This window comes from Arthrobacter oryzae, from assembly GCF_030812315.1.
In the GTDB taxonomy this organism is placed as follows: Bacteria; Actinomycetota; Actinomycetes; order Actinomycetales; family Micrococcaceae; genus Arthrobacter; species Arthrobacter oryzae_B.
This window is the reverse complement of sequence record NZ_JAUSSM010000014.1, coordinates 1-56,383: the sequence shown is the minus strand read 5'-3', so window position 1 is coordinate 56,383 and position 56,383 is coordinate 1. Positions and strand designations below refer to the sequence as shown.

Below are 56,383 nucleotides of genomic sequence, written 5' to 3'. Positions count from 1 at the left end.
TCCCGGACGGCCAGCAGCGCCAGTGGCTCAAGGGCCTGCTGGAGGCCAAAGGCTTCACAGTGAAGTTCGACCGCGCCGGCAACCAGTGGGGACTCTTCGAAGCCGTGCCGGGCGCAGCCTACGTGGTGGTGGGCTCGCACATGGACTCGCAGCCCACGGCCGGCCGGTACGACGGCGCCTACGGGGTGCTGGCGGCAGCCCACGCGGCCTTCCGCCTGGTGGAGCAGTGGAACGCCGCGGGGACGGACGGCCAGCCCCGGTTCAACATCGCCGTGGTCAACTGGTTCAACGAGGAAGGCTCGCGCTTCAAACCCTCCATGATGGGTTCCTCGGTTTATACCGGAAAGCTGGAGCTGGAGACGGCCCTGGCCACCACCGATGCCGCCGGCGTCTCCGTCCGTGACGCCCTCGACGCCATCGGCTGCCGGGGGGACTACGAGGGGCCGGACGCCGCCTTCTGCGCCGAAATCCACATCGAGCAGGGCCGGAGCATGGAGCGGGAAGGCGTCACCATCGGCCTGGTCCACTCCAACTGGGCGGCCAACAAGTACGAATTCGTGGTCAACGGCGAACAGGCCCACACCGGCTCCACCGTGATCGCCGACCGCAAGGACGCCCTGCTGGGCGCCTCCATGATGGTGGTGGCCGCCCGCGAGCTGGCCGACCGCTTCCCGGGCGTGCTGCACACGTCAGTGGGGCAGCTGACCGTCTACCCCAACTCGCCGGTGGTGGTGCCGTCCCGCGTGAACCTGCTGCTGGACCTGCGCAGTGCCGACGAGGCTGTCCTGGCTGAAGCCGATGCCCTGCTGCACCAGCGGATCACCGAGATCGAGCGGACGGCCAACGTCACCGTGGAACGCAACCACTCCCACTCCTGGCCCGTCACGCCCTACCAGCGCGAAGGCGTGGAACTGGCCGCGAAGGTGGCAGCCGACCTTGGCCTGGCAAACAAGCCGGTGATGACCCTGGCCGGACACGACTCCACCAACATGAAGGACATCGTACCCACTGTGATGCTGTTCGTTCCCAGCGTGGACGGCATCTCGCACAACGAACACGAATACACCACTGACGAGGACATCGTGGCCGGACTCACCATGCTCACCGAGGTGGTCGGCCGGCTCTGCGACGGCGCCCTGGCGGACTGAACCTGGAGGGGCGGGGCGCCGCGACGCCCCGTCCGTCAGTGCCTTGCTGAAACCCAGAGCGCCGGAGCGTCCGCGCCCACTAAGTCGGGGTTGGCCACGTGAAGGGTCCGCCCGAACGCCTCCTCTGTCATGCTGGCCTGGTGGCCGGCGGCGGCCAGCCGGTCCTGCAGGGCGGACAGGTCGCCCGTGTACTCAAAACCCAGGCCGGCGCGGGCGTTGCCGTTTCCGGGGCGCACCATCAGCACACCGCCGTTCTTTGCCGTGAAATCTGCGGTTTCATCGTCGTCGGGGACCGGCCGGAGCCGGGCGCCTATGCTGCGCAGTGTCTGGGCGGCGGCCGCGGCGTCCGGGGAAAACCAGACCTCGACGACGACAAGCGCCGGGTCGGCCGCCGTACTCTGGGCGCTGTGCGCAGCCTTGTCCGCGAAGAAACTGAAACCGTCCCCGCCCGTGATCCGGCAGGTGTCGCCGTGGTCCGCCTTGGTCAGCTCGGCCGGCGACGTCCCGTCGTCCGCCCCGGCCTCGTTGGTTCGCCGGGCGAATTCGGCGAGGTCGCCCACTTCGACGCCAAACGCCGTGGTGCCGTCCCCTGCGGAGCCGGCCTCGGCGGCGTGCAGCGCCAGCCGGCCGGCTCCGGCGTCGTACTCCTTCCAGGAACCGTCATCGACGGTCCGGACCATTCCCAGGTCGGTGAGCAGCCGGTCCCACTGGTCCAGGCGCGAGGTGAAATGGATGGGGCGGACACGCAGCATTGGATCTCCCGGGGTGAGGCTGGCCAAGAATTGTTGGTGACATGGCCATGATGCCACGCCTTGAATAAGGAGTCCCGTGGAGCAGAATGGTGCCATGGCCATCGAACTCGAGGAACTGCTGCTGAAGGACGCCGCCGAATGGCGCACGTGGCTGGAACAGCACCACGCCATCAGTCCGGGCGTGTGGCTGGTGCTGCACAAAAAGGGCGGCAACACCACGGAACTGGACTACGAGGCGGCCGTGCAGGAGGCCTTGTGCTTTGGTTGGATCGACGGGCAGGCCAAGAAGCGCGACGACGAGAGCTCTTTCCAGCGGATGACCCGCCGGGGGCCGAAGAGCGCCTGGTCGGTCAAGAATGTGGGGCGCGTCGAGGCGCTCGAAGCGGCCGGCAGGATGACGGCGGCGGGCCGCGCCGCCATCGAATCTGCCAAGGCGGACGGCCGCTGGGAAGCCGCCTACCACGGTCCCGCAACCGCCGAAGTGCCTGCCGATCTGGCGGCCGCCATTGCTGCCGAGCCGCGTGCGCAGGCCATGTTCGACGTGCTGACCTCCACCAACCGCTTCGCGCTGATCTACCGGACCAATTCGGTCAAGCAGGCCGCCACCCGCGAACGCAAGATCCTGGGGTTCGTGGAAATGCTGGCACGCGGCGAAACCCCGTACCCGCAGAAGAAGCGCCCCGCGGACTAACAGGCCTCAGGCCTGTCCGTTGCCGTCCATCGGGAAGGCCACGGCCTCGCCCACCACGCGCAGGCAGAGCTCCATGCCGGGCCGCGCGATGGAGGCGTTCCAGTGACGGATGGTGATCACCTCGCCGCCGCCCGGGAAACGGTGGTCCGGAGCGGCCCCGGCTGCCAGTTCCGGCGGCACTGCCAGTTTGAGGCGCACGGTGGTTTCAGGGCCGAAGTAGTCGGTGTCCACCACCACGCCGCGGATGGGGCCGTCCTCGGCGATGCGGATCTGCTCGGGGCGCAGCATGACCTGCACGCGGCCCTGGGCCGGCGGCCTGCGCACCGGAATGCCGCCCAGCGAACACGTCGCCAGCGAGCCCTCCATCCAGGCGTCGAGGATGACGGCGTCGCCCAGGAATTCCGCAGTGGCCCGGTCCGCCGGGCGGGTGTAGACCACAAAGGGGTTGCCGATCTGGGCCAGCCTGCCGCCGCGCATCACGGCCACCTGGTCCGCGAAGGAGAGTGCCTCGGCCTGGTCGTGCGTGACCAGGATGGTGGTCACGCCGGCCTCGTTGAGGACCTTGGCCACCGCGCGGCGGGTTGCAACGCGCAGGCCTGCATCAAGGGCAGAGAACGGCTCGTCGAGCAGCATCAACTCCGGTTCGCGGGCCAGGGCACGGGCCAGGGCCACCCGCTGCTGCTGTCCGCCGGAGAGCTGGTGCGGCCGGCGCTTGGCCATGGACGGATCGAGCGACACCATTTCCAGGAGTTCGCTGACGCGGGCCGCGACCTCGCGGCGTCCGCCGGAGAGGCGGCTGGCACTGAGGCCGAAGGATACGTTCTGACCCACGGTGAGGTGAGGGAACAGGGCGCCGTCCTGGGCAACGTAGCCAACATGGCGTTTATGGGCCGGTACCCAGAAACCGTCGCCGGCCACTGTGGCTCCGCTGAGCGAGATGCTGCCGGCGCCGGGATGCTCGAAGCCGGCGATCAGGCGCAGCAGGGTGGTTTTGCCCGAGCCGGAGGGTCCTACGATCGCAGTTGTCCCGCCCTTCGCCACAGACAACGTGACACCCCTGAGGACCTCCTGCGGTCCGAAGTTCTTGGTGACGGCGTCGATCTCCAGGTGGCTGTTGGTGCTGGGCGCAACGGACGGGGCGATCCGCGGTACCGGAAGCCGTGAAGGGGCATCGCTGGAGGTCTGGGAATCGGTCACTGTCCGGCCACTTTCTTGGACTGCTGGAAGAGAAGGTAGGTCATCGGGGCGGAGATCAGGATCATCAGCAGCGCATACGGAGCCGCCCCGGCGTAGTCGATCTCGCTGCTCTTGCTCCAGAACTCGGTTGCCAAGGTGCGCGTGCCGTTGGGGGAGAGCAGCAGCGTGGCCGTGAGTTCATTGACGATGGCCAGGAACACGAGCGCGGCTCCGCCTGCGGCCGCCGGTGCCGTGAGCCGCAGCGTCACCCGGATGAAGGACACCAGCGGCGGTTTTCCCAGTGCCTGAGCCGCTTCGTCCAGTTCCTTGGGCGCCTGGGCCAGCCCGGCCCGGATGTTCACCAACGCACGCGGCAGGAAAAGGAGCACATAGGCCGCGATGAGCAGCACGGTTGTCTGGTAGAACTCCGGGGCAACCCGGATACTCACTGTCACAAAGGCGAGGCCCACAACGATGCCCGGCATGGAGCTGGTGACGTAGTTGGACAGTTCCAGCGCCTTGCTGAACCAGCTGGGGTGCCGCACGGCCAGGTAGGCCATGGGGAAAGCCACCACGGTGGTGGCCAGGGCTCCGGCCAGGCCGTAGCCCAGGGTCTGCAGCAGCGCGGGGAGGAATTCGTCGGTGGCCCAGATGCCAGGTCCGCCCGCGAATATCCAGCGGAGTACAAATGTCAGCGGCAGTCCGAAAGCCAGGGCGGTGAGGCCCGCGATGAAGAGCTGGGCCGGGACCTGGTAGGCATGGAGGGGAAGGCGCAGGGCCCTGGCCTGGGCGCCCGACCCAATCCGGGCATAGCGGGCGGTGCCGCGGCTTCGGACCTCCGCCACGAGCAGGATCAGGCAGAAGAACACCAGCACGCTGGCCAGCATGTTGCCGGCCGCGCCGTTGAACGTGGACTGGTACTGCACCATGATCGCGGTGGTGAACGTGTCGAAGCGGATCATCGCGAAGGCGCCGTATTCGGCCAGCAGGTGCAGCGCCACCAGGAGGGCGCCGCCGGTCATGGCGATGCGGAGCTGCGGGAGCACCACACGGAAGAAGGTGCGCCACGCCCCCAGGCCCAGGGAGGCGGCGGACTGCTCGATTGCGGGATCAAGTCGTCCAAGTGTGGCCGCGGCCGGAATGTAAACCAGCGGGAAATAGGACAGCGTGGCGATCAGGACGCCGGACCAGAGCCCACCCAGGGACGGTATGGCGGAGACCCAGGCGTAGCTGTTCACGAACGCCGGTATGGCCAGCGGTGCGGCCAGCAGGACGGCCCACCACTTGTGCCCGCGGAGCGTGGTCCGTTCCACCAGCCACGCTCCGCCCACGCCCAGGACGACGCAGAGCGGCACGCTGAGCACCATCAGGAGCAGCGTGTTGAGGAGGAGCTCCCCGACACGCTCGCGGAAGATCAGCCTGACGGCGGTTTCCCACCCCGTGGCGGCCGTCATTACGACGACGTACCCCAGCGGAACCAGGGAAAGCAGGGCAATCAGGACGGCGATGATGGACACTGCCGAAACGCCGAAAGGCGGGCGGGGGCGCTTGCCCCTACCCGCCGTCGTCGTGCTTCCGGAAGTTTCCGGTGCCGCTAGGTCAGTTGCCACTGTGTTTCCATTTGGCACCGAGTTACAGGAGTCCTGCCTTGGTCATCAGTTCGGTGACCTTCTCGGAGTTGAGCTTGGCCGGGTCAACCGTCGGTGCCTGCAGTTCCGTCAGCGGAACGAGCTTCTCGTTGGCCGGAACGTCGGACGCAATGGCGTACTCGAAGGAAGTGCCCTTCTGCAGGACTTCCTGGCCCTTCTTGCCGGTGATGAACTTCAGGAAGGCCTGGGCAGCCCCGGCGTTCTTGGAGGAGTTCAGCACGCCGCCGCCGGAGACGGACACGAACGCGCCCGGGTCCTGGTTTTTGAAGTAGTACGGCGTGACGTTCTTGGAGTTCTCGCCGGTCTTGGCCTGGTCGCCGTAGTAGTAATAGTGGTAGATCAGGGCGGCGTCCACTTCGCCGGCGTTGACGGCCTTCATGGCCGTGCTGTTGCCCTTGTAGGCCGTGAAGTTCTCCTTCATGCCCTTGAGCCATTCCTCGGCAGCGGCTTCGCCCTTGAGCTCAAGCAGCGCGGAGACGATGGCCTGGAAGTCGGCGCCGGACGGTGAGGCCGCCCACTTGCCCTTCCACTCCGGCTTGGCCAGGTCCAGCATGGACTTGGGCAGCTGGTCTTCGCTCAGCTTGGCCTTGTCGTAGACCAGGACCGTGGAGCGGGCGGCAATCCCGGTCCACTTGCCGGTGGAGGGACGGAACTCGGCGGGCACCTGGTCAATGGTGGCCTTGTCCACGTCCGCGAACAGTCCGGCGTTCTCGACCTGCGCCATTGCGGGTGAGTTTTCCGTGAGGAACACGTCGGCGGGGGAGGCCGCGCCTTCCTGGATGATCTGGTTGGACATCTCGGTGTCCGAGCCCTGGCGCAGGGTGACCTTGACGCCGGTCTCTGCGGTGAAAGCGTCAATCCATTCCTTGGTGAGGCTTTCGTGCTGGGCGTTGTAGACCGTGATCTCGCCGGACGGCTTGGCGTCGGCGGTGGCTGAAGCGGAGCCGGTCGCAGCGGGTGCGGAGCTTCCGGAGCCGCAGGCGGCCAGGCCGAGGGCTGCGGTGGCGGCGAGTGCGATACCTGCCAGCGCGTTGGTGCGGATCTTCATTGGGGGCTTCTTTCTGAGGGAAAACCTGATGGACCGTGGTCCGCAGCGAGGGGGATTTGGGGGATGCCCGCTGCCAAAACTGTAGGTTAGCCAAACCTAAGTAACCAAGACTCGGGGCCATTAAGTGACGAGGATCACATCGATTACGGAACTTTTACGTTACTTAATTCGAGTGAGGTTCCCCGTGTGCTGGATCCCCAACCGTGGCGGCGGCCTCCAGCACCATCCAGGCCTGCAGTTGCGTGGAAAGTTCGACGGCGGCACCCGCCGGATACGCCTGGCCCGCCGGCGACTCGGGGAACACCGAAAACACCCACTGCGCGCCATGGCGCGCCAGCGGTTCGGCCCGATCCACGGCGCGGCGGCCCTCCCAGAGCGCCTGCGCCGTTTCGATGACCAGGGCTGCCGCAGTGGCACGCGTGTGCCGGGAAAGCCGTCCGTCCACTGCAGCCAGCGCAAGGTACCGGGCCAGGATCCCGGTGAAGAGCCCGCCGTCGCCCGTTCCGTCGCCGCGGAGCACCGCGGCCGTCCGGCCGGATGCCAGGGTGGCAGAGCGCGTCAGATGGCGGGCCACGGCGTCCACTAGTCCGGCTGCCCGCTCAAGGTTCGGCTGGCCGCCGAGTTCCAGCAGTGCACCAAGGACCGGGCCCTGGTTGTACGTGTAAATGGCGGCTTCCAGCACCACCTCTCCGTTGCTGCCGATCCGCAGCCCGTCCTGGTACATGCCGTGGGCGGGGTCGAACAGCTTGGCACCCAGCCAGTCCACCAGCGCCTGGGCTTTGGCCGTGTTTCCGGTCCGGGCATAGTAGAGCGCCACCGGTGCCGTGGCCGGCGTGTTCTTGAAGTCCCGCTTCGTGCTCCAGAACGTGCCGCCGCCCAGGTCATCCGTGGAGGCCGAATCGAACTGCAGCGTCAGGCTCTTCCGGATCCTTGCGTGCCGGCGACTGCCCGGCTTGCGCGTCGCTTCGGCGAGCTTCTCCAGGCGGAGCGTGGACAGTGCGAGCCAGGCCATGTCGTCGTAGTAGTTGTTGACGACGGTCAGGAAATTGCGCAGCCGGATGCCGGTGACCAGCCGCGAGGCCAGTTGCCCGGCGCTGGGGTGGCTCCCGCCGTCGAACCTGGCTCCCCGTGCGAGTTCGCGGCGGCCGGCGTCCACCAGGCAATCCACGTAGTGGGCCTGCCACCAGTAGTGCCACGGGCGGACCAGGTTCTTCAGCCGGCCGGACGGCCGTTCGATGGCCGCGATATGCGTTCCCGGAAGGAAGAACAGCCGCTGCCCGAACATCCGGGTCACGGACCGGGCGGCCTCGTCGGCGCGGGCGGACCAGTCTGCGGGTGCGGCGACGTCTGGGGAGGTCATGGTGCCAGCCTAGCCGGGTGCCCTGCCGGGAGGGCCGGCTGCTGTCCGAGCGTGCGGTTTGTTCCCATTCCAGTTAACATGCATTAACTAGCGTTACGCCGGAGTTCGGTTCCACATCAAGGAGGATGGATGGACATCAAGGGTACTGTCGCGTTGATTACGGGCGGGGCCTCCGGGCTGGGCGCCGCAACGGCCGGGCGCCTGTTCGACGCCGGGGCCTCGGTGGTGCTGGTGGACCTGCCGTCGTCCCGGGGCGACGCGTATGCTGCCGAGCTGAACGCGCAGCCCGCCGGGGGCGGCGGATCCGCCGCGTCCAACACCGCGTCCACCGAAGCCACCGGATCCGGGAACAAGGCCGTGTTCGTCCCCGCGGACGTGACCAGCGAGGAGCAGGTGCAGGCCGCCGTCAACGCCGCGGTTGCCCTGGGGCCGCTGCGCATTGTGGTGAACTGCGCGGGCATCGCCACGCCGGGCAAGGTCCTGGGCCGCGAGGGCGTACTGCCGCTGGGCACCTTCAACCGCGTCATCCAGATCAACCTCGTGGGCACCTTCAACGTGATCCGGCTCGCCGCTGAGGCCATGGCCGCCACCGAACCTGCAGTGACCGAACTCGGGGGACCGGAGCGCGGCGTCATCATCAACACCGCCTCCGTCGCCGCGTTCGACGGCCAGATCGGCCAGCCCGCCTACGCCGCATCCAAGGGTGCCGTGGCGGCCATGACCCTGCCGATCGCCCGCGAACTGGCCCGTTCCCTGATCCGCGTGGTCACCATCGCGCCGGGCATCTTCGAAACGCCCATGATGGCCGGGTTGCCGCAGGAGGCCCAGGACTCTTTGGGGAATCAGGTCCCGCACCCCTCCCGGCTGGGCCGGCCTGCCGAATACGCCAGCCTGGCCGCGCACATAGTGGACAACGCCATGCTCAACGGCGAGACCATCCGGCTTGACGGCGCCATCCGGATGGGGCCGAAATGATGCCGTACCCGGCCCCCGCCCCGGCCCCTGGGCCGCACGCCCCGGCCCCCGGGCAGCACGCGGCTGCCAGCGAGGTGGATTCACTGCCCACGGCGGATTTTTTCGGATTCGAGTCGCTGCTCAGCGAACGGGAACAGCGGAAGCTTGAGGAGCTTCGGGAATTCCTGTCCGCCGAAATCGCGCCGTTCGCCACCGAGTGGTGGAACAACGCCGAGTTTCCCGCCCACATCCTGCCCAAGCTGGCCGCCCTCGAACTCAGCGCCCCCGCCCAGCGGGGTTACAGCCACCTGTTCGCCGGCCTGGTCATTGCCGAGATGACACGGGTGGACACCTCCATCGCCACCTTCTTCCTGGTGCACCACGACCTCTTCGTGGAGTCGCTGTACGGGTTCGGCTCCGAGGAGCAGAAGGCGCGCCTGCTCGACGACGCCGCAAGCCTCCGCACCACCGGCGCCTTCGCCCTGACCGAACCGGAACACGGTTCCGACGTGGCCGGCGGGATGGAAACGCGGGCACGCCGGGTTTCGCGTTCATCCGGAGCTGCCGACGACGGCGGTGACTACTGGGTCCTCAACGGAGCCAAACGCTGGATCGGCAACGGGACGTTCTGCGACTACATGCTCGTTTGGGCGCGGGACGAAGCTGACGGCGCCATCCGGGGGTTCATCGTGGACGCGGCCCTCCCCGGCGTCAGCCGGAGCCGCATCGAACACAAGATTGCCCTGCGCACGGTGCAGAATGCGGACATCGTTTTCCGGGATGTGCGGGTGGCCGAGGCTGACCGTTTCGCCGGCATCGGGAGCTTCGAGGACACCAACGAACTGCTTCGCGGATCCCGGATCATGGTGGCGTGGCAGGCGGTGGGGCAGCAGCTGGCGGCGTTCGACGTCGCCCGGCAGCACGCCGTCGAACGTCAGCAGTTCGGGCGTCCGCTGGCCAAATTCCAGCTCATCCAGCAGCAGCTGGTCACCATGCTCGGCAACGCTGTGGCGAGCATGGGGATGATGGTCCGGATCGCCCAGCTGCAGCAGGACGGAACGGCGGATATGGCGCAGGTGGCGCTGGCGAAGTCGTACACGAGTGCCCGGATGCGCGAAACCGTGGCGATGGGACGGTCCATCCTGGGCGGCAACGGGATCGTGACGGATTACCGGATGGCCAAGATCTTCGCCGATGCCGAGGCCATCTACACCTATGAAGGCTCGTTCGAGATCAACACCCTTATCGTCGGCCGCGCCGTCACCGGGGTATCCGCGATCGTCTAAGGCGCCGGCGCGAACCTTCCGCTGCGCTGGCTTCCAGCGCGAACCACCAGCGCGAACGGACACTTGAGGCCCCTCAGGGGTGGGCCTCAAGTGTCCGTTCGCGCTTAGTGTGGGCTCAGTCGGCGATCATCGGGTCCTTCTCGCCGGCCTCGATCCGGTAGTCCAGGCTGTTGTTCCTCACGGGCATGGGGCAGGTCCCGTAGGGCGTGAAGGCGCTCGGGTAGTTGATGGCGCGGTTGAAGTCCAGGACCACGGTCGCGTTTCCTGATGGGTCGACGCGGGGACGGGCCGTCGACACCTTCCGCCACTCGTCCGTGGAATCACCGTTGGTTTCGTCGTGGAACGTGACCGTGAGGGCCCCGAGCTTCTCCTCCTCCGCCTGCAGATGGAACTCGTGGTCCTTGCCGGGCAGCCGGAACACCAGTTCGCCCACGGAGCGGTGCACGCCGTCCACCAGCGGGTTCGCGGTTCCGATGGGAACGTCCACCGGCTCCGGATAGGGGCGGAAGCTCGCCTCAACCACCAGGTCGGGGCGGTATTCGAAGGTGGGCACGCCGTCGAACTCCGTGAATACCGGCGACTGCGAATCCCGGGTGCGGATGGCGTACTTGTCCGCCCGCATGGCCAGTTCCACCACCACCTGCTTCCCGTCGTCGCCGCCGAACCGGACCCACATCAGCGACTCCTCGTTCGCCAGCGCAGCCGAGATGGTGCCGTCCACCGCTTCGCCGGTGTCCACCAGCGTCAGCCCGTCCGCCGCCCCGGCGGTGAGGAACGCCGTCGTGCCGTCTGTTGACCAGAGCCCCGGGACGAGGTCGACGCCGGCAGGCTGGCTTTCCAGCCACTGGAACGACGTGAGTGTCAGCCAGCCGTAATCGCCGGCCAGCGCCTTGTTGCGGTTGGTGCGGAAGCGGTACCAGCGGTCCAGCTGGGCGTCAGGGGCAGTGTTCATGGGTCCTCCAGGGCGATGGCTTACGGCCCACCGTACAACCGCATGCCGTCCCGCAACATTCCGCTCAGTTCCGCACCGTGCCTGCTGACTCCGGGGTCCATTGCCGCCCGTCAGCCCAGCTGGTAGCGTCAAACACGTTCCAGGCGAACGCGCGAGACAGAGTTGTCTACCCAGCGGACTACGGAAGTGATCGCCATGAAAATAGCTGTCTTCGGCACCGGAGTTGCTGGCCGAACGGTTGCGGCGGCCCTGGTGAAGCTGGGGCACGAAGTGGTGATCGGGACCCGGGACCCCAAGGCTACGCTTGCCCGGCAGGAACCTGACGCCATGGGAACCCCGCCGTTTGCACAGTGGCGTGCCCAGCACGTCGACGTGGCGCTCGCTGCCTATGCCGAGGCCGCCGCGGCAGCCGAGCTGGTGGTCAACCTGACCAACGGCCTGGGCTCCCTCGACGCGCTGGCGGCGGCGGGCACTCGGAACCTGTCAGGCAAGATCCTGATGGACGTCGCCAATCCGCTCGATCCGTCGCAGGGCTTCCCGCCGTCGCTGAATCCGGTCAACACGGACAGCCTCGGCGAGCAGATCCAGCGTGCCTTCCCGGAAGCCAAGGTGGTGAAGACGCTCAACACGATGAATGCGGGGCTGATGGTCAATCCCGGCCGTGTGGCCGGGGGAGAGCACTCAGTGTTCGTCTCGGGCAATGACGCCGACGCCAAAAACGCCGTGACATCCCTGCTGCGGAGCCTCGGCCACCAGGACATCATTGACCTCGGCGACATCGCCACAGCCCGGACCGGAAATGATGCTGCCGGTCTGGATTCGGCTGTGGGGTGTCCTGGGAACGCCCGACTTCAATTTCAAGATCGTCCGCTGAGACGGCGGCAGGGGCATGGATGCATTGCTCACCGTGTTGGCCTGTCTCGCGCTCATAGCCGGGTTCACGCTGGCAGGCATGTCCGTCCTGAAGCGCGGCGGGAACCCCAAGGGTGCCACGGGGACGCTGGGGAGCGCGCTGGGCATGATCGACCCCGCAACCGGCGCCCCCACCCGTGAGGAGGCGGCGGCCCGGGAAGAACTGAAGCAGCGGCGGCACGAGTCCACCCAGTCCGGCAAGGGCCCCGACCACAACGAGGCGCACACCGGAAAGATCACCATCCGTGCGGCCGGCCGCACGCCCGTTGTGCCCGGAATTCCGGCTGCCGGGCGCACTAAAACAGGGGCCGCAGCGGACGTCAAGCGCACGGACACTATCTGAGACGGATTCCCACGCCGGAACTGGGCCGGGTAATATCCCATAGGAACAAGTAACCCGGCTCACAGTATCCAGCGCAGTGTACGAGCCAAGTCCGAACCCTCGAAAGATAGTTTCCATGGCTGACACTGCAGTAAATCCAGGCACACATCTAGCGGGCGCAGACCTCGCCAGCACCGACCTTGCGTCCGAACTCCGGGCGGATGTCCGGCGCGTCTCCACCCTGCTGGGCGAATCGCTGGTCCGCCAGCACGGCCCCGAACTCCTTGACCTCGTGGAGCAGGTCCGCCTGCTGACCAAGGAATCCAAGGAAGCTGCCCGCGGCGGCGCGGATGCCACCGGCCCCTGGAGCTCACACGACGTGGTGGCCCAGGTCCGCGAACTCCTCGGCTCCCTGCCGATTGACCAGGCCACCGATCTGGTCCGCGCGTTTGCGTTCTACTTCCACCTGGCCAACGCCGCTGAGCAGGTCCACCGGGTCCGCGGGCTGCGGACCCGGCAGGAAAAGGACGGCTGGCTGGCCAAGGCCGTGGAGGAGATTTCCGGCCAGGCCGGGCCGGCCGTGCTTCAGCAAGTGGTCAACGAACTGGATGTCCGCCCCATTTTTACGGCGCACCCCACGGAGGCCTCGCGCCGCTCGGTGCTGGACAAGATCCGCCGGCTTTCTGATGTGCTGGCGGTCTCCACCGAGGAAGGAACCTCGGCCCGCCGCCGCCAGGACCGTCAGCTCGCGGAGGTGATCGACCAGATGTGGCAGACCGATGAGCTTCGCCAGGTCCGCCCCACCCCGGTCGATGAGGCCCGCAACGCCATTTACTACCTCAACAGCATCCTTACCGATGCCATGCCCGAAATGCTGTCGGACCTGTCCGAGCTGCTGGGCGAACACGGCGTCTCGCTGCCGTCGCAGAAGGCCCCCATCCGGTTCGGTTCCTGGATCGGCGGTGACCGCGACGGCAACCCGAACGTCACCGCAGGCGTCACCCGCGAGATCCTGCAGATCCAGAACCAGCATGCCGTCCGCATCAGCATCGTGATGATCGACGAGCTCATCTCCATCCTTTCCAACTCCACGGCGCTGGCCGGGGCGGACCAGGAACTGCTGGACTCGATCGACGCGGACCTTAAGAACCTGCCGGGCCTGGACCGCCGGGTGCTGGAACTCAACGCCCAGGAGCCCTACCGGCTCAAGCTCACGTGCATCAAGGCCAAACTCCTCAACACGGCCAAGCGCGTGGGAGCGGGTTCGTCCCACGAGCCGGGCCGCGACTACACGTCCACGGCCGGGCTCCTCGCCGAGCTTGGCCTGCTGGAGACGTCCCTGCGCAACCACCATGCCGGGCTTGCAGCCGACGGGGCGCTGGCCCGCGTGCGCCGTGCCATCGCCTCCTTCGGCCTGCACCTCGCCACCCTGGACATCCGCGAACACGCCGACCACCACCACGACGCCGTCGGCCAGCTGATGGACCGCCTCGGCGGCCCGGGCGTGCAGTATTCCGAACTCAGCCGCGCCGAGCGCCTTGAGGTGCTGGGTGCTGAGCTGGGCTCCCGCCGTCCGCTGTCCGGCCACCCGATCAAGCTCGACGGCGTCGCTGACGGCACGTACGACGTCTTCCGTGAGATCCGCCGCGCCCTGAAGACCTACGGCCCGGATGTCATCGAGACGTACATCATCTCGATGACCCGCGGTGCCGACGACGTCCTGGCCGCCGCAGTACTGGCCCGCGAGGCTGGCCTCATCAGCCTCTTCGGCGAAGCGCCGTATGCCAAGATCGGCTTCGCACCGCTACTGGAAACGGTGGAGGAGCTGCGGGCGTCCGCCGAGATCGTCGACCAGCTGCTGTCCGATCCGTCCTACCGGGAGCTGGTCCGGCTGCGCGGCGACGTCCAGGAAATCATGCTCGGTTACTCGGACTCCAACAAGGAATCCGGCGTGATGACCAGCCAGTGGGAAATCCACAAGACTCAGCGGAAGCTGCGGGACATCGCGGCCAAGCACGGCGTCCGGGTGCGGCTCTTCCACGGCCGCGGCGGTTCCGTGGGCCGCGGCGGCGGACCCACCTACGATGCCATCATGGCCCAGCCCAACGGTGTCCTCGAAGGCGAAATCAAGTTCACCGAGCAGGGTGAAGTCATCTCGGACAAGTATTCGCTGCCGGAGCTGGCACGCGAAAACCTCGAGCTTTCGCTGGCGGCCGTGATGCAGGGTTCGGCCCTCCACCGCGCCCCGCGCACATCCGAGGACGAGCGCGAGCGCTACGGCCATGTCATGGAGACCATCTCCGACGCCGCCTTCGCCCGGTACCGCTCGCTGATCGATGATCCGGACCTGCCGGCGTACTTCCTGGCATCCACCCCGGTGGAACAGCTTGGATCCCTCAACATTGGCTCGCGTCCGTCCAAGCGCCCGGACTCCGGGGCAGGGCTCGGCGGCCTGCGCGCCATCCCGTGGGTCTTCGGCTGGACCCAGTCGCGGCAGATCGTGCCAGGCTGGTTCGGCGTTGGCTCGGGCCTGAAAGCCGCGCGGGAAGCCGGCAACACGGCACAGCTCGTGGAAATGATGGACCGCTGGCACTTCTTCCGATCCGTGGTGTCCAACGTGGAAATGACGCTGGCCAAGACGGACATGGACATCGCCGGTTACTACGTCTCCACGCTTGTTCCCGAGGAACTGCACCACCTGTTCCGGGCCATTCGGGAGGAATACGATCTCACCGTCGCAGAGATCCAGAACCTGACCGGCGAGCACGTGCTCCTCGATGCGCAGCCGACGCTGAAGCGGTCCCTGGAGATCCGCGACCAGTACCTCGACCCCATCAGCTACCTGCAGGTGGAACTCATGCGCCGCATCCGCGCCGAGGGCGAAGGCGTTTCCAACTCGGAGATCAGCGAGCGCCTCCAGCGGGCCATGCTTATCACCGTCAACGGCGTAGCCGCAGGCCTCCGCAACACGGGATAGCCCGCAAGCCGGGGTGGCCCCCTGGCCGGATAACGCCGCCGGGCCACCTCCAACCACCGACGCTCTCTCACTTCCTGTCGGTATTTCCCAAACGCTCTCTCACCTGTGAGAGAGCGTTTGCGGGCAAAGTCATATGGTCGTTGCAACGCTCTGATTGATGGAGCGTTTCATGGCGGTCTTTCCCTCCGAATACCCGCACAGAGTTCGTTGACACGGTGTGTGGCGGGATGTCGATTGTCGCTGCGTCCCGGCGTGTCGGCGCCACGCACCGGGCCGGGAGGAACTGGTGGGCCCAGTCTGGCGACATGATGAGGGGCAGGATGACGGGAAGGGTATCCGCTGCCTGCGCCCGCATCACTCTGGCGCCTTCCTGTCCGGCCTGAAGCTTTGCGGCCAGCCACACGCCGAGACACCCCGCAACCACCAGGACCCCACCGGCCACGACGGATACCGTTTTCGCGTTCCGGACCACCCGCATAGACGCCGTCCCTTCCGCCTCGGGCAGCACCCCTCAAACTGCTTAGCTGCATCCTAGACCTCTGATGCTCGTGGGAGTTACCACCAACAAGGCTTCCGGCGCCAAGTGAGAGAGCGTTTGGGGTGGGCCGCCCTGTCTGTCGCCGTCGCCCTGGGGATCTGTTCCATTGAACTGACATCGAGGAGCGCTGGGCCGCCCCGGTTCGCGACACGGACACTTCCCCGGGAGGCTAACGCGAACTGGCAGCTCATGCCCCGTGGAAGCGGATTTGAGGTTGTTACCTGCCGGTTCGCGCTGACGCTAGGGTTGTTTTTATGCCTTCGTTCCAGACCAGACTCAAGATCACCGGGCTGAAGCCTGGAAACGCTCCCGAGGCCGTGATGGCTGCCGCCGTCGAGGCGCTTGGAACACGGCACCACGTGGAATCGAACCAGCTCCAGATCGCAGGCGGCGTGCCGGAACTGAACCTCCGTTTCCTCGTGGAGGCAACGGAGTTCACCGGTGAGAACAACCAGGCGCGGGAATCGGCAGCAATGATGCGCGACGCCGTCGAACGCGTTGCGGTGACAGGTACACTTCTGGTGCTCCGCCGCAGCCGCGGCCGCTGGGCTCCCGTCTAGCGCGAACGTGCCGCGTCAGGTCGGTGCGGTATCGGGCCGGATGTCATCGGTTGGCTCGTCCACGAGCGAACGGCTGCCGCGGCGGCGGGTGACAATCATGCCCACCACGCCGCCGATCACCAGCCCGACAGCAACGCCGATCAGCGAACTGGCCCAGAACGGCAGCTTGGTCGCGGAACCCGTGAAGTAGCCGAGTCCGACGAGCCAGGTGGCCCAAAGAACGGCGCCCAGCGCTGCGCAGAAACTGAATGACCGGGTGGTGACATCGGCGATGCCCGCCGCGGCAGACGTCGCGAGCCGGCCTCCCGGAATGAACCGGACACCGATGATGGCGCCGTAGGTGGTGGAACGGCCCGCCTTGGCAATGGCCGTGTGGATTCCGCTGTGGAATTTGCGGCCCCACCGCCACCGGTCCAGGACATGGCTGAGGCGGCGCTTGAACAACTGGAACACCACAACGTCGCCGATCCAGGAGGCGAGGGCGGAAAGCAGGCCCACCAGCAGGAAGTTGGCGCGGCCTTCCGCGGAGAGTGCGCCGCCCGTGATCACCACCATTTCGGAGGGGATGGGCGGGAAAATGGCATCGCCCAGGACGATGGGGATGATCCAGAAATAGATCGCGGCCCCCCAGGTGTCAGCGTTGCCCAGGTCCATGGGCACAAGGTACCTCATTTTCACGCCGAGGGACGGCTTGCCCCTACTAGGCCGGGGCTTCGCTGAGCTGAAGCCTGCTGCGGTATTCCACCGGCTGCTTGGTGATGGGGTCCACAAAACGGATCCCGCGTGCCAGGAGTTGGAGAGGCCGGGTGTAATCGTCCGGCGCCTTGTCCAGCAGATCGGGATAGAAGGCATCGTTCACGATCCCCAGACCAAGCGAGGCCATGTGAACCCTGAGCTGGTGGGTCTTCCCCGAGTGCGGCTCAAGCCGGTACAGACCCCGGCGCGTCGGTTCACTTGCGTGAGTGCCGGCGTCGAACGTCTTCAGCAGTTCAATGCGGGTTTCCGCATTGGGTTCGCCGTCGATGACCTCGGCGAGGAGGTAGCTGCGGGACTTGGTCATGCGGTTCCGCACCACCACGGGGAAGTCGACGGCGGGATATCCCGCTGCTGGTTCCGCGGCGGACACGCACTCGTACTCCTTCTGGACCTGGCGCTTCTCGAAGAGCACCTGATAGTTGCCGCGTGTCTCCGGGTTGGTGGAGAGCAGGAGCAAGCCGGCCGTCATGCGGTCCAGACGGTGCATGGGGATCAGGTCCGGGAGGTTCAGCTGGTTCCGGAGCCGCACCAGGGCCGATTCCTGGATGTAGGTGCCGCCCGGGGTGGTGGGCAGGAAGTGGGGTTTGTCCACCACGAGGATGTGATCGTCCTGGTGCAGGATGCTGAGCTCGACGGGCAGCCGCGTCTCCGGAGGGAGCGTGCGGTAGTACCAGATGAAGGTGTGGTCCTCGAGCCTGGTGCGCCGGTCGAGGGGAACGCCGCCCTCGCCCACGATCTCGCCGGCGTCGAAACGGTCCTCGATGCCCTGCGGGTCGATGTGGCCCCAGCGATGCATCATGTAGTCCATGGCGGTGTCCCAGGGCCCCTCATTGGGGAGGCGCAGGCGGGTCGCGTTCACGCCGTCGCGTACGGGGAGGGGGGATTGCATCACCGGTCCATTCTACTTTGCGGCCTGCTCCTGCCGTTTCGGTGGTGCGAACGGCCCGACGCCCAGTTCGCCGGAACCGTGCCAGTTCGCCGGAACCTTCCGGCGATCCGGTACCATTCCCGCGAACTCACCACCGACGGTAAAAAAGTTCTTGACAAATAAAATTGTCGGTGGCGATACTTGAGCCATGTTGGACATCGAAGTGATTGAGGACCCGGCGGCGGCCGAAGCCTCGCTGGACCCGATCCGGACCCGCATCCTCCAGGAGCTTGCGGAGCCCGGCTCGGCCACGCAGCTCGCCGCGAAGGTGGGGCTGCCGCGGCAGAAGGTGAACTACCACCTCAAAGCTCTGGAGCGGCACGGCCTGGTGGAGCTTGTTGAGGAGCGCCGGAAGGGCAACGTCACGGAGCGCGTCCTGCAGGCCACCGCGGCGTCCTACCTCATTTCGCCCGTGGCGCTGGCCTCCGTGGCGCCCGATCCGCACCGTTTTGCAGACCGGTTCTCCGCCTTCTGGCTGCTGGCGCTCGCCGGGCGCATGGTCCAGGAAGTGGGGAAGCTCATCGCCGGCGCGGCCGCCGCGCGGCAGAAACTCGCAACGTTCGCGATCGACGGCGAAATCACCTTCCGCACGGCCGCTGACCGTGCCGCCTTTGCCGAGGAGCTCGGCGTTGCGGTCACCCGGCTGGTGGACAAGTATCACGACGACGACGGCGGGGCGGGCGGGCGGAAGCACCGCCTGGTCGTCGCGCTTCATCCGGCACTCAAGCAACCCAAAACCACCCCGACCGGGGAAAAGGAACAGGAGCAGGACAATGACTGACAACCGTGAATTTGAGATTGTTTACGACACCGAGCTGCCCGGCACTCCGGAGCGTGTCTGGGAGGCCGTTACCAAGGGCACGCCCGGCTGGATGTTCCCGACCGACCAATGGCCGGACGTGAAGACCGTTGAGGAGTACCCTCAGCACCTGGTGTCGCGCATGGACGGGCCGGATGGCTGGTTCAACCAGCTGGAGCACGTGTTGGAACCGCTCGACGGCGGCCGCGCCAAGCTCGATTACGTGCACAGCGGCATCTTCGCGGACAACTGGGACCAGCAGTACGACGGCGCGAGCAAGCACACGGAGTTCTACCTCCACACGCTGGGCCAGTACCTGAAGTACTTCGACGGCCAGCCCGTGGTGTTCACGGACGTCCAGGGCCCCGAAGCCTCGCAGACACCGGAAGGCTTTGTGCGGCTGAAGAAGGCCCTCGGCGTGGAGGCTGCGTCGCAGGGGGACACGTTCGACGTGGAGGTCGACGGCGTCGGGCGGCTCAAGGGGCAGGTGGACTTCTCCAACGAGAACTTCCTGGGCCTGCGGACCGCGGACACCATGTACCGGTTCTTTGGCCGCAACGTTTTCGGTGCACCGGTGGGCATGACCGTCCACGATTTCAGCGGCAGCGGAGATTCGGAGTCCACGGCCAAGGCCTGGGGCGACTACCTCGGGAAGGTCTACGCGTAGCGCCCTTCGGGCTTCCAGGGGCCGGCCTCGGACCTGCCCTGCTCAGCGACGCGCAGATTGCCTGTCGACGCGCAAAATGCCTGGCGCTACAGGAATACCGTGCGCGCCAGGCACTTTGCGCGTCATAAGACGGGTGCCGCGTCGCCGGAGCCCGGCTGCCGCCCCGCGTCGGGGGACCGTCGGGGGACCCTCCGGGTCAGGCGATGGCGACGGCGGGCGTGTGCCGGAGGCTGCGCCGCAGCTGGGGTGCGGCGTCGAGCTTTTCCCTGGCAGAGCGAAGGGCCAGCACCGCGGTCTCCAGCTGCGAAGGCGGAAGCGTGAAGGGAACGCGGAGGTAGTGTTCGAAGGCTCCGCCCACGCCGAACCTAGGGCCTGCCGCCAGCCTGACCCCGACGTCGGGGCCGATGACCGTCAGCGCGGTGCTGATCGGCGCAGGGAGCCGGCACCACACGCTCAGCCCGCCGTCGGGCCGCTCAGGTTGCCAGTCGGGGAGGATTCCGGTGAGCAGCTCAAGCAGCGCGGCCCGGTTCTCGCGGAGGGCCGCCAGCCGGGCCGGAAGCGGTTCGGCGAACGACCGGACCAGATGTGCGGCAGCCAGCTGTTCCACCACGGGTCCGCCCAGGTCCATGGTGGTCCGGGCGGCGGCGAAGCGCTGGATCAGGGACCTGCCCGCACGGATCCAGCCGGTGCGCAGCCCGGCCCAGTGTGACTTGCTCAGGGATCCAATGGTGACCACGGCCGGGCTGAAGGCCGCCACCGGGGCCGTCTCGACGCCGTCGAGGTTCAGTTCGCGCAGTGTCTCGTCCACCACCAGCACCGTTCCAGCTGCGGCAGCTGCCTGGACAAGCCCGCGGCGCTGGGGATCGGACATCATCCGGCCGGTGGGGTTGTGGAAATCCGGCACCACGTAGGCCATCTTGGGGCGCTGCTGCATCATGGCGGCTTCCATGCCGTCCACGTCCCAGCCGTGCCCGTGGGGGAGGGCAACCGGCACCGGCCGGCAGCCGCTGGCGCGGATGGCATCCAGGGCGTGCGGGTAGGTGGGGTGGTCCACGAGCACTTTGTCCTGCCGGCCGGCCAGGGTGCGGAGCACGATGTTCAGGGCATGCTGCGCGCCCGACGTCACCAGGATCTGGTCGGCCGTGGTGGGAACCCCGGCGTCGGAATACCGCGCAGCGATTGCCTCACGGAGCGGGGCAATGCCAATGGCGTCGTAGCCAAATCCGGGAAGCAACGCCGGGAGCTCCGTCAGTGCGGCGGCGAAGGCGCGGTGCACCACTTCGCCGCTGGCCGGCAGGGACGCGTAGGCGAGGTCGAGGAGGCCGGGTGGTGGCGCCAGTCCCGGCGCGCCGGCCAGGGCGGTCGGGCTGATCAGGTCGGTGGCGCCGCCGGGGCCGTTGACCCCCGGCGGCATGCGCCGCGGAATGCAGGTCCGGCCACGGCTGCCCTGGCGACTGCTGAGGAACCCCTGCTCGCGCAGGCTTGAGTAGGCGGCGGTCACCGTGGTCCGGCTGACCCCCAGGGTTTCGGCCAGTGCCCGCTCGCTGGGCAGCGCCATGTCCAGCGGGACACGGCCGTCCAGGACCAGGAGGCGTACGACGTCGGCCAGCTCGCGGTAGGCGGGGGCCGCGCCGCGGTTCCACCCGCCGAGGAGCCGTGCCAGTGCAGTGGGGTTAAGGGAGCCGGACATGTAGCCAGTATCTCAAACTGGATATGGATTACAAGGCCAGTTTTGACGGAGGATGGATTTCATGATGACCCGCAGACTCCTTCAACTGTTCACCGGCCTGGCCATGTACGGCATTTCGCTGGCCATGTTCATCCGTGCCGGACTCGGCCTTGACCCGTGGGACGTTTTCCACCAGGGCGTTGCCGGGAAGACCGGACTGTCCATCGGAGCGGTGGTTGTCATTGTCAGCTTCCTCGTCCTGCTCCTGTGGATTCCGCTGCGGCAGTGGCCAGGATTCGGCACCTTGTGCAACGCCATTCTGGTGGGTGTATTCGCGGATGTCGGGCTGGCCCTGATCCCGGAGTTCTCGCACCTGGGCGGCCAGATCGGCATGCTGGCGGGGGCCGTGCTGCTGAACGGGATCGCGTCGGCCTGCTACATCGGAGCCCGGTTCGGCCCCGGTGCCCGCGACGGACTGATGACCGGGCTGGCCCGGCGAACCGGCTGGTCGGTCCGGACGTCGCGGACCGGAATCGAGATCGTGGTCCTGGGCACGGGCTGGCTGCTGGGCGGATCCGTGGGCGTTGGCACGGTGGTTTATGCCCTGGCGATCGGCCCGCTGGTGCAGTTGCTGCTGCCGCGGTTCACCGTGCCGGAAACCCGAAAGGTCGCTGCCGGTAAGGGTGGCGACCAGGCCGGCGGACCCGGAGTAGGGGAGCCGTCCGAGGCCGCGGTGTCGGCTGCCTGAGTGAGGCCCCGGCGCCCGCCTGAAGGCAGGGCGCCGGTTCCCGTCCGAATTAGGCGTTCGTTCCCGGCGGGGGCTGGCATTTCGGGCAGAAGTAGATGTCCCGCTCCTCCGTGCCCGTCTCCCTGGCGAGGACCCCGCGGCGGATGGGCGTGCCGCACTTCAGGCACGGCTGGTGCTCACGGCGGTATACCCAGTATCCAGGCCTACCGGCTTGCCGGCCCACGGGCGTTCCCCGGGCGTTGAGCACGGTGGTCCGCCTGCCCGGCCCCAGGTTGGCCTCCAACAACTGCTTGGCATCGGCCATGATGGCGGGAAGGTCCGTCACCTCGGAGACAGGTGCAGCGGGATGGATGCCGGAAAGGAAGCACGCCTCGCAGCGGTAGATATTGCCGATGCCGGCCAGGTTGCGCTGGTCCAACAGGGCCACGCCAATGGGAACCTCGGGCGCGGCAAGCAGCCGGCGTTCCGCCTCCGCCATGTCCCAGTCCGGCCCCAGGAGGTCCGGCCCGAGGTGGCCCACGACGGAGTCTTCGTCAGCAGTGCGGACCACTTCCAGGGTGCCCAGGGAAAACCCGACGGCGTCCGCGGTGGCGGTGCGCAGCACGCACCGTGCCGTGAACCCCGGTTTCCTCCAGCGGCCGCCCGGCGGGTACACCTGCCAGGTGCCCTCCATCTTCAGGTGGGAGTGGATGGTCAGCTGTTCCTCCGCCGGGCCCTGAAGCCGCATCAGGAGATGTTTGCCGCGCGGAACCACTTCGTTTACGGTCCAGCCGTCCAGCTTGAGCGTGGCAAATCTGGGCACCCGGAAGTCGGATGCTGTGAGCTGCTGTCCGGCCAGGGCCGCGTGAAGTTGCGCCGCCGCCCGCCAGACGGAATCCCCTTCAGGCACGGATCCTCAATCCCTTCGGAGTGGAATATGCGCCGGCGTGGGTCAGGGCGGCGGCTGCAGGCGTATCCAGGATGCCGTGGCCGTTGACTTTCTCCATAATGAGCTTGTCCACTGCGCCGCGCTTTACGACTCCCACCAAAGCCGCGGCGGCGGCGGCGAGGATTTCCGGCTCCTCGTCAAAGGCGAGCAGCGTCTTGCCGCCGCGCTCCACGTAGAGGACCAGGGAGCCGTCGACCATCACCACAAGGGCTCCCGCCTTCCGTCCCGGGCGGTGGCCGCTGCCCGCCTCGACGTTGAGCGCAGGCCAGGCGAGCGCCGCGCCGTACGGGTTGGCGGGGTCCGTCGCCGCGAGAGCCAGGGCCCGCGGTTCCGGTTTCGCCAGCTGGGTGTCCTCCGTGTAGGACCGCAGCCGGTCCACCGTGGCTGGCACGGCAAACTGGGCGGCGCCAAGGTGCTCGATGAAATAGCCCCGGCGGCAGCGTCCTGCTTCCTCCAGCCGGGCGAGGACCTTGTACATCAGCCCGAACCCGCCCAGGATGTTCTCCGCCATGACCGATCCGCGGGTGACGACGCCGTACCTGTCCAGCAGCAGCTCCGCCGTGGCGCGGGCGTGGATGGTCGGGTCCAGTTCCGGCGGCGGCAGGGCGGACCACCGGCCGGCGGCCAGCGGCGGGGTGGGAGCGGCGCCCGTGACCGAGCCGTAGCGCCCTCCGGTCAGCCCGGGAGATCCCAGCAGGCCTGTGCCGTGGGCGCGTCCCAGCCGGCTCATCCTGGGTGCGCGCGCCCGCGGCGCCCGGGCAACCTGCCGGTGGGCTGTGTGGCCGCCGGCGATCATGGCCCTGACGGGGGCAAACGTATCGCCGGTGATACGGCCCGCCCACGCCAGGTCCCAGAGGGCTGTAACAACGTCCTGGTCACTCAGCACGGCGTCCATGCCGCCGGCGATGTCCGTCAGTTGGCGGAAGAAGTAGCCGCCGCCATTGTTCTGCAGGTGGTCCAGAAGGCGCTGCTGGGCGTCCCCGGGCTCGTAGTCAGCCGCGGGGTTCAGCGTGAGTTCGGCCGAGTCCGCTAGGTGCAGGCTCACCCAGCCGTCGTTGCCGGGAAGCGCGCCGGCGCCGGACCAGAGAACCTCGCCTGCAGCCATCAGCTCGTCCAGCATGGCAGGCTGATAGTCGGCCACCCGGCTGGCGAGGACGAGTGGTTCCCATGCAGAGGCGGGAACCGGCACCCCGGAGAGCTGGTCGACGGCCGTGATGATGCCGTCCAGCCCGCGCAGGACTGACTGGCCCCGGCCGCGGCCCGGGATCCGGACGTTTTGCCACGCCGGAAGGAACCGGCCGTACGCGGCCGTATCCACCGGCTCCACTTCGGCACGCAGAGCCGCCAGGGATCGGCGGCGCAATTTGCGCAGCACCTCGGCGTCGCACCATTCGCTGGTGCTGGCCAGGGTCACGACAGCGGCTGCAGGCTGTGGATGGGCTTCGGCGGCCCCTGATTCAGGGGTTTCTCCGGCGGCCGCCTGTTCGGCCGCCTGTTCGGCCGGCGCGGAATGCGGCCGGAACTCGCCTTCCACCACACGGCCATCCGCGGCGAGCCGCTTGAGCGCGGTGCCGACGACGGCGACGCCAAGTCCCAGCCGTGCAGCGGCTTCCGCTGCCGTGAAGGGGCCGTGGGTGCGGGCGTAGCGGGAGACGAGGTCGCCGAGCGGATCGGCCACAGGTTCGATGAACGCCAGCGGCACCCCCATGGGCAGCGGCGCTCCGATGGCGTCCCGCAGTCGGGCGGCATCCTCCACGGCGGCGAAGCGCTCGGCACCGCCGATGTTCACCCGGAGGGCGCGGTTGGCCCGCTGCAGGGCGGTGAGGTGGGTGACGGCGTCGGCGAGCGGGGAAGGCTCAATCACGGCGTCGGGAGCGACCCCAGGAGCGTGCTCCTCGGGAGCCTGTTCCAGGGCCAGGCTTTCGGCAGGCTCAACCGCCTGGGCGGCGGGTTCCAGCCGTGCGGCCACTTCTTCAGGGGCCAGCGGACCGAGCAGGCGCAGCAGGTCCGCGACGCCCTCCATACCGCGTACCCGGCGGTCCGGGGCCAGCCGCTGCAGCTCCCGTTCGGTGGCCTCGATGACCTTGGCGTCGAGCAGTTCGCGCAGCTCCACCCGGCCCAGGAGCTCATTCAGCAGGGTTGAATCGAGGGCCAGCGCTGCGGCACGGCGCTCCGCGAGGGGGGAGTCGCCCTCGTAGAGGAACTGCGCAACGTAGCCGAACAGCAGGGACTTCGCGAACGGGGAGGGTTGCTGCGTGGTGGTCTCCAGGATCCGCAGTTCGCGCCGCTCAATGGATGCTGCGATGTCCTTCAATGCCGGGAGGTCGTAGACGTCCTGCAGGCATTCGCGGACGGTTTCCAGCACGATGGGGAACGTCGGATACTTCCGGGCAACATCCAGCAGCTGCGCGGACCGTTGGCGCTGCTGCCACAGGGGCTGCCGCTTGCCAGGGTTCTGCCGGGGCAGCAGGAGCGCACGGGCGGCGCACTCACGGAAGCGCGAGGCGAAGAGGGCGCTGCCGCCCACTTCGGCTGTGACGATCTGTTCCAGTTCCTCGGGTTCGAAGAGGAACAGCTCGGCTCCCGGCGGTTCGTCCTCCATCATGGGCACGCGCAGCACAATGCCGTCGTCCGCTGCCATCGCGGAACCGTCCATTCCGTAGCGCTGCTGCAGGCGCTGGCCCACGGCGAGGGCCCAGGGCGCGTGCACGGGCATGCCGAAGGGGCTGTGCAGGACCACCCGCCAATCGCCCAGTTCGTCATGGAACCGCTCCACCACCAAAGTCGTGTCGCTGGGGACCACTTCGGTGGCCAGCTTCTGTTCGGCCAGGTACTGGATGAGGTTGTTCGCGGCAAAATCATCAAGCCCGCTGGCCTTGCACCGCTCCGTGGCAGGGCCGACGTCCGACGCGGACAGCTCACGCACAAAGGCGCCCAGCGCGCGGCCCAGGTCCACCGGCCGGCCGAGCGAATCACCCTTCCAGAAGGGGAGCTTGCCCGGCTGGCCGAAGGCGGGGGACACCAGGACGCGGTCGTGCGTGATGTCCTCGATCTTCCAGCTGGTGGCGCCGAGGGCGAAGATGTCGCCCACCCGGGACTCGTAGACCATTTCCTCGTCGAGTTCGCCCACGCGCCGCCCGCCTTTGGCGGCGGAGGACCCGGGACTGGCCGCCTTGCCCTCAGCGGAAGGCGAAGCCGAGCCTTCCACCTCGGTGCCGATGATGTAGACGCCGAAGAGCCCGCGGTCCGGAATGGTGCCGCCGGAGGTCACTGCCAGCCGCTGCGCTCCGGGGCGGCCCTCGATGGTGCCGGCATTCCGGTCCCAGATGATCCGGGGCCGGAGCTCGGCGAATTCGTCGGACGGGTAGCGGCCGGCCAACAGGTCCAGGGTGGCCTCGAAGGCGGACCGGGGGAGGGACGCGAACGGGGCGGAGCGCCGGACCGTGGAGAACCATTCCTCCACGTCGATGGATCCCAGGGCCGTGGCGGCCACCGTCTGCTGCGCCAGGATGTCCAGCGGGTTGGCGGGAACACTGAGCCGCTCGATCTTGCCGCCGAGCATCCGTTCCACGGTGATGGCGGTATGCACGAGGTCGGCACGGTGCTTGGGGAACAAGACGCCCTGGGACACTTCGCCCACCTGGTGGCCGGCGCGGCCCACCCGCTGCAGGCCGCTGGCCACGGACGGCGGCGACTCCACCTGGACCACCAGGTCCACCGCGCCCATGTCAATACCAAGCTCCAGGGAGGACGTGGCGACAACGCAGCGCAGCCGGCCCGACTTCAGGTCGTCCTCGATCAGTGCCCGCTGGTCCTTCGAAACGGAACCGTGGTGCGCCCTCGCCAGCACGGGATCGGCACCTGAGGTACTGCCAGCCTGCGCCATCATGTGGGCCGGGGTCGCCGTCGACGCCGGCGTCACGGCGCCCGCAGATGGCACCGCTGACGGCACGTCAGCCTGCATTGCAGAAGGCGCGGATTCGAAGTCCGGCGCCCCAGCGCCGAACTCGCCCCAGCCGCCGCCGGCCCCCACCAGCTCGCGTTCGGCATGGATCTCATTGAGCCGGGCCGTCAGGCGTTCGGCAAGGCGGCGCGAATTCGCGAACACAATGGTGGACTGGTTGGCCAGCACCAGGTCTACGATCTTTTCCTCCACATGCGGCCAGATGGACGCCTGCGGCTGCAGTCCTGAGGCCGGGCCGGAGTCGAAGGCACCGGCGGCCCCCTGCAGATCGGACATGTCCTCCACAGGAACCGACACCGTCAGGTCCCAGTTCTTCTTCGACGGCGGCGCCACGATTTCCACCGGGGCGGAACCGGCCAGGAACTGGGCCACGAGTTCGCGGGGCTCCACCGTGGCCGAGAGGCCGATCCGTTGCGCCGGTTTGGGCAGCAGCGCATCAAGCCGTTCCAGCGACACCGCCAGGTGCGCGCCGCGCTTGGTGCCTGCGACGGCATGGACCTCGTCCACGATGATGGTGTCCACCTCGGCCAGGGTTTCCCGGGCCCGGGAGGTGAGCATCAGGAAGAGGGACTCCGGAGTGGTGATGAGGATGTCCGGCGGGTGGCTTAGCAGCGCGCGGCGGTCCGCCGTCGTCGTATCCCCCGATCGGACGCCGACGGTGATCAGCGGCGCGGGAAGGCCCAGCCGTTTTGCTGTCTGCGTGATGCCGATCAGCGGCGCGCGGAGGTTGCGTTCGACGTCGACGCCGAGCGCCTTAAGCGGCGAGATGTAGAGGACGCGGGTCATCCGCTTGGGTGCCTTCGGTTTCCTGCCTTTGGCAGACGGGTCCAGGCCGGGCAGCGCTTCAGGCTCGGCGGGAGCGGCCGCCTGGAGGCGGTCGAGCGCCCAGAGGAAGGCAGCGAGGGTTTTGCCGGAGCCCGTGGGGGCGACCACCAGCGCGTGGGAACCGGACGAGATGGCGTTCCAGGCACCGTTCTGCGCGGGAGTGGGCGCGGAAAAAGCGCCAAGGAACCACTCCCTGGTGGACTGGCTGAACCTGTCCATGGCCCGCCCGGAAGAACTCCCGCCGGCCGGCGTTCCTGATGGTGTGACGCCCGGTTGTTTTTCGCCTGACGGCCCGCCGGCGACATCCTTCCCCTGCATTCCTCCATCATGCCCTACGGCACTGACACTAAAGACGGCGCTCCCGGCGGATGCCGGCTCGGGCCCTGCCGGGTCAGTCAACCTGCCGCAGATCGCGGGTGGCCGGGCCTTCCAGCACCGTCCCGTCGCTGCTGAAGCGGGAGCCGTGGAGCGGGCAGTCCCAGGATTTCTCGCTGTCGTTCCAGCGCACAATCCCGCCCAGGTGGGTGCAGACGGCGGACAGTTCGCACCGCGTGCCGTTGACGGTCGACACGGCCACGGGCTTCCGGCCGCGGCGGGTCACCAGGCCTGCCCCTTCCGGCGGCTGCTCCCGGGACTCGTCCAGGCGCTTGAGTCCCACCTGCCCCCAATCCCTGGCCAGAGTAGCGGCAACCGCGGCATTGAGGGTTGCAGCCGATGCGGCTCCGGCAGGGGACGTGACCCGGTGGTGGATGACGCTGGCCCAGGGGAGCCGGGTGCCGAGGATGTCGGCGGTGATGTCCAGGGCGGCGGCCACGGAGTTGGTCATGCCCCACTTGTTGTAACCCGTGGCGAAATAGACCCGGCCCAGCCCGCGCGGCAGCTTGCCGAAAAAGGGCATCAGGTTGGTGGCCTGGTAGTCCTGGGCGGACCAGGAATGGGTGAGGCTTGCGCCCGGGAATTTCGCTGTTGTCCAGTCAATCAGCGTGTCGAGGTAGGCCTGCGTTGACCTGGCGCGGCCCACCGGATGCCCGTTGCCTCCCACCAGGAGGACCCGCCGGCCGTCGGCGGGATAATCGCGCAGGGACCGGACCGGCTGCTCGGCGGACAGGAACATGCCGTCCGGGACGGCAGTTGTTCCCGGTAGTTCGAACGCCGCGGCGTAGGACCGCAGCGGCTTGAGCTTGGCGAAATACAGCCCCCGGTTGAGGACCGGGGTCCCCGTGGCCAGCACCACGTCCCGGGCACGCAGGGGCCCGTGATCGGTTTGGACCTCCAGTTCGCCGCCCCTGAGTGCACCAAGTCCCCGGAACCCAATGAGCCGCACGCCGGAAACGATTTGACCGCCGTGCGAGCGGACGTCATCCACCAACGCGTCAATGACTTCCATGGGATGAATCTGGGCCTGCTGGCCAAGGCGGAGCGCGCCGTTGACGGGAAAGGGGAGCCCGGGTTCACGGAGGTACTCCACGGCAAGTCCGGCGGCCCGGGCCGCCGCCAACTCCTTGCGGAGGATGGCGGCGCCGCCTTCGGAAGTGGCATAGGTGTAGGCATCCCGGCGCTGGAAGGCCACGCCCCGGTTCTCGAGGTACCGCAGCAGCCAGGCCTGCCCCTCACGGTTCATCTCGACGTAGGCATCCACCACTTTTTGCGAGTACTGGTTCCTGAGCGCTGATAGTACGGTGCCCTGCAGCAGGGAGACCTTCGCGGTGGTGTTGCCGGTGGTCACGGCGCCCGGGCTCCTGGCTTCGACCACCAGCACTTTCTTGCCTGACCGGGCGAGGAGCAGGGCCGCCACCAGCCCGGTCAGCCCGGCCCCCGCCACGACGGTATCGAACGTGCTTCGTGGATGGAATTGGTCGCTGCGGAACGTGTTGGTGCGGTCCAACCACAACGAGGTCATCGGCCGGCCTGCCTTTCCTCAGTCCCGTGACATCATCGTCGGGACTCCGAAAGAGTTCATAAGTCGACTTATCATGTCATGGGCTGTGTGGCCGGGGAACAGGACCTGGCGGGCTGCCTCAAATTCTTACATGGCGTGGAACGCCCCGATGGTCAGCAGTTCGATCTCGTCGTTGGCGCAGGCGTTCCGGGGGACGGCCAGGAACAGCGAGGCGGTGTCCTCGGGCGGATAGATCCGGTAGCCCGCAGCCTGCGTTGCGGTGCAGTCCGGGTAATTACCCGCCTGCGTGTAGCGCATCTCCGCGGCTCCGGCCTGGCCGGGGGCCAATAGAACGTCCGCAACAGGCGAAGACCCGTCCTGCCGGGCCGGCGCCCCGATGGGAGCCCCCGTGGCGTCCGCGGTGAGGGAGACGCCCGGGAAGCCCCTCAGGAGGCAGGATTCTGCGCCGGCGTTGGTAAGGATGAGCTTGGAGTAGACGCTGCCGGCAGCGCCCCCGCCGCTGGAATCCTCTGTCGCAGTCAGGTTCGCGGCCTTGCACAGCGCGGGCCCCGCGGGTGCGGGGGCGGACGACGGCGGCGTGCTGCCGGGCGCCTGGCTTGTGGCAGGTGGAGAGGACGGGGACGGGATGCTGGAAGTGGTGGCCGGTCCCGAAGTCCCTTGGGACTGAGGCTGGCTGGGCCCGCATGCGGTGAGCAGGAGGGCGGCGGCCGCGACCGCCGTCGTGATGACAAGACCGTTTTTAATTGGCTGAGACCTCATGGCTCAACCATTATGCCCGCGGTTGCCCGAGTCAACGATGCCACGACCGCTGCCGCGGATTGATGCCCGGATTGTGATTTCCGGGCACCAATCCCGCGTGCTAATTCCGGCTACTACTTCCTGGGTTCGGAAGCGCCGGGTTCGGAAGCCGCCGCCGAAATGTGGGCTTCTGCGGCCTTTGCGTTCCTGCTGCGCATCAGGGCCACCCCGCCGAGGGCGAGCCCACCGAAGCCCGCCACGAGGCCTGCCCAGCTGCGCGCCTGCGTGCCGTCGTCCGCGCCGGCGTCCGAAACCGATGAGGTGTGGGCCGCGGCCGCCGGCCCTTCTACGGCCGGTCCGTGGCTGTCCGCGGCCGCCGCCGTGACGGTCAGTGAGGGCGCCGGTGCTTTGAGGGAGTGCGGGTCCTGGCCGTCCTTGGCGATCTCGGCCCAGTCAGTCTGCCCCTGCTCACAGTTCTGCAGGGTGGGGAAATGGAGGGTCTTGCCCGCGGCATCGGGGAGCTTGACGGAGAGCACCAGGGCGTCCCGGAGGTCGGGATCCAGCGGAGCCTTAGCGGTGTAGACGATCTGGCTGGTCCGCTTGGTGATGGTTGCGCCATCCGCCAGCTTCTTCGGCTCCGGCAGCTGCTCGACAACCTTTTCCACTGTCCAGTTCGGGTTGACCGTGGGCTGGGCGTCGTTGAGTTCCTCGGGCAGCGTGATGGTCACCCTGGTGGTGCCTGAGTCGTCGCAGCCGTGCGGAATGCCGAAGGTGAGCAGGGCGTAGGAGTTGGCGTCGGTCTTGTCCGGGGTGACGCCGACGTGCGCGGATGCAGCCGTGACTCCGGCCAGCATGAGTGCTGCGGTGCCGCAGGCCACGGCCGTTGCGGAGAGGGTACGGCGGAAGGACTTGGGTGATGACATTTTCAAAGGAGGGCCTTTCAAGGGTGCACGAGGCGCCAGTGGCGGTGCACAAAACTATGAGCGGCGTCCGGTGCCGGATGCGGGGCACAGAGTCCCCGGGGACCGCCCGGGAACGGCGGTTCGGCAGCAGGCCGGAGCCAGGAAAAAGGTGTCAGGAAAGTACGACGGCGGCAGGCGGGCCCCGCCTGCAGTCAGGCCTGAGATTGCGCCAGGGGAGCGGAGCGGAAGCTGCCAGCCAGCCGGCGGCGGCCGGCGCCGCGACGGCGTCGGGCATTGCAGCTTCGGGAAGTTGAACGAGCGGGCGCAGCCACGCCGCGAGGGACCACAGTGCGGCCTCGCCTTTGGCGAGCAGGAGGGCGCAGGCGAGGGTGGCCAGGGCATGCCCGCCGAGCATGAGCGGGGCAGCCCAGGAGGAGTCGACCTGGTGTAGGTGGACGGCGCCGGCGGTATCCAGCGGGAAACCGGCCAGTGACGCCGATGTGCCGTGGTGCCCCGGTACGTCGGCCCGTGTCGTCCCGGCCGGGGCGCTAAAGGCGCTGAAAGCCTCGTGCAGAACCAGCTGGCCGGCTCCCAGGAGCGCAGCCATCGCGGGGAAATTCAGTCTGAGCCGGGTGGCCGCGGTGGCCGCCATGCCGGTGAGCGCCAGGACGGCCAGCATGATGCCCGGAACCGGCAGTTCGCCGCCGCCAACCACGTGGGCGGCCGCGCCGAGAGTCACTATCATTGCGGCGAGCATGGCCGCGCGGAGGGAATGGAAAGGAGTCCGGGCGTGGTGAGTGCGCACGGAGTCCTCCCTCAGGCTTGTTCGTTGCCGGCTGCGATCCGCGCACCCCGTGGCACCGGCATTGGTGCAGGAGGAAGCTGGCGGATCCCAGTAATTCTAACCGGGAACACAGTGCCGTTACGGCTAGTCCGTTTCCGGCCCCGAGCAGTAGTGGCAGTCGTCGTCGCAGGGAGCGTCGTCCGTTGCCGCGTTCACATGCTGCTCCCGGCGAGCTGGAAGCCGTCTTCGACGTGGAAGAGCCGCCTGCGGCCAAGGCTCGTTTTGATCCACACGACGTCACCGGCTGCGGTGCGGTCGTCCACTTGCCCGGTGAATTCGATGCGCCCGTTCCGGCTCAGCTGCACGCTGTCGCCAACCTGTACGTCGTCCCAGCCCGGTGCGCTGCCAACCCAATTCGTCTGTGAAGTCACAATGTTCCTCGATGCCCGTTCCTAGAAGCCTGCTTGGTGCCCCGGCGGCGACTGGCGTCAGCGCCGACGAGATCCATCTAAGCCGCTGGCCGGGACGGCTTTCAATGGATGAAGTGATGATGGTGCCGGAGAGTATTGTGCAGCCGTCCAGCGAGGTCTATGCGGCATCCGTGCCCCGCCCTAGACTTCTGGCATAAGCTGCCATCCACCTTTAGGAGAGACCATGGACTACTCAGGGACCGGCAACGAGAAAGCGGTAGCTGCGGGCGAGCTCAACCGGACACACATCGGACACACCGTCAGCTTCCAGCCGGATGAGTTCACGCTGGTGTTCGGCCGGATCGGTGCCATTGCGCGCAAGGAAGGCGGGGTGACCATCGCACTGGACGGTGTTGACGGCGCCGGAGGACTTCCGTCGCACTACAGCCTGCCGCCGACGCAGGACGTCTACGTCCAGCCGGACATGCTCACCAACACCGAATCCACCATCAAGGATCTCTTCGGCAAGGTCCAGGACAACCTGCGCGGCCACAAGCCGGACCAGCGCCCGGACCAGCGCCCGGACGCTCCTTAACCCCGCGGTTCCGTAACACGGACGCTCCTTAACCCCGCGGGTTGCCCCGCACAGATCAACAGCCGGACCCCGGATTCCCTTCGGCAGGGAATCCGGGGTCCGGCCTTTGGTTTGCTCCGGCGGGAGCGGTCAGGCGATGGCCTGATCGGCGATTTCCAGGACTTCGTCGAGGATTGCCAGGCCGGCCTCGGTGTCCTCCACGCTGGTGTTGCAGGGCGGGACCACATGGATCCGGTTGAAGTTGGCGAACGGCAGCAGGCCCTTGGATTTGCAGGCCGCGACGAGCTGGTTCATCACGGGGCTGGAACCGCCGTACGGCGCCAGCGGCTCCCGCGTGGCCCGGTCCCTGACGAGCTCGATGGCCCAGAACACCCCGGTGCCGCGGACCTCGCCCACGGAGGGGTGCCGTTCGGCGAACCCGGCCAGCGCGGGGCCGATGACTGTTTCGCCCAGGAAAGCGGCGTGTTCCACGATGCCTTCGCGCTCCATGGTGTTAATCGTGGCGACGGCGGCTGCTGTGGCCAGCGGGTGTCCGGAGTAGGTGAGGCCGCCGGGGTAGACGCGCTTCCCGAAGGTCTCGGCGATTTCGGGGCTGATGGCCACACCGCCGAGCGGGACATAGCCGGAGTTGACGCCCTTCGCGAAGGTCAGCAGGTCCGGAACCACGTCGAAATGCTCGACGGCGAACCACTTGCCGGTGCGTCCGAAGCCGGCCATGACCTCGTCCGCAATCAAGACGATGCCGTGCCTGGTGCACAGTTCCCGGACTCCCTGCAGGTAGCCGGGCGGCGGCATGTAGATGCCGGCGGTCCCGGGAACGGATTCCAGGATCAGTGCCGCGATGGTGGCGGGGCCCTCGAGGCTGATCAGCTGTTCGAGGTGTTCCAGGGCGCGCTGGCTTTCCTCCTCTTCCGTGGTGGAGTGGAATGCCGTGCGGTAGAGGTAGGGCGGGAAGAAGTGGATGGTGCCGGTGCTGCCGGTGTCGCTAGGCCAGCGGCGTGGGTCGCCCGTGAGGTTGACCGCGAGCTGGGTGCCGCCGTGGTACGAGCGGTAGGCGGAGAGGACCTTATGGCGGCCGGTGTGGAGCCGGGCCATGCGGACGGCGTGTTCGTTGGCGTCGGCGCCGCCGTTGGTGAAGAAGATCCGGTCCAGTTCCCCGGGTGTGCGTTCGGCGATCAGCCGCGCGGCCTCCGACCGGGCGTCGTTGACGTAGCTCGGGGCGATGGTGCAAAGCTTCGCTGCCTGCGCGGCGATGGCGGCAACGACGGCGGGGTGCTGGTGGCCGATGTTGGTGTTGACCAGCTGGGAGGAGAAGTCGAGGTACTTCTTGCCGTCACCGTCCCACACGTGGGAGCCCTCGGCTGCGGTGATGACCATCGGATCCAGCAGGTCCTGGGCGGACCAGGAGTGGAAGACGTGCTTGCGGTCCAGCTCGTAGGCGCGGCGGGCCGCCTCCGCGTCCCCGGACAGGGGCAGGATGCCGCTTTCAATCGTGGAAGTCATGACTGTTCCTTTCGAAGGAGCGCCGGTCAGGCGTTCTGCGGGAAGCCGAGGTTGATGCCGCCGTGGCTGGGATCGAGCCAGCGGGAGGTGACGGCCTTGCCGCGGGTGAAGAAGCCGACGCCCTCGGTGCCGTGGGCGTGGGTGTCGCCGAACAGTGAGTTCTTCCAGCCGCCGAAGGAGTAGTAGGCCATCGGAACCGGGACGGGGACGTTGATGCCCACCATGCCTACCTCCACTTCGTTCTCGAAGCGGCGTGCCGCACCGCCGTCGTTCGTGAAGATCGCGGTGCCGTTGCCGTACGGGTTGTTGTTGATCAGCTCGAGGGCCTGGTCGTAGGTGTCCACGCGGACCACGGACAGGACCGGGCCGAAGATCTCGTCCTGGTAGATGGACATCTCGGTGGTGACGTTGTCGAAGAGGGTGGGGCCGACGAAGAATCCCTCGCCTTCGGCGTCGGGGGAGATGGCGCGGCCGTCGACGACGATCGTGGCGCCTGCCGCTTCGCCGGCGTCCACGTAGCCGGCCACCTTGTCCCGGTGCGCCGCTGTGACGAGAGGGCCCATGTCGCAGCCGCGCAGGCCGTCGCCGGTGCGCAGGGAATTGGCGCGCTGGGCAATCTTGGCCACGAGTTCGTCGGCGATGTCGCCCACCGCCAGCAGGGCCGAGATGGCCATGCAGCGCTCGCCGGCGGAACCGAAACCGGCGTTGACCGCAGCGTCCGCCGCGAGGTCCAGATCGGCGTCGGGCAGCACGATCATGTGGTTCTTGGCGCCGCCGAGGGCCTGGACCCGCTTACCGTGGGCCGTGGCGGTCTGGTAGACGTACTTGGCGATCGGGGTGGAGCCAACGAAGGAAACGGCCTTGACGTCAGGGTGGGTGAGGAGGGCGTCCACGGCCACCTTGTCGCCGTGCAGGACGTTGAAGACGCCGTCCGGCAGCCCGGCTTCCTTCCACAGCTCGGCCATCCAGTTAACGGCCGTCGGGTCCTTTTCGCTCGGCTTGATGATGACGGTGTTGCCGGCGGCGATGGCGAGCGGGAAGAACCACATGGGAACCATGGCCGGGAAGTTGAACGGGCTGATGATGGCAACCGGGCCGAGGGCCTGGCGGATGGAGTGGACGTCCACCTTCGTGGAGGCGTTTTCGGTGTAGCTGCCCTTGAGCAGGTGCGGAATGCCGCAGGCGAACTCGACCACTTCCTGGCCGCGGGTCACCTCGCCCAGGGCATCGTCGAGGACCTTGCCGTGCTCGGAGGTGATGATGGCGGCGAGCTCGTCCTTGCGGGAGTTCAGCAGCTCGCGGAAAGCGAAGAGGACCTGCGTGCGGCGGGCGAGGGAGGTGTCGCGCCAGGCCGGGAAGGCAGCCTTGGCGGTGGCGATGGCGGCGTTGCTGTCCTCGGTGCTGGCCAGTGCCACCTGGGCGGTGACTTTTCCGGTGGCGGGGTTGGTGACGGGCGCAGTGCGCTCGCCGACCGGAACGTAGCTGCCGTTGATCCAATGCTCGACGATGTTCAAGGAATCTCCTCAGGTGGTTTGTGGTCGCTTCATGCGTTGCCTCCAGTCTGTCGCCGGGGGACTGCCGCCATAAGGGGCGATGTGTAAAGGAAAATGCGACTGCCGTTACACTATGTAAATGCTGCCAACCCTCCGCACTATCCTGGGACTCCCTGTGCTTCGCGCTGCCTCGCCGCAGATTCTCGGCGGCGAGGCGGGCGGCGCGGCCGGACTCGATGCGCCGGTGCGCTGGGTCCACGTCAGCGAGTTGCTGGACATTTCCAGCCTTCTCTCCGGCGGCGAGCTGGTGCTTACCACCGGACTGGAGCTGGAGAAGGAGCCGCAAGCCACGGCGTCGTTCATCCGGTCCCTGGAGGAGTCCTCGGCCGCCGGGCTGATCGTGGAACTGGTGGGTGAACGGGGCCGCAGCCTGGCGGCGCTGCAGGCGGCGGCGAAGTCATGCACGCTGCCGGTGATCGTGGTGCAGCGGCGGGTGCGGTTCGTCGAGGTCACCGAGGTGGTGCACCGGATGATCGTGGCGGAGCAGCTCGAACGGGTGGAGCGCGCCCGCGACGTCCACGAGGCCTTCACGGTCCTCAGCCTGGAAAGCGCCGGCACGGAGCGCGTGGTGGAGCAGGCCGCCGGGATGATCGGCGCGCCGGTGGTGCTCGAGGACCTGTCCCACCTGGTCCTCGCCTACTCGACGCATGGCCTTGCCACCACTGAGCTCCTGCATGACTGGGAGCGCCGCTCAAGGACCACGCCGTCGTCGCAGAGAACGCTGCGCACCGGACCGGAGAACTGGCTGCAGGTTCCGGTAGGTGTCCGCGAGCAGCTATGGGGGCGGCTGGTCCTTCCGATAACCCCGGACGACGAGGAAACAGCGGCAATGGTGCTTGAGCGCGCGGCGCAGACCCTCGCCATCAACCGCCTCGCCGAGCGGGACCGGCGTGAACTCAGCCAGCAGGCCCAGGCCGGGCTGCTCAACGCACTGCGCCACCCGCGGGGCCTCAGCGAAGCGGAAGCACTGGCGCGCGCCGGCGCCCTGGGGCTGAAGCGCTCGCCGCTCTATGTGCCGATCGTGTACCGCACCGGTGCCTCCGCGCAGGCAGCGGCAACGTCCGATGGCGCGCAGTCCCGCGATCCGCTCGCCGGCCAGCAGGAGGAACGTGCCCTCCTGGAACTGTTGGCCAAGGTGGTCAAGTCCACTGCCGGCAGTGCGCTGACCGCCAGTATCCAGTCCGGGTCGGTGGGCATGATCCTCGCCCTCCCGGCGAAGCAGCTCGAGGAGGCCACGCTGCAGCGGCTGGCGGACGCGCTCGCGGTTCAAGCCGGCGACGGCGGTACGCAGGCGGACGACGGCGCAACCCGCCTGAGGGGGGCAGCGGCACCAAACTGGACCATCGGCGTCGGACGCCCCAGGGGATCCCTGCTGGAGGCGGCGGCCGGTATTGATGAGGCTGCGCACGTGGCCGAGACAGCGGCGACGCTGAGGGGGACCGGAAAGCCGTTCTACCGGGCCACCGACGTCCGGCTGCGGGGGCTGCTGGCCCTCCTGCGCAACGATCCCCGCGTCCAGCAGTTTGTGGAATCGGAACTGGAAAGCCTGCTGCAGGCCGAGGCCCGGGGGAGCGGCGGGCACCTGGAGCTGCTCGGCCAATACCTCGAATCCGGCGGAAACAAGGCTGCGCTGGCACGCAGCGGCTACTTGAGCAGGCCCACGCTCTACGCCCGGCTGGCCCGGCTGGAGGAGCTCCTGGCCGTGGACCTTGACGACGCCGAATCCCGCACCTCGCTGCACGTCGCCCTCCTGCTGCACCGGCTCCGGGCGTTGTGAACCCGACCCCACTCCCTGATGGAGTTTTTGTCCACATAACGCGACTTAGGACCCCTTTTGGACGCGTTATGTGGACAAAAACTCCACTGACCGCGGCGCTTGCCGCAGATTGCGAACATTGACCGATGGCTAAGCCCTTTACCCTGACCCAGCTGCGGTATTTTGCGGTGGTGGCGGAGCTCGAGAACATGACGGCGGCCGCGGACCGGCTGCTCGTCACCCAGTCCACCCTGTCCACTGCCATGGCCCAGCTTGAAGCCAGCCTGTCCACGCAGCTGTTCGTGCGGCTCAGGACCCGCGGCCTGCGCCTCACGCCGTCGGGCAGGCAGCTTGCCCAGGACATCAAGGTACTGCTGGAGCACGCTGATTCGCTCTACGAATCCGCCCGCGGCCTGGCCGCCAGCCTGGTGGGTGAGCTCAAAGTGGGCGTGTTTGCCCCGCTGGCGCCCTTCAGGCTTCCGGCGATCCTGCAGACGTTCGAGGTGCAGCACCCGGGCGTTGAGGTTTCCTTCCTGGAGGCCGATCTGGCCAGCCTCCAAACCGCCCTGCTCGAAGGGCAGTGCGACGTTGCCCTGACATACGGACTCGGCCTGGGGCGCGGCTTCACGTACCAGGTGCTGGAACGGGTCCCGCCGCACGTGCTGGTCCATGCCGAGCATCCGGCCGCTGCACGCCCCGAGAAGACCATTTCACTCAAGGAGCTCGACGGCGAACCCGCCGTGGTGCTGGACCTGCCGCACAGCCGGGAGTACTTCGAGCAGCTCTACGTCATTGCAGGGGTGGTGCCCAACGTCCGGCACCGATTCGCCGGCTACGAGACGGTCCGGTCATTTGTGGCGAAGGGCCACGGATACGCCTTGCTGAACCAGCGGCTCCACAGCGACATGACCTACTCCGGCGGCAAGGTCGTGGCGCTGACCCTGACGGATAATCTCCCGCCGATCGAGGTGATGCTGGTCCGCCCCGAGGGCGTGCAGCCGACGCGGCGGGCCCTGGCTTTTGAGGAGACATGCCTCCGCCTCTACGGGGCGTCGCGCTGACCGGCAGGGCCGGACCTGACCTCAGTGCTTGGATATTGGCATTGACAAAATCGATCACTTCCTCAAAAACAATCAATTGGACAGATGTGAACGGGATCACACACAGTTGATGCAACCGGGTGGATACGGGGATCCTCCAGCGGTGAAAACCCCGCAAACACGGCTTCGGCCGAAACCCCACAGCGAGCTGACCATGTTGATCAAAGGAGATTCAATGGTTCCGAACCACACACAATGTGTCCGAAGCATGTCCGGACCGGTGTATCGCGGCAACAGCGCGGTAGCGTCCGTAAAAAACTCTTCAAATGCCCGTAACGCGGCGTCGGGTACCGGAAACACGGCGAACCTAGCGTGGCTCTCATGACCATCAACGACATCAAGAACCAGCCGCAGCCCGCCGCAGGGCGTGCCGGCACCGCATCCTCCAAGAACCCCGCCGACCCCGGCACGGGGACCCTCGAAAAGCCCGGAACCGGACAGCCAGGCACCACCAAGATGCAGAAGCGCGTCCTGCTGGGTGGAAGCATCGGCCAGTTCATCGAGTTCTACGACTTCACCCTCTACGGCCTCACTGCGGTGATCTTCTCACAGCTGTTCTTCCCCGGCAGCAACCCCGTCGCTGCCTTGCTGGCCACCTTCGCCACGTTCGGCGTCGCCTTCGTGGTCCGGCCCATCGGCGGCCTGTTCTTCGGCGCGCTCGGCGACAGGATCGGCCGGCGCCGCGTCCTGACCATCACCCTGGTTGCCATCGGCGGCGCGACCGCACTGATGGGGATCCTGCCCACTTACGGCCAGATCGGTGCATGGGCCCCAGCGCTCCTGGTGCTCTGCCGCCTCATTCAGGGCTTCTCGGCCGGCGGTGAATCCGTGGGTGCGCCGTCGTTTGTCTTCGAGCACGCACCGGTCAACAAGCGCGGATTCTGGCTCAACATCACCATCGCCGCCACCGCCCTGCCCTCCGTGGTTGCCGGGACCATGATCCTCATCCTCAGCCAGTCGATGCCCAACGAAGCCTTCATGGCCTGGGGCTGGCGCCTGCCGTTCCTGCTCGCACTGCCGCTGGCACTCTTCGGGGTCTGGATCCGCAGCCGTACGGTGGAAAGCGACGCGTTCAACGAAGCCAAGGCGGCACGGACCAAGGAGTTCAGCCCCGTCCGCGAGGCCTTCCGCGAGAACAGCCTCCGCATGGTGCAGGTCATCTTCGTGATGGGCCTGACGGCCATGGGCTTCTATTTCCTCTCGGCCTACTTCGTCTCCTACGTGCAGACCACCGGGCACCTCAGCCGTGAACAGTCGCTCATGGTGAACGCCGCGGCACTGGCCCTCTACGCCATCCTCCTTCCGATCGGCGGCCGCCTCGGGGACCGCTTCGGCCGCAAGCCGATGCTCATCGCCGGCTCCCTCGCCCTTGCCGTGCTGTCCGTGCCGAGCTTCATGCTGGTCACCAGCGGCAGCCTGCCCCTGGCGCTGCTGGGACAGTCCCTGTTCGTGGTGGCGCTCTGCATCTACGGCGGCGGCTGCTACACCTTCTTTGTCGAGATCTTCACCACCCGCACCCGCTTCACTTCAGCGGCCATCAGCTACAACGGCGCCTACGCCCTCTTCGGCGGCACCGCACCGTTCATCGGCACCGCCCTGGTAGGCGGAACCGGTGTGCCGCACGCGCCTGGCTTCTACATGGCGGCCGCTGCCGTCGTCGTCCTCCTCCTGGTGCTGTTCACCAAGGTGCCCGAGACCCGCGGCCGCATGGGCTAAGCCCGCCGCCTGCCCTCTTCACAGCAATACACAAAAGGACTTCCCATGAATTCAGTAGCTTTCCTTTCCGACTTCCACCACGTGGCCACGATTGGGGCCACCCAACACAACGGCGTTGACCGCCAGGCGGCCACGGCCGAGGACGCGCAGACGCGCGACTGGTTCGCTGCGTGGGTGCACGACGCCGGGTGGGAACTTCGGGTGGACGGCATCGGCAACATGTTCGGGCTGCTGGAGTGGACTCCGGGTGCACCGTATGTGCTGATCGGATCGCACCTGGACAGCCAGCCGCTGGGCGGCCGCTTCGACGGCGCCTACGGCGTGATCGCCGCACTGCACGCGGCACGCCGGCTGGGTGCAGAGGTTGCGGAGGGCGGAGCAGCGCCCCGTTTCAACCTTGCGGTGGTGAACTGGTTCAACGAGGAGGGCGGGCGGTTCGCGCCGAGCATCATGGGAAGTTCGGTCTTCGCCGGCCTGCTGGAGCGGGAGCGGATGCTCGACGTCCGGGACCTGCAGGGGGTCACCGTCCGCGAAGCCCTGGACGGCATCGGATACCTGGGCGCCGCCGAGGGCCCGGACGTGGCGGGCTACGCGGAGATCCACATCGAGCAGGGCCGGATCCTGGAGCGGGAAGGCATCACCATTGGCCTGGTGGACAGCAGCTGGTACACGCAGAAGCTGGACATCGAGGTGCTGGGTGAGCAGTCCCACACGGGCGCCACCGCCATGGCGGACAGGCATGATGCCCTGGTGGCGGCGTCGAAGATCATCCTGATGGTGCATGACGTAACCGGTGACTTCGAGGACGAGGCTCTGGTGTCCTCCGTGGGCCAGCTGACCCTGGAACCGAACTCCCCGATCGTGGTGGCACGCAGGGTGCACCTTGTGGCGGACCTGCGCTCCGGTGATCCGGAGATCGTCAAGGCCGCCCGGGCCACCCTGCTGGAGCAGATCGACGTGCTGGCCCGCGAGCACGACATCAAGGTCAACGTGAAGGACTTCGACATCCGGCCCATCCGCCGCTTCCCCGAGGCCGGACTGGAACTGGCCGACAAGGTCGCGGCCAACCTGGGACTCTCCGCCCGGCGGATCCAGACGATGGCCGGGCACGATTCCGTTGCGATGAACACCGTGGCCCCGTCCGTCATGCTGTTCATCCCCAGCGTGGACGGCGTCTCGCACTGCGAACGCGAATTCACCACCGACGCCGACATGGTGGCGGGTGTGGACATGCTCACCGGAGTGGCGCGCGAGCTCGTCTGCGGGGCCCTGGCGTGACGGAGCTGCACTACCTCGACGCCGCCACGGCGCTGCGGCTCTTCCGCACCCGGGAGCTCTCCCCGGTGGAGCTGATGGAAGCCGTGATTGCGCGGACGGAGGCCGTCAACGGGGGAGTCAACGCCCTGACGGAAACACTCTTCGACGAAGCATTGCCTGCGGCCCGGCAGGCCGCCGCCAGATACGCCCGCGGCCGTGATGTCACTCCGCTGCTTGGGCTGCCGGTGGCCGCCAAGGAAAAGCACGGGCTCAAGGGCCGGACCCTCTCGCAGGGACTCGTGGCCAGGAAGGATGAGCTGGCAGCGGAGGACCATCCGGTCATCGGCCGGATCCGGCGTGCGGGCGGCATCATCCACGCCCGCACCACCACACCCGAATACAGCTGCGCGACGGTCACCCACAGTCCGCTGTGGGGAGTCACCCGGAACCCGTGGAACCTGCAGTTCTCGCCCGGGGGATCCTCGGGCGGTTCCGGGGCTGCGCTCGCCGCCGGGCTGGCTCCGCTTGCGACGGCCTCGGACATCGCCGGCTCCACGCGGCTGCCGGCGTCGTTCACGGGAACGGTGGGGTACAAGGCGCCGTACGGGAGGATCCCCGGCCTGGCGCCGCTCTCCGCCGACCACTACCGCGGCGACGGGCCGATGGCCCGGACCGTCGCGGACACCGCCCTGCTGGCCAACGTCATGGCGGGCCGGCACGCGGGGGACCACACCTCGCTCGCGGACTCGCCCGGGCTTGCGGTGTCCGGACCGGACACGCACGACGGCGGGGCTTCCGCCGCAGCGGCCTCCGTCGCGGGGATGAGGATCGCCTTGTGCATCAGGCTGGGGAACTACCCGGTAGCGCCCGACGTCGAGGCCAACACCCGCGCGGTCGCTGCGGCTTTGCGGGACGCCGGGGCCATTGTTGAGGAGATCGAACTCGCGTGGACCACGGAGTCCATCAGCCGCACGATGTTCACGCACTTCGGCTACCTGTTGGGCCCGGCCATGGAGGACGAGACCGAGGGCTCAGCCGAACTCCTGGCCCCCTACACGCGCCGCTTCATGGCGGACGCCCGCCGGGCCGCCGATGAAAACCGCTTCGTGGACGGTATCCGCGCGGAGGCCCGCCTGCAGGCTGAGCTGGCTGCCGCCATGGCCGGTTTCGACGCCCTGCTCTGCCCCGCGTCCGCCGTAGCGGCACTGGATGCGGAGGGCATGTACCTTGACGGGATCGATGCCGGCGGCCAACAGCTGGAGCATTACTGGCAGGGTCACATGACGGCGCCTTTCAACATCGCCAACCGGTGCCCGGTGCTGGCGGTTCCCAGCGGCATGGCGGACTGCGGCATCCCCACCGGGGTGCAGATCGTGGGGCATCCGTACGACGACGCCACAGTGTTCACAGTGGGTGCGGCCGTGGAGGTTTTGCGGCCCTGGGCGGCGAGGCGGCCGGAGATCCTGGCGACGGCCTAAGGGGCTGAATCGGGCACAGCCGAGGGGAACGCCGCCCGGAGTGCTGCGAGCAGCTGGTCGAAGACCTCGTCCTCGTTGCCCATGCCGTCGACGCTCAGGAGGATTCCGCGTTGCGAGTACTCCGAAGCCACCGGCTCAGTCTCACGGTAGTAGAGCTCCAGGCGGTGCCGGATGACGTCTTCGGTATCGTCGCTGCGTCCGGTCAGGGTGGCGCGGTGGAGCACCCGGCGGACCAGTTCGGTATCGTCGGCCGTCAGCTGGAGTGCAACGTCCAGCGACTGCCCGTTGGCGGCAAGGATGGTGTCGAGTTCGGCCAGCTGCGCTGTATTGCGGGGGTACCCGTCCAGGAGGAACCCGTCCCGGACGTCGTCCTCGTTCAGGCGGTCACGCACCATGCGGTTCGTGAGGCTGTCGGGGACGAAGTCGCCCGCGTCCAGGTGCGCCATGACGTCACGGCCCAGCGGCGTCAGGTTCTTCACGTGCTCGCGGAAGACGTCCCCGGTGGATACGCCGTTGATGCCGAGGCGCCGGGAAAGGCGTTCGGCCTGGGTGCCCTTGCCGCACCCCGGAGGGCCCATGATCAGCATTCGCATCGTCGAGACCACTCCCTGGCGCCGTTGAAAGGTGTCCCTACATGGTGTCCGCCGGGAGGCGGCAGCACAAGGGACCGGGGCGCAGCGCCTCTCCCGTGTCCCAATTGTGAGCAAAATTCTTCGGCGATCCTCCGCGAGGGCCGGGTTTGCATGGGTAGCTTCGGTACACCACTAGATGGAAGGTGTACCGAAATGACGATCAATGACTACTTTTCAGGCGTAGCCATCATGCTTGGATCCCTGATAGCCGCTGCGGGTCTTTCTGCCGGGATCATCCGCGCCAGGTCCCATCTCCACTAGAAGTCCACCCTGTCAGCCTCTACGCTGGTTATTCGAACATGGGTGAGAGGAACCTTCGCTCGTACCGTCGGATGCAGTTTGTTTCCGTCGCGAATCGGTAGGCCTCCATGCACTCGGGATCCACAGCCACCGCCGACCGGTACTTTTCGTAGTCGGCGAGTGACGGGAAGGTGAACAGGGCGAAGGCCTCGTCGCTGTCACCTTCGCTCGGAAGGAAATAGCCGTGATGCTCTCCGCCCAGCCTGTTGACCAGACGGATCCACCGCCGTCCATATTCTTCAAAGTCAGCTAGCTTGCTTGCATCGATCTCATATCGAAGGTGCACTGTGATCACGGATGGTCCTCTTTCGTTAGGGGGCGTGCAGACGGCTCGACGGGCAGACCTAGACGGCCAGGGCCGTCGTGAAGATAAAGGACTGGGATGCCAGCAGGATCTCCGGGGACTTCCCAGTAGATTCTGGCATCAGTCCTGGGCTCTGGAGAGGTGTGGTGGCGGCCATCGACCATCGTTCAGGCACGCCACCGGGACCGTACTGCTCCTCGTACTGGCTACGTTGAAGCTGCTCGGGTCATACAGGGTGCCGTCAGGCCTGCGGAACTGCTTGTCCTGGTTGAACATCGGAACGGATCCTATCGGGACGTGTCAGGTCGGTCGGGACTTTTCTGCCCCAGCTCCAGGAGATCAATGTCGATGCTGCCGGTGCCGGGTTTTGGGGAGCCGCGGCGTTTGCGGAGCTGGGTCGCCCGGTACTCATCGCGGGCCAGGATGAACGCATAGGGAGTGAAGAACCCCGAGAGCCCAATCGGCCACAACGCACCCCACTCGGGTGCCTCACCTTCCCACAGGGGGCGCTGGAACAGCCAACACATGGTGATGAATGCGATCCCCGAAATGACCATGAGTATTCCCATGCCCCACCAGGTGCTGACCTGGGCCTGGCCGCGGCCGGGCGTGAAGCCGATCTCATCACCTGGGTAGCTGTGCAGCTCGCCGGTGCTGGTCCTGCGGAGAACACGCTTCTCGCCGGCTGCTACAGCCCTCTTGTGTTCGGCGTACACGGCATCGTTGCGCCGCTCACGCTCACGGTCATAAACCATGGTGGGTCCTCTTGGGTTCGAAATATCCCGGCTCTCCGGGAAAGGGGCGGGTGCTATGAGGGAAGTTCTCCCGGGTGATCTCCAATGTTCCGGGGTGCTCCTCGAACCATCTGCGTGCCTGATCGTCGGTGACCTCGTACAAGGGCTTTGGCAGCCCCTTGGCCTTCCGGAGCTTCCGGGCACGCCACTCATCGCGGAGCGCCTTGACACTGACGAACCAGCCGCCAGTGAACAGGACCGTGCATATGAGGGAACCAATGATAAATATCAAGCCCAGGCCCATGTCTCCCAGATCCGGGATGGACATGAACAGCGCGATGATTCCGAAGAGTATCCCGAGCGGGGCCAGGAAAGCGGGGATCGTCATGATCACGACGACGACGCTAAGCCCGGTGAAGCTCGTGGCCGGGTTGTGGATGCCGCGGGGGTTGTGGCCTCCCAGGCCCCATTCTTCTGTGGTGTACGCGTGGATGATGACCTTATTGGTCCACCCCTCAAATCCGTGCCCGTACCAGTACTTGGGCAAGCCTGGAGGCTGTTTGGGTTCAGTGCCGGCCATAAGTCTGTTTCGTCCGTTCTAACGAGGGGCCATGCCCGGCCCGGGATCTATTGGTGGATTGCGGCACAGCCTAAACCTCGGTGCATGCACCCTTGGGCACGGACGGGTGGCCGAACAAGACGAAGTTCGTCCCGTCGTTCTCCATGACCGCGACGTAGCTTGGCCCGAAGAGAGCAACGGCGGACTCGCAGATGGCGATCGCTGTTTTGGCCGCCTGGCTGCCGTTGTCGCCGCGCGGGTCAACGACACGTGTGTCGACGCGGATCCTGCCCGGCTCCGTTTCCGTCGCGGACTTGATCTGACCGACCCAAGGCGCGTTGGCGTTGGCCGTCTTGAAGTCCGCTGTCTTGTCTGCGTCGCCAGGCGCGGTCGGGACGGACTCGGGGGCCGAAGCCGTCTGGCTGGCCAACGTCGGGGCCGGCGAAGCCGTGGTGGGTGCTGTCTGCGCGGTGGATGAGGAGCATCCCGGGATCAGCAGGGCGGCCATTGCCGTGGCGAGGGCGGGAATAGTTTTGTTCAACGTCGTCCAATGTCCGAAGGCGCGCGAAGGCGGCGCGCCCCCAGCACAATGCGATCACCGGGCCGGTGAATCACCGGCTCTGCCGTACACATATCTCTCACCCTAACGAACATCCCGGACTGGTCTCCGGACCGCAAAAGGATTCTCTGCGGCCGAAGCCCGTGCGCGAACTTCTTCCTTTCGACGGCAGAAGCCTGAGTGTAGGCGACCACCACAGTCTCAGAGGGGGCGGGAGGGCCCGAATTGGGCTGGGCGTAGGGTGGAAGTTAGACGAAAGGAACATTTCATGAAGAAAATCCTCATGGTACTGACCAGCGTTTCCGAGATCGGCGATACCGGAGAGAAGACCGGCTACAACGTGGCCGAAGCTGCACATCCCTGGAAGGTCTTCAAGGATTCCGGGCATTTCGTCGACTTTGCGTCCATCCAGGGCGGCCAGCCCCCGCGCGACGAGGTGGACTCGGAAGATCCCATCCAGGTCGCCTTCACGGAGGACGAGACCACGCGCGCCGGCCTCTACAACACGGCCCGCGTCGACGTCGTTGATCCCGAACAGTACGACGCCGTCTACCTCGTAGGAGGCCACGGCACCATGTGGGACTTCCCGGACAGCGAAGGCTTGCAGAATCTGGTGGCCAGCGTCTACAACGCCGGTGGCGTGGTGGGCGCTGTCTGCCACGGGCCGGCCGGACTGCTGAACGTAGAGTTGGCCAACGGCTTCCGGCTGGTCGAAGGCAGGAAGGTCGCTGCCTTCACCAACGACGAGGAGGTTGCCGCAGGGAAGGACAAGGTCATCCCGTTCTTTTTGGCAGACCGGCTTGAGGAACAGGGCGCCACCCACGTCTCCGCTGGTGTCTTTGAAGAAAAGGTCGTGGTCGACGAGCGGCTGGTGACCGGCCAGAACCCGGCGTCAGCGGCCAGCGTGGCCAAGGAGATGGAGAAGCTCCTGGCAGAGGTCATCCACCAGGAAAAAGCCGAGGAACAGCACGAGGCGCAGGCGCTGCGCGCCGAGAAGGACGCCGAGAAGAACGCCAAGAAGGCTGCCGCAGAGGCCGAGCACTAACGCCCGCAGTGCACTGAAACTGGCGAGGTGCCGATTTCCAGGCAAAGCAAAGGCCCCGGGTTTCCAACAAAGAAACCCGGGGCCTTGCTACTTGGCGGTGACGGTGGGATTTGAACCCACGTTGGCTTTGACACCAAACAACATTTCGAGTGTTGCACCTTCGGCCGCTCGGACACGTCACCAACCTGAATAGGTTACCGGAGCATACCTCGCTTCCCCAAAACGACGGCGCGCCGAGGGCGGGATGTCTTCCCCGCGCACCCGCCGGGGACTAGATTCGTAAGCAAGATGATCAATGCCCAGCACCACTCCCAAGCCAAAGCCTATTGGACGGTAGGCCACGAAAAAGGCGAACTCCGGAGCGAGGGCCTCCCCGCGCCGGGCCCCGGCGAAGCGCTGGTCCGTGCCCTCTATTCCGGCATCAGCAAAGGCACAGAAACGGTGGTCCACTGCGGCAAGGTTCCGCCACGGGTTGCCGAACAAATGCGGGCACCCCTCCAGGAGGGCTCCTTCCCCTCACCGGTCAAGTTCGGCTACCTCTCCGTGGGAACCGTGGAGGCAGGCCCGGAGGAATGGGTGGGCCGCACAGTGTTCTGCCTGCACCCCCACCAGGACCGCTACGTAGTCCCGGTCGAGTCCCTGACCGTGGTCCCGGAGAACGTCCCGGCCCGGCGGGCAGTGCTCACGGGAACAGTGGAAACCGCCGTCAACGCACTGTGGGAGGCCGGGCCCCGGCTGGGGGACCGCGTGGCCGTCGTCGGAGCCGGCCTGGTGGGCGGCATGGTTGCCACCCTCCTGCGCACCTTTCCGCTGCAGCGGCTCCAGCTGATCGACGTCGACCCGGCGAAGCGCGCCTTCGCTGAAACCCTCGGCGTCGAATTCGCCCACCCCGACGACGCCCTGGCCGACTGCGACATCGTGATCCACTGCTCGGCCTCCCAGGAGGGCCTCGAACGGAGCCTGCAGTTGGTGGGCGACGAAGGGGACGTCATCGAGATGTCCTGGTACGCCGACAGGCGGGTAACCATCCCGCTGGGCGAGGACTTCCACGCCCGCCGGCTCTCCATCCGCGCCAGCCAGGTGGGGGTCGTGGCGCGCTCCCGCCGCCACCGCCGGACCAGCGCTGATCGCCTGGCACTCGCCGTGTCCCTGCTCAGCGATCCGGTCTATGACGCGTTCATCACGGGCTCGTCCCCGTTTACTGAACTACCCGCCGTCGTCCATGAACTGGCCGACGGCCGCCTGGATGCACTCTGCCACGTCATTGAATACCCCACCGAAGACAAGAGGTAGCCCTTGTTCAGACTGACCGTCCGCCGCCACTTCATGATTGCCCACAGCCTGCCCCGCGAAGCCTTCGGGCCCGCCCAGGGCCTTCACGGGGCCACGTTCGTGGCGGAGGTGACCTTCCGCCGTCGGGCCCTGAACGACGACGCCATCGTCCTGGACATCGGTGCCGCCGGCGGGCTCATCGAGGAGGTGCTGGCCGGCCTGAACTACAAAAACCTGGACGAGCACCCGGACTTCGCCGGGAAGCTGAGCACCACCGAGGCGCTGGCGCAGTACATCGCCGAGTCCGTCGCCACGAGGGTCCGCGATGGCGAGGACGGGCGGGAACTGGCCGGACTGGACGTCACCCTGCGCGAGACCCCCGACGCCTGGGCGTCGTTCGCACTCGACTTCGACGCCGAGTAAAGAAATGACCGGGTCCCGCGCGGACGGGCTGGCGGTCCGGCTGATCGTGCCGGGCAACGTGCTGCACCACTCAGGCGGCAACGCCTACAACGCCGCGCTGGTCCGCGGGCTTACCGCCCTCGGGGCGGACGTGGAAGTTTGGCCCGTAGACGGCCACTGGCCAGTGGGCAGCGAGGAAGAACGACGGCGGCTGGCCGCGTTGCTGCTCGCTGCCGGCGCCGAGGAGGCGGCCGGGAGTCCGGTGACCATCGTGGACGGCCTGGTTGGACTGGGCGCGCCGCTGGAGATGGAGGCCGCTGCCGCCGCGGGACGGCCCGCGTGGATCCTGCTGCACATGCCGCTGGCAGACCACCCGGACCTGGAGGAACGCGCGCTGGCTGCCGCCGCAGGCGTGATCTGCACCAGTTCGACGACGGCTGCGGCAATCCGAGACAAACACTGCCCGGCGCCGATCCACGTGGCGCTGCCCGGCACCGATGCCGCTCCTCCTGCTGCCGGTTCGAACCCGCCGCACCTCGTGTCAGTGGCCGCGCTGCTGCCGAATAAGGACCAGCTCCTGCTGCTGGAGGCGTTCGCCGGACTCACGGACCTGCCCTGGACCGCGGCGCTGGTGGGCTCCGATTCCGCAGACACCGTATATGCCCAGACTGTCCGGAACGCGGTAACCCGGCTCGGGCTGACCGATCGGGTGACTGTCCGCGGCGAGCTCGCCGGCGACGCCCTGGAAGAGGCGTGGCACCGTGCCGATCTCAGCCTGCTGATCTCGCGGGCTGAAGCCTACGGGATGGTGGTCACCGAGTCCCTCGCCCGAGGAATTCCTGTGGTGGTGCGTGCCGGCACCGGCGCCGTCGAGGCACTGGCGGCCGGGTCACCGGGCACTGCGGACCAGGACGGGGCAGCAGCTCCCGACGGCGGCGGGGAACCTGCGCTGCCGGGCGCCGCCGTCGTACTCGGCGCGGATCCGTCCCCGCTGGCACTGGTCCTCCGCGGCTGGCTGACGGATCCGGAACTTCGCTCGCGGTGGCGCGACGCGGCGCTGGCTGCGCGGAACCGGCTCCCTGGCTGGGAGGCCACGGCCAGGACGGTGCTGGACAGCATTGAAGCGGACAGGGCGGGACCGGGCGTGCCGCGCAAACGGACTGCGCCAGGTCATTCCGTTGCTCTACCGGCTGATGGACAATGACCCCTATGACAACCGAGCCCCTCACCGCTGAGACTCCGCCGGCTGACCCCGCGGCCGTGAGCGTGCCGCCCGCACACACGCTCACGGCGGAACGCCTGCGCGCGTGGGCCTGGCACAGACAGGGCCTCGACGGCAGCCTCACCGGTCATACCGCAGCCGAGGTCCTGGCCAGGGCAGGCTGGGCACGTTCCCTGGGTGGCGCCAACCCCTACCTCACGCTGTTCGCCCGTGCCGGAATCCGGCGCGCACAGGTTGATGCCGACGTCCTGGCCCTGCGGATCTACGAACTCCCCAGCGCACGCGGCTGCACTTACGTCCTGGGCGCGGAGGACTTCGCGTGGGCGTTGAAGCTGGGCAAGGACTCCGCCGAAGTCTTCAAGGTGCTTGGCAGGCTGGGGGTGGACCGCGGCGAACTCACGCTGCTCGAGGAGCAGGTGCTGCACGCCCTGGCCGAGGCCGGCCACCCGCTGGATCCGAAGCAGCTCAAGGACGAACTGGGCGGTTCCGTCCGGAGCCTGGGTGAGGAAGGCAAGAGGCAGGGCGTATCCACCACCCTCCCCACGGCCCTTGGCCTGCTGCAGCGCGACGGCCGGATCCGCCGTGTCCCCGCCAACGGACGTCTCGACCAGCAGCGCTACGCCTACACGCCGTGGGACTTGCCGCCGAGCCCGTTGGACGTCGACGCCGCCCGCTGTGAGCTGATCCGCAAGTACTTGGGTTGGACCGGCGGCGCCACGCTCAAGCAATCCCAGTGGTTCTCCGGATTCACAGTCGCCCAGAGCAAGGCGGCCTTGGCCGCCGTCGGTGCCGTTGAGGTGCCCACCGTCCACCGTGCCGCCAAAGGCGAAGCGCTGTGGATGCTGCCCGACGACGTCGAGCGGCTTGCCGTTTTTGACGTGCCGGCGGAGGAACAGATCCAGCTCCTCGCGGGGACGGACTCGCTCGTTATACAGCGGCGGAACGCCGCGGACCTGTTCGCGGGTGACGACGGGGATGCGACGCTGCTCGGCGCAACACTGGCGGAGCAGGCCGACCTGCCGGACCACCCGATCCTGGACCGCGGCCGGATCATCGGACTGTGGCAATACGATCCCGTGGGGCAGCGGATCGCGCACTGGTTGTTCGACGGATCTTCGCCGCGCATCGAGCAGCGGATCGCCGAGGTGGAAGCGTGGATCCGGGACGACTTGGGCGACTTCCGTTCCTTCAGCCTTGACTCGCCGGCATCCAGGCAGGAGCGCATTGACGCCCTGGACGCGGCGAATGCCGGCTAGCTGAGCTGCCGGTGCCCGGCGAAGAAATCCCGGAGCAGCGCGGCACACTCCTGCTCCCGGACGCCGGCGTAGACCTCAACCCAGTGGTTGAGCCGGCGCTCGCGGAGGATGTCGAACACCGAGCCGGCGGCCCCGGCCTTCTCGTCCCACGCCCCGAACACCACACGGGGGATCCTCGCCAGCACAACGGCGCCGGCGCACATGGCACACGGTTCCAGGGTCACCACGAGGGTGCAGTCCGCGAGCCGCCAGCCGTCGCCCTGCCCGCCATTGGTTTTTGGCCCCAGCGCCTGCAGCCGGGCGGCCGCCTCGCGGATCGCCACCATCTCGGCGTGCGCGGTGGGATCACCGTGCGCCTCCCGTTCGTTCCTCCCTGTACCCAGGACTTCGCCGTCCGGGCCGATGACGACGGCGCCGATCGGCACGTCGTCGGTGGCCAGCGCCGCCCGTGCTTCGGCGAGGGCAAGGCCCATCCATTCGGCATGGCGGGGCTCCGGGGAAGTCATGGCTCAATGATAGTTTCGAAGGTACGGCAGGCGCAGACGACGGATGAGCCCGGGGAGACGACGTGAAGATCTTGACTGACCGCATTACCGACCGGTGGGGACGGTGGGTTGTTCCCTACGCTGCCCTCTGGATCACCATGCTGGTTGGCGGCGCAATCGTCGTGACCCTGGCGTTCATGGGGGCCGAAGTCTACGACGACGTGGTGGACGAAGCGGGCCTCGCCAATCTGGACAAGCCCGCGCTGGCCCTGTCCGAGGACCTCCGGAACCCCTGGCTCAATTCCGCCGTCACTGCCTTCACCAACATTGGCGGCGGGGTCGGCATGCCGATCGTCGGCAGCGTCCTGACGGCTTGGCTGACGTGGGCAGGGCGCACCTGGCGGCCCCTCATCCTGGTGGGCGGCGCGGCGGCTGTCTCCATCTCCGCGACCACCTTCGGCAAGAAGCTGTTCGGCCGCACCCGCCCGGACCATGCGGACGCTGTTCCGCCCTACGAAGATTCGCCGTCTTTCCCCAGCGGCCACACGCTCAACACCACCGTCGTGATCGGTTTGATCGTTTACCTGGCGTGCCTCCAACTGGAACGGACGGCTATTCGCGTGTCCATGATCACGGTGGGTTCACTCTTTATCATCGCCATGGGCCTGAGCCGGGTCTTCCTGGGCCATCATTGGCTCACCGACGTCATTGCCGGATGGCTCCTTGGCCTCGCCTGGGTGGGAATCGTGATCCTGGCCCACAGGCTCTTCCATGTCATACGGCACCGCGAGCACGCAGGACCGGCCCCGACGTTCGACCACCCGTTGCTCCGGGACGAGCCGGGCGAACACAGTGGCGCCCACGGCGGCGAACCCGTTCCCGGCGGCGCGGAACGCCGCCGGGAACCCGGCGGATCGCGGGGCGGGGACGCCAGCGCCGGGTGATAGTTTTGACCCATGCGCACACTCGTCGTGGACCACCCGCTGGTCGCCCACAAGCTCACCGTTCTGCGGGACAAAAACACCCCCTCCCCGGTCTTCCGGCAACTCACCGAGGAACTGGTCACGCTCCTCGCCTATGAGGCCACCCGGGACGTCCGCACCCAGCCGGTCACCATCGAAACTCCGGTCAGCACCACCGTCGGCACCGCGTTCACCAAGCCCACGCCGCTGGTGGTTCCCATCCTCCGCGCCGGTCTGGGCATGCTCGAGGGAATGACCAAACTCGTGCCAACAGCCGAGGTCGGGTTCCTGGGGATGGCCCGTGACGAGGAAACGCTGGACATCATCACCTATGCCGAGCGCCTCCCCGAGAACCTGACGGACCGGCAAATCTTCGTGCTGGATCCCATGCTGGCCACCGGCGGCACGCTGCGCGAAGCCATCAAGTTCCTCTTCAAGCGCGGCGCTTCGGACGTGACGTGCATCTGCCTGCTGGCCGCGCCTGAGGGGCTGGCCAAGCTGGAGGAAGAACTCGCGGACGCCAACGTGACCATCGTCCTGGCGTCCATTGACGAGAAGCTCAACGAGAAGTCCTATATCGTGCCCGGACTCGGCGACGCCGGAGACCGCCTGTACGGCATCGCCGGCTAGCAGGGGCCCGGTTAAGCCAGTGCGAAGCGGTTGCCCTCTTCCGGATTCCGGCGGCCGCGGCTAGCCTGTGGCCCATGGACTGGAAACTTGAACTGGTGTTTGTCCCTGTGTCCGATGTGGACCGTGCCAAGGATTTTTACGTCAACAAGGTGGGCTTCAACGCTGACTTCGACGAGCGGCCCATGGATGGCATCCGCTTCGTCCAGCTGACCCCGCCGGGCTCGGCATGTTCGATTGCCATCGGCGAGGGCCTCAGCGATGCTAGTCCCGGCACGGCCCCGAGCCTGCAGGTCGTGGTCAGCGACATCCAGGCTGCTCATGACCATCTGAAAGGAAACGGGGTGGACGTTAGCGACATCGACGTCCAGGACTGGGGCCACTTTGTCTATTTTGCCGATCCCGACGGTAACAAATGGGCGATCCAGTATCTTCCTCAACGCCCGAACGGCTAAGTCACAAAATCTCTGGCCCCCGTTACGTGAGGCAGGATGGAAGCATGAGCTTTCCTGCCGATGCCGCAACCCCTGTCTCCGCCATACCGTCCGGAACAACCCTGACCGCACGGGCCGTGCTGTTCGACATGGACGGCACCCTGGTTGATTCGACGGCCGTCGTGGAGCAGGTGTGGGGAGAACTTGCCGCCCGCTACGGTCTGGACATCGCCGAGATCCTCCGGACCTCGCACGGCGTCCAGGCCGGGGACACGGTGCGCCGGTTTGCGCCGGCCGGCACCGACGTCGTTTCGCTCACCGCGGAGCTCGGTGCCATGGAGCGCGTCCGGACCGAGGGCATTGTCTCCTTGCCTGGCGCTGCTGAACTCTTGCGCAGCCTGCCGGCGGACGCCGTCGCCCTGGTGACCTCCGCCGACCGGATCCTGGCCGATATCCGTATGGGCGCGGCGGGTCTGGCCATGCCTGCCACCGCCGTCACAGCCGACCTTGTCGCCCGAGGCAAGCCCCATCCGGAAGGCTACCTCCGGGCCGCCGAACTGCTTGGGGTGGACCCGGCTGACGCACTGGTCTTTGAGGACGCGCCCGCCGGAATTGCGGCCGGACTTGCCGCCGGGATCAGGACCGTTGCTATCGGGCCCAACACTGGAAAACTGCCGGACGGCGTTCTGCACATAAACGACTACTCCGAGGTCTCCGTGACCACTGCAGTGGACAGCGCCGGTGTGAGAACGATTTCCTTCCGGTTCTGACGTCCAAAATTCGCCTCCTGTCGGCTAGTGTCAGTGAAGACGGCTGACGCTATCTGGGGGGATAGGATGACCGAGGTTTCCATTGACGGCGCTAGAGGCACCGTTGTCCTACGCAATGGCGTTCTTCATGTGCAATGGATTCCAGGTCTGGCCATATCCGAAGATGCCGCGACAGCTGTCATGGCGGCCGTCACACAGTTGAGCAGCGGGCGCCCCTATCCGATGCTGGTGGACATGGCGGCCGCGTCTTCCATGAGCCGCGGTGCGCGGCGCGTCTTCGCCCGCCCCAGCACGGTGGCGAGGGTGGCGCTCCTCGGATCGTCTCCGGTGGACCGGGCAATGGCCAATTTCTTTCTCAGCATCAACTCTCCGGCTGCACCGACGCGGTATTTCACCTGCCCGGACGAAGCCATGACATGGCTCAAGGACTCATAGTTGAGCTGGACCCTACCTGGGCTGAGTCCCGGTCCAAGGCTGAGCGAAGCTCGGGAACCGGTATGCGGCCGGTCGCCAGGTCGCGGCTAAGGCGGCCCAAACCGCGCAGGTCGGCGAGGGCAGTCCGGACAATATCGACGCCGGCGTCGGCCTCGTTTACCCAGTCCACCGGCACTTCGTGCACCCGGAGCCCGCATTTTTCGGCCAGGACCAGCAGCTCCGTGTCGAAGAACCAGGCATTGTCCGTGGTGTGGGGGAGGATCTGCCGGGCGATATCCGCGCGGATTGCCTTGAAGCCGCACTGCGCATCGCTGAAGTGAGCACCCAGCAGGGTATGCAGCAGAAGGTTGTAGCCACGCGAGATGAATGCCGGCCGGTGTCCCCTGACCACACGGGAGCTGCGCGATAGCCGGGTTCCGATCGCCAGGTCGGAATGCCCGGAGAGGAGAGGCGCTACCAAGGGGGCAAGCGCGGCAAGGTCGGTGGAAAGGTTCACATCCATGTAGGCCAGGACGGGCGACGACGACGCGAGCCACACCGTGCGAAGCGCGTTTCCCCTTCCCTTGTCAGGGAGCCGGACCACGGTGACCTCGCGGAGTTCCCGGGCCACACGCTCGGCGATCCGGAGCGTGCCGTCGGTGCTGGCGTTGTCCGCCACCGTAATCCGGAAGGTGTGCGGGAAGGTGCAGTGCAGGTAGGCGTGCAGCCGCCGGAGGGACTGCTCCAGACCCTGTTCCTCGTTGTAGACCGGGATGGTCACGTCCAGGACAGGCGCCGCGGCTCCAGTCCGTGCGCCGACGGCGGCCCGCAGCTGCATGTGCGGCAGGTTCCCCGGGGCCTGGTCTGTGAGCGTCATGGTTCAACTATGGTGCCGGTGCATATGAAGGATTTAGGCCACAGCTGTGCACCTGCTGTGGAACTCGTCGACACGCGGAACGGAGACGAAGCGGCGGCCGTGGGGGGCCCCCCCGGGGGGGGGGGCCCCCCCCCCCCCCCCCCGGGGGGGGGGGGGGGGGGGGCGCCCCCCCGGGCCCCCCGGGGGCGGCAAACGACCCAAGGAACAGCCACCCACAAGAAACAAAGA

The 56,383-nt window shown here is 67.3% G+C and carries 52 protein-coding genes and 1 tRNA gene (1 of these 53 cut by a window edge); 27 read left to right on the top strand and 26 right to left on the bottom strand.

Annotated elements, in window-relative coordinates:
• Positions 1 to 1,148: the 3' portion of a M20 family metallo-hydrolase gene (locus tag J2S97_RS20950; protein ID WP_307051864.1), read on the top strand. Its footprint begins 115 nt before the window's first position; only the last 1,148 of its 1,263 coding nucleotides appear in the window; its start codon lies off the left edge, out of view; it ends in the stop codon at positions 1,146 to 1,148.
• 35 nt (positions 1,149 to 1,183) lie between these two features.
• Here J2S97_RS20950 and J2S97_RS20945 read toward each other — a convergent pair whose 3' ends face one another.
• Positions 1,184 to 1,900, bottom strand: a complete 717-nt coding sequence (locus J2S97_RS20945; protein ID WP_307051863.1) for a VOC family protein — start codon at positions 1,898 to 1,900, stop codon at positions 1,184 to 1,186.
• A 94-nt stretch (positions 1,901 to 1,994) separates the two neighbouring features.
• On the opposite strand from J2S97_RS20945, the gene J2S97_RS20940 reads away from it, so the two are divergent.
• On the top strand, positions 1,995 to 2,591 hold the full coding sequence (locus J2S97_RS20940; RefSeq protein WP_307051881.1) for a YdeI/OmpD-associated family protein: 597 nt from the start codon (positions 1,995 to 1,997) through the stop codon (positions 2,589 to 2,591).
• A 6-nt stretch (positions 2,592 to 2,597) separates the two neighbouring features.
• Here the strand turns inward: J2S97_RS20940 and J2S97_RS20935 are convergent, their stop codons facing one another.
• From J2S97_RS20935 to J2S97_RS20920, 4 genes are all read right to left on the bottom strand, one after another.
• Complete coding sequence (locus tag J2S97_RS20935) at positions 2,598 to 3,734, bottom strand: ABC transporter ATP-binding protein (protein WP_373460612.1); 1,137 nt, start codon at positions 3,732 to 3,734, stop codon at positions 2,598 to 2,600.
• A 50-nt stretch (positions 3,735 to 3,784) separates the two neighbouring features.
• The gene (locus J2S97_RS20930; protein ID WP_307051861.1) at positions 3,785 to 5,377 is read right to left on the bottom strand and encodes an ABC transporter permease; all 1,593 of its coding nucleotides are present in this window, start codon (positions 5,375 to 5,377) and stop codon (positions 3,785 to 3,787) included.
• A 22-nt stretch (positions 5,378 to 5,399) separates the two neighbouring features.
• Positions 5,400 to 6,464: an iron ABC transporter substrate-binding protein gene (locus tag J2S97_RS20925; protein ID WP_307051860.1), complete on the bottom strand. Its 1,065-nt coding sequence runs from the start codon at positions 6,462 to 6,464 to the stop codon at positions 5,400 to 5,402.
• A gap of 163 nt (positions 6,465 to 6,627) precedes the next feature.
• On the bottom strand, positions 6,628 to 7,824 hold the full coding sequence (locus J2S97_RS20920) for a glycoside hydrolase family 76 protein (protein ID WP_307051859.1): 1,197 nt from the start codon (positions 7,822 to 7,824) through the stop codon (positions 6,628 to 6,630).
• 129 nt (positions 7,825 to 7,953) lie between these two features.
• Between J2S97_RS20920 and J2S97_RS20915 the strand changes: the two genes are divergently transcribed.
• Complete coding sequence (locus tag J2S97_RS20915) at positions 7,954 to 8,799, top strand: SDR family NAD(P)-dependent oxidoreductase (protein ID WP_307051858.1); 846 nt, start codon at positions 7,954 to 7,956, stop codon at positions 8,797 to 8,799.
• Complete coding sequence (locus tag J2S97_RS20910; protein WP_373460608.1) at positions 8,796 to 10,064, top strand: acyl-CoA dehydrogenase family protein; 1,269 nt, start codon at positions 8,796 to 8,798, stop codon at positions 10,062 to 10,064. Before J2S97_RS20915 ends, J2S97_RS20910 begins: the two co-directional genes overlap by 4 nt.
• Positions 10,065 to 10,179: 115 nt before the next feature.
• On the opposite strand, the gene J2S97_RS20905 is transcribed toward J2S97_RS20910, so the two are convergent.
• Positions 10,180 to 11,016, bottom strand: coding sequence for a DUF1684 domain-containing protein (locus J2S97_RS20905; protein WP_307051857.1), 837 nt, complete (start codon positions 11,014 to 11,016; stop codon positions 10,180 to 10,182).
• Between the two features lie 195 nt (positions 11,017 to 11,211).
• Between J2S97_RS20905 and J2S97_RS20900 the strand changes: the two genes are divergently transcribed.
• The 4 genes from J2S97_RS20900 (at position 11,212) to J2S97_RS20885 (ending at position 16,325) form a co-directional block, all read left to right on the top strand.
• A complete protein-coding gene (locus J2S97_RS20900; protein WP_307051856.1) occupies positions 11,212 to 12,069 on the top strand; it encodes an NADPH-dependent F420 reductase in 858 nt (285 codons plus the stop codon).
• Positions 12,035 to 12,271, top strand: a complete 237-nt coding sequence (locus tag J2S97_RS20895) for a hypothetical protein (protein WP_307051855.1) — start codon at positions 12,035 to 12,037, stop codon at positions 12,269 to 12,271. Before J2S97_RS20900 ends, J2S97_RS20895 begins: the two co-directional genes overlap by 35 nt.
• A gap of 115 nt (positions 12,272 to 12,386) precedes the next feature.
• A complete protein-coding gene (gene ppc / locus J2S97_RS20890; protein WP_307051854.1) occupies positions 12,387 to 15,227 on the top strand; it encodes a phosphoenolpyruvate carboxylase in 2,841 nt (946 codons plus the stop codon).
• A 792-nt stretch (positions 15,228 to 16,019) separates the two neighbouring features.
• Positions 16,020 to 16,325: a hypothetical protein gene (locus J2S97_RS20885; protein ID WP_307051853.1), complete on the top strand. Its 306-nt coding sequence runs from the start codon at positions 16,020 to 16,022 to the stop codon at positions 16,323 to 16,325.
• A gap of 15 nt (positions 16,326 to 16,340) precedes the next feature.
• Here the strand turns inward: J2S97_RS20885 and J2S97_RS20880 are convergent, their stop codons facing one another.
• Both J2S97_RS20880 and J2S97_RS20875 read right to left on the bottom strand, forming a co-directional pair.
• The gene (locus tag J2S97_RS20880) at positions 16,341 to 16,979 is read right to left on the bottom strand and encodes a DedA family protein (protein ID WP_307051852.1); all 639 of its coding nucleotides are present in this window, start codon (positions 16,977 to 16,979) and stop codon (positions 16,341 to 16,343) included.
• 46 nt (positions 16,980 to 17,025) lie between these two features.
• Positions 17,026 to 17,970, bottom strand: coding sequence for an RluA family pseudouridine synthase (locus J2S97_RS20875; RefSeq protein WP_307051879.1), 945 nt, complete (start codon positions 17,968 to 17,970; stop codon positions 17,026 to 17,028).
• A gap of 187 nt (positions 17,971 to 18,157) precedes the next feature.
• Between J2S97_RS20875 and J2S97_RS20870 the strand changes: the two genes are divergently transcribed.
• Positions 18,158 to 18,790 (top strand): winged helix-turn-helix domain-containing protein, encoded by a 633-nt coding sequence (locus tag J2S97_RS20870; protein ID WP_307051851.1) that lies wholly within the window; start codon positions 18,158 to 18,160, stop codon positions 18,788 to 18,790.
• On the top strand, positions 18,783 to 19,475 hold the full coding sequence (locus J2S97_RS20865; protein WP_307051850.1) for an SRPBCC family protein: 693 nt from the start codon (positions 18,783 to 18,785) through the stop codon (positions 19,473 to 19,475). Before J2S97_RS20870 ends, J2S97_RS20865 begins: the two co-directional genes overlap by 8 nt.
• A gap of 196 nt (positions 19,476 to 19,671) precedes the next feature.
• Here the strand turns inward: J2S97_RS20865 and yczR are convergent, their stop codons facing one another.
• Positions 19,672 to 21,165 (bottom strand): MocR-like transcription factor YczR, encoded by a 1,494-nt coding sequence (gene yczR / locus J2S97_RS20860; RefSeq protein WP_307051849.1) that lies wholly within the window; start codon positions 21,163 to 21,165, stop codon positions 19,672 to 19,674.
• Positions 21,166 to 21,226: 61 nt separating this feature from the next.
• Here yczR and yczE point away from each other — a divergent pair, with 61 nt between their 5' ends.
• Positions 21,227 to 21,892 carry a membrane protein YczE gene (yczE, locus tag J2S97_RS20855; RefSeq protein ID WP_307051848.1) on the top strand — a complete coding sequence of 222 codons (666 nt, stop codon included), beginning with the start codon at positions 21,227 to 21,229 and terminating at the stop codon, positions 21,890 to 21,892.
• 49 nt (positions 21,893 to 21,941) lie between these two features.
• Here the strand turns inward: yczE and J2S97_RS20850 are convergent, their stop codons facing one another.
• The 7 genes from J2S97_RS20850 to J2S97_RS20820 form a co-directional block, all read right to left on the bottom strand.
• Positions 21,942 to 22,781, bottom strand: coding sequence for an Fpg/Nei family DNA glycosylase (locus tag J2S97_RS20850; protein ID WP_307051847.1), 840 nt, complete (start codon positions 22,779 to 22,781; stop codon positions 21,942 to 21,944).
• Positions 22,774 to 27,828 carry an Lhr family ATP-dependent helicase gene (locus J2S97_RS20845; RefSeq protein WP_307051878.1) on the bottom strand — a complete coding sequence of 1,685 codons (5,055 nt, stop codon included), beginning with the start codon at positions 27,826 to 27,828 and terminating at the stop codon, positions 22,774 to 22,776. Before J2S97_RS20845 ends, J2S97_RS20850 begins: the two co-directional genes overlap by 8 nt.
• 172 nt (positions 27,829 to 28,000) lie before the next feature.
• Positions 28,001 to 29,509, bottom strand: a complete 1,509-nt coding sequence (locus J2S97_RS20840; protein ID WP_307051846.1) for an FAD-dependent oxidoreductase — start codon at positions 29,507 to 29,509, stop codon at positions 28,001 to 28,003.
• Positions 29,510 to 29,635: 126 nt separating this feature from the next.
• Positions 29,636 to 30,268, bottom strand: coding sequence for a DUF4232 domain-containing protein (locus J2S97_RS20835; RefSeq protein WP_307051845.1), 633 nt, complete (start codon positions 30,266 to 30,268; stop codon positions 29,636 to 29,638).
• Positions 30,269 to 30,381: 113 nt separating this feature from the next.
• Entirely contained in the window at positions 30,382 to 31,170 is a 789-nt protein-coding gene (locus J2S97_RS20830) for a YcnI family copper-binding membrane protein (RefSeq protein WP_307051844.1), read from the bottom strand.
• Positions 31,171 to 31,321: 151 nt separating this feature from the next.
• Positions 31,322 to 31,954 (bottom strand): hypothetical protein, encoded by a 633-nt coding sequence (locus J2S97_RS20825; protein ID WP_307051843.1) that lies wholly within the window; start codon positions 31,952 to 31,954, stop codon positions 31,322 to 31,324.
• A 191-nt stretch (positions 31,955 to 32,145) separates the two neighbouring features.
• Positions 32,146 to 32,364, bottom strand: coding sequence for a hypothetical protein (locus tag J2S97_RS20820; RefSeq protein ID WP_307051842.1), 219 nt, complete (start codon positions 32,362 to 32,364; stop codon positions 32,146 to 32,148).
• Positions 32,365 to 32,587: 223 nt separating this feature from the next.
• On the opposite strand from J2S97_RS20820, the gene J2S97_RS20815 reads away from it, so the two are divergent.
• Complete coding sequence (locus J2S97_RS20815; RefSeq protein WP_307051841.1) at positions 32,588 to 32,938, top strand: hypothetical protein; 351 nt, start codon at positions 32,588 to 32,590, stop codon at positions 32,936 to 32,938.
• Between the two features lie 129 nt (positions 32,939 to 33,067).
• Here J2S97_RS20815 and J2S97_RS20810 read toward each other — a convergent pair whose 3' ends face one another.
• Entirely contained in the window at positions 33,068 to 34,441 is a 1,374-nt protein-coding gene (locus J2S97_RS20810; protein WP_307051840.1) for an aspartate aminotransferase family protein, read from the bottom strand.
• 26 nt (positions 34,442 to 34,467) lie between these two features.
• Complete coding sequence (locus J2S97_RS20805) at positions 34,468 to 35,955, bottom strand: CoA-acylating methylmalonate-semialdehyde dehydrogenase (protein ID WP_307051839.1); 1,488 nt, start codon at positions 35,953 to 35,955, stop codon at positions 34,468 to 34,470.
• 118 nt (positions 35,956 to 36,073) lie between these two features.
• Here J2S97_RS20805 and J2S97_RS20800 point away from each other — a divergent pair, with 118 nt between their 5' ends.
• The 5 genes from J2S97_RS20800 to J2S97_RS20780 all read left to right on the top strand — a co-directional run bounded on the left by J2S97_RS20800 (position 36,074) and on the right by J2S97_RS20780 (position 43,301).
• Complete coding sequence (locus J2S97_RS20800) at positions 36,074 to 37,771, top strand: PucR family transcriptional regulator (protein ID WP_307051838.1); 1,698 nt, start codon at positions 36,074 to 36,076, stop codon at positions 37,769 to 37,771.
• Positions 37,772 to 37,896: 125 nt separating this feature from the next.
• Entirely contained in the window at positions 37,897 to 38,811 is a 915-nt protein-coding gene (locus J2S97_RS20795; RefSeq protein WP_307051837.1) for a LysR family transcriptional regulator, read from the top strand.
• A gap of 360 nt (positions 38,812 to 39,171) precedes the next feature.
• A complete protein-coding gene (locus J2S97_RS20790; protein WP_307051836.1) occupies positions 39,172 to 40,566 on the top strand; it encodes an MFS transporter in 1,395 nt (464 codons plus the stop codon).
• Between the two features lie 45 nt (positions 40,567 to 40,611).
• Positions 40,612 to 41,844 (top strand): M20 family metallo-hydrolase, encoded by a 1,233-nt coding sequence (locus tag J2S97_RS20785; protein ID WP_307051835.1) that lies wholly within the window; start codon positions 40,612 to 40,614, stop codon positions 41,842 to 41,844.
• Complete coding sequence (locus tag J2S97_RS20780; RefSeq protein ID WP_307051834.1) at positions 41,841 to 43,301, top strand: amidase; 1,461 nt, start codon at positions 41,841 to 41,843, stop codon at positions 43,299 to 43,301. The genes J2S97_RS20785 and J2S97_RS20780 overlap by 4 nt, the downstream gene beginning before the upstream one ends.
• Here the strand turns inward: J2S97_RS20780 and J2S97_RS20775 are convergent.
• The 5 genes from J2S97_RS20775 to J2S97_RS20755 all read right to left on the bottom strand — a co-directional run bounded on the left by J2S97_RS20775 (position 43,298) and on the right by J2S97_RS20755 (position 46,371).
• On the bottom strand, positions 43,298 to 43,888 hold the full coding sequence (locus tag J2S97_RS20775; RefSeq protein WP_307051877.1) for an adenylate kinase: 591 nt from the start codon (positions 43,886 to 43,888) through the stop codon (positions 43,298 to 43,300). The two genes, J2S97_RS20780 and J2S97_RS20775, sit on opposite strands and share 4 nt — an antisense overlap.
• A 334-nt stretch (positions 43,889 to 44,222) precedes the next feature.
• Positions 44,223 to 44,528 carry an NIPSNAP family protein gene (locus J2S97_RS20770; RefSeq protein WP_307051833.1) on the bottom strand — a complete coding sequence of 102 codons (306 nt, stop codon included), beginning with the start codon at positions 44,526 to 44,528 and terminating at the stop codon, positions 44,223 to 44,225.
• A 296-nt stretch (positions 44,529 to 44,824) separates the two neighbouring features.
• Positions 44,825 to 45,292 carry a hypothetical protein gene (locus J2S97_RS20765; RefSeq protein WP_307051832.1) on the bottom strand — a complete coding sequence of 156 codons (468 nt, stop codon included), beginning with the start codon at positions 45,290 to 45,292 and terminating at the stop codon, positions 44,825 to 44,827.
• Positions 45,282 to 45,818, bottom strand: coding sequence for a hypothetical protein (locus J2S97_RS20760; protein WP_307051831.1), 537 nt, complete (start codon positions 45,816 to 45,818; stop codon positions 45,282 to 45,284). Before J2S97_RS20760 ends, J2S97_RS20765 begins: the two co-directional genes overlap by 11 nt.
• A gap of 103 nt (positions 45,819 to 45,921) precedes the next feature.
• Positions 45,922 to 46,371, bottom strand: coding sequence for a hypothetical protein (locus J2S97_RS20755; RefSeq protein ID WP_307051830.1), 450 nt, complete (start codon positions 46,369 to 46,371; stop codon positions 45,922 to 45,924).
• Between the two features lie 286 nt (positions 46,372 to 46,657).
• On the opposite strand from J2S97_RS20755, the gene J2S97_RS20750 reads away from it, so the two are divergent.
• Entirely contained in the window at positions 46,658 to 47,434 is a 777-nt protein-coding gene (locus J2S97_RS20750; RefSeq protein ID WP_307051829.1) for a type 1 glutamine amidotransferase domain-containing protein, read from the top strand.
• Between the two features lie 92 nt (positions 47,435 to 47,526).
• On the opposite strand, the gene J2S97_RS20745 is transcribed toward J2S97_RS20750, so the two are convergent.
• Positions 47,527 to 47,616: transfer RNA gene (locus J2S97_RS20745), tRNA-Ser, on the bottom strand.
• Between the two features lie 106 nt (positions 47,617 to 47,722).
• Here J2S97_RS20745 and J2S97_RS20740 point away from each other — a divergent pair.
• From J2S97_RS20740 to J2S97_RS20725, 4 genes are read left to right on the top strand one after another with little or no spacing between them, the layout of a single operon-like run.
• Entirely contained in the window at positions 47,723 to 48,727 is a 1,005-nt protein-coding gene (locus J2S97_RS20740; RefSeq protein WP_307051828.1) for a zinc-dependent alcohol dehydrogenase, read from the top strand.
• 3 nt (positions 48,728 to 48,730) lie between these two features.
• Positions 48,731 to 49,129 (top strand): 6-pyruvoyl trahydropterin synthase family protein, encoded by a 399-nt coding sequence (locus J2S97_RS20735; protein ID WP_307051827.1) that lies wholly within the window; start codon positions 48,731 to 48,733, stop codon positions 49,127 to 49,129.
• A 4-nt stretch (positions 49,130 to 49,133) separates the two neighbouring features.
• Positions 49,134 to 50,312: a glycosyltransferase family 4 protein gene (locus J2S97_RS20730; RefSeq protein WP_307051826.1), complete on the top strand. Its 1,179-nt coding sequence runs from the start codon at positions 49,134 to 49,136 to the stop codon at positions 50,310 to 50,312.
• A 5-nt stretch (positions 50,313 to 50,317) separates the two neighbouring features.
• The gene (locus J2S97_RS20725) at positions 50,318 to 51,586 is read left to right on the top strand and encodes a DNA glycosylase AlkZ-like family protein (RefSeq protein WP_307051825.1); all 1,269 of its coding nucleotides are present in this window, start codon (positions 50,318 to 50,320) and stop codon (positions 51,584 to 51,586) included.
• Here J2S97_RS20725 and J2S97_RS20720 read toward each other — a convergent pair.
• Complete coding sequence (locus J2S97_RS20720; protein WP_307051824.1) at positions 51,583 to 52,092, bottom strand: nucleoside deaminase; 510 nt, start codon at positions 52,090 to 52,092, stop codon at positions 51,583 to 51,585. The genes J2S97_RS20725 and J2S97_RS20720 overlap by 4 nt on opposite strands.
• Positions 52,093 to 52,229: 137 nt before the next feature.
• Here J2S97_RS20720 and J2S97_RS20715 point away from each other — a divergent pair, with 137 nt between their 5' ends.
• The 5 genes from J2S97_RS20715 to J2S97_RS20695 all read left to right on the top strand — a co-directional run bounded on the left by J2S97_RS20715 (position 52,230) and on the right by J2S97_RS20695 (position 55,299).
• Positions 52,230 to 53,015, top strand: a complete 786-nt coding sequence (locus tag J2S97_RS20715) for a phosphatase PAP2 family protein (RefSeq protein WP_307051876.1) — start codon at positions 52,230 to 52,232, stop codon at positions 53,013 to 53,015.
• Between the two features lie 12 nt (positions 53,016 to 53,027).
• Positions 53,028 to 53,663 carry a uracil phosphoribosyltransferase gene (gene upp, locus J2S97_RS20710; RefSeq protein WP_104140883.1) on the top strand — a complete coding sequence of 212 codons (636 nt, stop codon included), beginning with the start codon at positions 53,028 to 53,030 and terminating at the stop codon, positions 53,661 to 53,663.
• A 74-nt stretch (positions 53,664 to 53,737) separates the two neighbouring features.
• Positions 53,738 to 54,115 carry a glyoxalase superfamily protein gene (locus tag J2S97_RS20705; protein ID WP_307051823.1) on the top strand — a complete coding sequence of 126 codons (378 nt, stop codon included), beginning with the start codon at positions 53,738 to 53,740 and terminating at the stop codon, positions 54,113 to 54,115.
• Between the two features lie 44 nt (positions 54,116 to 54,159).
• Complete coding sequence (locus J2S97_RS20700; RefSeq protein ID WP_307051822.1) at positions 54,160 to 54,864, top strand: HAD-IA family hydrolase; 705 nt, start codon at positions 54,160 to 54,162, stop codon at positions 54,862 to 54,864.
• A 129-nt stretch (positions 54,865 to 54,993) separates the two neighbouring features.
• A complete protein-coding gene (locus J2S97_RS20695) occupies positions 54,994 to 55,299 on the top strand; it encodes a DUF7793 family protein (protein WP_444875941.1) in 306 nt (101 codons plus the stop codon).
• On the opposite strand, the gene J2S97_RS20690 is transcribed toward J2S97_RS20695, so the two are convergent.
• Positions 55,286 to 56,155, bottom strand: a complete 870-nt coding sequence (locus J2S97_RS20690; RefSeq protein WP_307051820.1) for a dolichyl-phosphate beta-glucosyltransferase — start codon at positions 56,153 to 56,155, stop codon at positions 55,286 to 55,288. The genes J2S97_RS20695 and J2S97_RS20690 overlap by 14 nt on opposite strands.
• Positions 56,156 to 56,383 lie beyond the last annotated feature (228 nt).

Coding starts and splice junctions, on each gene's coding strand:
- J2S97_RS20900 (WP_307051856.1), top strand. CDS start 11,212: ATGAAAATAGCTGTCTTCGGCACCGGAGTTGCTGGCCGAACGGTTGCG.
- J2S97_RS20880 (WP_307051852.1), bottom strand. CDS start 16,979: ATGGACCTGGGCAACGCTGACACCTGGGGGGCCGCGATCTATTTCTGG.
- J2S97_RS20835 (WP_307051845.1), bottom strand. CDS start 30,268: ATGAGGTCTCAGCCAATTAAAAACGGTCTTGTCATCACGACGGCGGTC.
- J2S97_RS20885 (WP_307051853.1), top strand. CDS start 16,020: ATGCCTTCGTTCCAGACCAGACTCAAGATCACCGGGCTGAAGCCTGGA.
- J2S97_RS20830 (WP_307051844.1), bottom strand. CDS start 31,170: ATGTCATCACCCAAGTCCTTCCGCCGTACCCTCTCCGCAACGGCCGTG.
- J2S97_RS20690 (WP_307051820.1), bottom strand. CDS start 56,155: ATGACGCTCACAGACCAGGCCCCGGGGAACCTGCCGCACATGCAGCTG.
- J2S97_RS20700 (WP_307051822.1), top strand. CDS start 54,160: ATGAGCTTTCCTGCCGATGCCGCAACCCCTGTCTCCGCCATACCGTCC.
- J2S97_RS20790 (WP_307051836.1), top strand. CDS start 39,172: ATGACCATCAACGACATCAAGAACCAGCCGCAGCCCGCCGCAGGGCGT.
- J2S97_RS20875 (WP_307051879.1), bottom strand. CDS start 17,970: ATGCAATCCCCCCTCCCCGTACGCGACGGCGTGAACGCGACCCGCCTG.
- J2S97_RS20925 (WP_307051860.1), bottom strand. CDS start 6,464: ATGAAGATCCGCACCAACGCGCTGGCAGGTATCGCACTCGCCGCCACC.
- J2S97_RS20895 (WP_307051855.1), top strand. CDS start 12,035: ATGATCGACCCCGCAACCGGCGCCCCCACCCGTGAGGAGGCGGCGGCC.
- J2S97_RS20915 (WP_307051858.1), top strand. CDS start 7,954: ATGGACATCAAGGGTACTGTCGCGTTGATTACGGGCGGGGCCTCCGGG.
- J2S97_RS20940 (WP_307051881.1), top strand. CDS start 1,995: ATGGCCATCGAACTCGAGGAACTGCTGCTGAAGGACGCCGCCGAATGG.
- J2S97_RS20845 (WP_307051878.1), bottom strand. CDS start 27,828: ATGGACAGGTTCAGCCAGTCCACCAGGGAGTGGTTCCTTGGCGCTTTT.
- J2S97_RS20800 (WP_307051838.1), top strand. CDS start 36,074: ATGCTGCCAACCCTCCGCACTATCCTGGGACTCCCTGTGCTTCGCGCT.
- J2S97_RS20815 (WP_307051841.1), top strand. CDS start 32,588: ATGGACTACTCAGGGACCGGCAACGAGAAAGCGGTAGCTGCGGGCGAG.
- J2S97_RS20765 (WP_307051832.1), bottom strand. CDS start 45,292: ATGGTTTATGACCGTGAGCGTGAGCGGCGCAACGATGCCGTGTACGCC.
- J2S97_RS20945 (WP_307051863.1), bottom strand. CDS start 1,900: ATGCTGCGTGTCCGCCCCATCCATTTCACCTCGCGCCTGGACCAGTGG.
- J2S97_RS20775 (WP_307051877.1), bottom strand. CDS start 43,888: ATGCTGATCATGGGCCCTCCGGGGTGCGGCAAGGGCACCCAGGCCGAA.
- upp (WP_104140883.1), top strand. CDS start 53,028: ATGCGCACACTCGTCGTGGACCACCCGCTGGTCGCCCACAAGCTCACC.
- J2S97_RS20870 (WP_307051851.1), top strand. CDS start 18,158: ATGTTGGACATCGAAGTGATTGAGGACCCGGCGGCGGCCGAAGCCTCG.
- yczR (WP_307051849.1), bottom strand. CDS start 21,165: ATGTCCGGCTCCCTTAACCCCACTGCACTGGCACGGCTCCTCGGCGGG.
- J2S97_RS20715 (WP_307051876.1), top strand. CDS start 52,230: ATGCTGGTTGGCGGCGCAATCGTCGTGACCCTGGCGTTCATGGGGGCC.
- J2S97_RS20730 (WP_307051826.1), top strand. CDS start 49,134: ATGACCGGGTCCCGCGCGGACGGGCTGGCGGTCCGGCTGATCGTGCCG.
- J2S97_RS20785 (WP_307051835.1), top strand. CDS start 40,612: ATGAATTCAGTAGCTTTCCTTTCCGACTTCCACCACGTGGCCACGATT.
- yczE (WP_307051848.1), top strand. CDS start 21,227: ATGATGACCCGCAGACTCCTTCAACTGTTCACCGGCCTGGCCATGTAC.
- ppc (WP_307051854.1), top strand. CDS start 12,387: ATGGCTGACACTGCAGTAAATCCAGGCACACATCTAGCGGGCGCAGAC.
- J2S97_RS20840 (WP_307051846.1), bottom strand. CDS start 29,509: ATGACCTCGTTGTGGTTGGACCGCACCAACACGTTCCGCAGCGACCAA.
- J2S97_RS20720 (WP_307051824.1), bottom strand. CDS start 52,092: ATGACTTCCCCGGAGCCCCGCCATGCCGAATGGATGGGCCTTGCCCTC.
- J2S97_RS20740 (WP_307051828.1), top strand. CDS start 47,723: ATGATCAATGCCCAGCACCACTCCCAAGCCAAAGCCTATTGGACGGTA.
- J2S97_RS20750 (WP_307051829.1), top strand. CDS start 46,658: ATGAAGAAAATCCTCATGGTACTGACCAGCGTTTCCGAGATCGGCGAT.
- J2S97_RS20865 (WP_307051850.1), top strand. CDS start 18,783: ATGACTGACAACCGTGAATTTGAGATTGTTTACGACACCGAGCTGCCC.
- J2S97_RS20795 (WP_307051837.1), top strand. CDS start 37,897: ATGGCTAAGCCCTTTACCCTGACCCAGCTGCGGTATTTTGCGGTGGTG.
- J2S97_RS20705 (WP_307051823.1), top strand. CDS start 53,738: ATGGACTGGAAACTTGAACTGGTGTTTGTCCCTGTGTCCGATGTGGAC.
- J2S97_RS20910 (WP_373460608.1), top strand. CDS start 8,796: ATGATGCCGTACCCGGCCCCCGCCCCGGCCCCTGGGCCGCACGCCCCG.
- J2S97_RS20905 (WP_307051857.1), bottom strand. CDS start 11,016: ATGAACACTGCCCCTGACGCCCAGCTGGACCGCTGGTACCGCTTCCGC.
- J2S97_RS20725 (WP_307051825.1), top strand. CDS start 50,318: ATGACAACCGAGCCCCTCACCGCTGAGACTCCGCCGGCTGACCCCGCG.
- J2S97_RS20810 (WP_307051840.1), bottom strand. CDS start 34,441: ATGACTTCCACGATTGAAAGCGGCATCCTGCCCCTGTCCGGGGACGCG.
- J2S97_RS20920 (WP_307051859.1), bottom strand. CDS start 7,824: ATGACCTCCCCAGACGTCGCCGCACCCGCAGACTGGTCCGCCCGCGCC.